This is a genomic window from Pseudomonas orientalis (assembly GCF_001439815.1).
GTDB lineage: Bacteria > Pseudomonadota > Gammaproteobacteria > Pseudomonadales > Pseudomonadaceae > Aquipseudomonas > Aquipseudomonas orientalis.
The window spans coordinates 858,676-914,694 of record NZ_JYLM01000001.1; the positions used below are offsets into that span (position 1 = coordinate 858,676).

Consider the following 56,019-nt stretch of genomic DNA (forward strand, 5'->3'; position numbering starts at 1 on the left):
CCGCTGCGGGTGGTACTGGGCGCCGAGGGCTTGATCACCACCTCGGCGGCCATCGCGGGCAGGCTGATCAGCGCCAGCAGCAGGAGCCATTTATTCATCGCGCAAGGCCTCCACCGGCTGCAGGCGTGAGGCCGAGACCGCCGGGTAGATGCCAAAGAACAAACCCACCAGCAATGTGCTGCCAACCCCCAGGGGCAGGGCGGCCACCGCCAGGGAAAACACCCAGCCCGACAGCCAGGCGTAGAGCCAGGCGGCGGTCATGCCCAGTACCGCGCCGCATAACGCGCCCACGGCAGTCAAGGTGACGGCTTCGAGCAGGAACAGGTTGCGGATATCCCGCTGCCGAGCGCCCAGGGCCATGCGAATGCCGATTTCGCGACGGCGCTCGGAAACGTTCATCAGCATCACATTCATCACCCCGACGCCGCCGCCCACCAGGGAAATCGCGCCGAGGGCCAGCAGCAGGTACGCGAAGGTGCGGCTTTGGCGGGTCATGCCATCGATCATTTGCTGGGGCACCGTGATGTCGACGTTGTGCTCGGTCAGTTGCGGTTGCAACGCGGCGGCGGCATCCCGTGCCACGCGTTCCATGTCCTGCCCAGGCTGGGCACGGATGATCACGTTGTTGATCTGCGGGTTGGCAAAAATACGCCGCATGCCCTCGGCGGGAATGAACAGCGATTCATTGGCCTGCACCGGCATCAGCATCGCCCGTGGCTGGTTCTGCAGGATGCCGATGATCAGGAACAGGTAGTCATTGATGCGCACGCGGTCACCCGGTTTGAGCGGTTCACCGGGCGTGCCGAGTGCCTGGGCGACCTGGTCGCCGATCACGGCATAGGTCTGGTTGGCATCGAAGGCCGACAGGAAGCGCCCCTCGCGCACCACCAGGCGCATGGCGGCCTGCACATCCGGGGTACTGCCGACGAAGTTGGCATTGGCGGTGCGGCCATGGAGCACGATGGGCCCGCTGAACAGGCTGAGCGCGCCGATGTGGGCAATGCCCGGTATAGCCTGGCGCACCGCGTCCAGGTCGAGCCGGGTGCGCATCGGCACGTTGCCGCTGCCTTTGGGCGGGAACTGGACGATCAGGGTGTCGGTGCCCATGTCCTTGAAAATCATCGCGGCATCCACTGCGGCGTTATGACCGATATTGATCAACGCGACCACCGACGAACTGCCGATCACGATACCCAGCAAAGCCAGCACCGAGCGTTTGCCCAGGGTGCGCAGGCTGATGAACGCTTCATGCAGCAGTTGGCTCAGACTCTGTTCGAACCGCAGGCTCATAGGCGCTCTGCCTCGTGCACCACGCCGTTGCGCACCAGGATTTTGCGCTCCAGGCGCTCGGCGATGTGCGCATCGTGGGTGACGATGATCAGCGTCACCTGCTGTTCGCGATTGAGCGCCAGAAGCAGGTCCATGATGTCCTGGGCGGTGCTGCTGTCGAGGTTGCCGGTGGGTTCGTCGGCGAGGATCACCGAGGGCTTGCCGACCAGGGCCCGCGCGATGGCGACGCGCTGGCGCTGGCCACCGGACAGGTCGGCCGGGCGGTGGTGGGCGCGCTCGGCCAGGCCGACCTGGTCAAGCATGCGCAAGGCCTGTTCCACCGATTCATGGCGGGATACGCCGCGATAACTCAGAGGCAGCGCGACGTTGTCGAGGGCGCTCAGACGCGGCAGCAGGTTGAAGCTCTGGAACACGAAACCGATCTGCTGGTTGCGGATCGCCGCCAGTTGATCGGGGCTGCTGTTGAAAATATCGTGACCGGCGAAGCGGTACTGGCCGCAGTTGGGCAGATCCAACAGGCCGAGGATGTTGAGCAGGGTACTTTTGCCGGAGCCGGACGCGCCGAGAATGCCGCAGCTGTCGCCGCTGGCGATGGACAGGCAGACGTCATTGAGAATGGACAGGTGTTGCCCGGCGAGCTGATAGCTTTTGCCGATGCCCTGCAAGGAAATCAAGTGGGGGTGCGCGGGGGGCTCTGTGATCATGACTACCCTGGCGTCTCAACGGTGCGGCGCTGTCCCGTAAATCTTTGTAACAAGTTGGGAAGCTGCCGGTGCCCGTCAGGAACTCATTAATTTCTTGTTTTTAAAAAGTTGTTTGAATACTAACCGCGTTCATTCCGCTTCGCCAGCGGCGGATTTAGAGCGGTTTGATGCATGGAAACGAGGTCTTCTGGCGCATCGCGCAATGGGTAAAAAGCCGTTGGCCTCCCTCGATGTCGCGATACGCAACGGCTTCGGTCTATATGGCACCGTGTCATTACTTGCTTTCGATCGTAGGCCCCGGTATAAAAAATCAAAATATTTTTTAAAACAATATTTCCCCCCGTGGAACTCTTATGGCCGCGAAGAAACTCAGCGCTCCAAACATTACCAAGACTCGACTGCTGGACGCGACAGAGGCGCTCTTTATTAAGTACGGATATGACGCCGTTTTATTACGGCAGATTACCGAGCGCGCCCAGGTCAACCTGGCCGCGGTGAACTACCACTTCGGGGACAAGGATTCCCTGATGAAAACCCTCTTGATGCAGCGCCTCGAGCCGCTCAATGAGCAACGCCTGGAGTTGCTGGCGCGTTGTGAAGCCGAAGCCGACGGCCCGCTCGACTGCGACACGCTGCTGGGCGTGCTGTTTGCCCCCGCGATGGGGATGGAGCGCAGCGATCCCGCCAGCGGGGAAGGGCGTTCATTCATTCGCTTCCTGGGCCGGGTCTACAGCGACACCTCGCCGTTTATCCAGGAATACCTCAAGGTCCATTACCAGCCGGTGTTCCAGCGTTTCTTCGAAGCGTTTGCCCTGGCATTGCCGGATCTGCCGCGCAACGAACTGGGTGTGCGCCTGCAATTTGCCCTCAAGGCGATTTCCGGGGTGATGGCCGGCACTGAATTGCGCCTGCTGATGAACTCCATGAGCCTGGGTCGCCCGGCCACGGACGCCGAGGTAATGGCCAAGCTGATCACCCTGGTGTCGGCGGCGATCCGGGTACCGCAGCAAAGCGCCGAGGCCGAGATCGCCTTGGCCAAAGTACTGGAGACTCAGCGGGCAATTCGTGAGCAGGCGACGGCACCGGCTGCCAAGGTGGCGCGCTAGTTCAAATCCGGGGCAAAAAAAAGCCCGCTGGGGCGGCGGGCTTGATATGCAACGTTTGTAACGGATGAGGCTTCACACTACGTTCCGGCTTGTGAATAAAACGTGAAAAATATGTAAGAGAAAGTGTGAATACCTTAACGCAGCCAAACTGACGCCCATGGCGAACGCTAAATTTTCCAGCGAGGGGCACTTTTCGCCAGTCGCTGCCGCATCTGATCCACATTGGCCGCCAGTTGCACGGTCAACAATCGATAACCGTCCAGCGCGCTGTAAACGGGAGCATCCAGCGGTGTCTGGACAGCGCTGGTATTCTGGGGGCGGTCCAGACGCTCGGTGACGCCTGATTTCAGCGCCCGTGCCATGCCCACCAACTGAACCCGGATCTGCCGGTGCTCGGTCTTGAGCGTCAGGCGCATGCGCGCGCTGGCTTGTTCATCACGCGGGTCCGGTCGGGTATTACCAAGAATCTCCAGAGTGCTGATGCACATCCGCAGATGGCGCTGGAGTTTGTCCAGCTCAGTCATGGAAATCCGCACTTCCTTGGACACCGACGGCATCAGCGAGCGCAGTTGCAGCATCGCTGCGTTCAAGCGGTTGAGCAGCTTGAGGTGTTCATCGTCGGTCACCGACTGGCCATTGATGATGCGGCTGTAGATCGCCGCGCAATCGCGCAGGGCGCTGGCCAGGCTGTAGCGCCACGAGTACACCGCATACAGCGGCAGGGCGAAGGAAAACGCCAGGGCCAGGGCGATGCCGATCAGGATGTCGACGGTGCGCCACAGGCCATCGGAGATCGGGTTGTCGCCGTGCCCGGCCACGATAAATACCGTGATCGCCGACAGCAGCGCGATATAGCCGCCCTTGCCGATGGCATGGTAGGAAAAGAACCCGCACACCGCGGACATCAGCAGGTACGTCAGGAAGGGCTGGCCGAAATAGGCCTGTTGTACTACCAGCAGCAGACCGACGCTGGCGCCGATCAGCGTACCGTAGGCACGCTCCACGGCTTTCTTGCCGATATTGCCGTGGTGCTGCAAGCCGCCGATCACGATCAGCATGGTCACCGACGCCCATTCGCCATGGGGCAGGTTGAGGCCGGTGGTCAGCAGGATCGTCGCCAGTAAGCCGATGGACACGCGCACGGCGTGGATCAGCTTGGCGTGGCGATAGCGCCGGTACGGGTCGAGCAGGGGGCGCAGCAGGCGCCGGGCAAAAATGGGCAGGTTCATCGGTATTAAGGGGGCCTCATTCATGAGTCAGGGCAAACCCGATCCAATGTGGGAGGGGGCTTGCTCTAATGTCAGTCAGTCAAGCGACACCGCCGTCTGTAGGAGCGAGCTTGCTCGCGAAAAACGTCAACGATAACGCGTGCTGTCTGAATGAACGCGATGCCTGTGAGTTTTCGCGAGCAAGCTCGCTCCTACAGAAAGCCTTAACTGACTGGCATCAGGGCAAGCCCCTCCCACCTATTTTGACCGAGGTGATCTTAGAAAATGTAGTCGGTGCTGATAAAGCTCGAGTCACGGTTGCGCAGGATATCGCCGAGCAACGCCTTGTTGCTCTCCTGGAACTTGGTCGCCACCAGGGTGCGGATCGAGAACACGCGCAGCGCATCATGTACCGACAACGTGCCCTCGGCCGAGTTCTTGCGCCCGTTGAAGGGAAAGGTGTCCGGCCCGCGCTGGCATTGGGCGTTGATATTGATCCGGCCGACCTGGTTGGCGAAGGTGTCCACCAGGCGTCCGACTTCGACGGCGTTGGTGCCGAACAGACTCAGTTGCTGGCCGAAGTCCGAGTCCAGTACGTAGTCGATCACCGTCTCCAGGTCACGGTAGGGCACGATCGGCACCACCGGGCCGAATTGTTCTTCGTGGTACACGCGCATCTGCGGGTTCACCGGGTACAGCACCGCCGGGTAGAAGAATGACCCACGGCTCGCACCGCCGTCGGCATTCACCACCCGGGCGCCGTGCTGTGCGGCATCGGCCACCAGCTCGTTGAGGTAATCCACCTTGCCCACTTCCGGCAGCGGGGTCAGCGCCACGCCGTCATCCCAGGGCATGCCGGGTTTCAACGTCGCCAGCCTGGCATTGAATTTTTCGATAAAGCTGTCGACCACATCCTCGTGCACAAACAGGATCTTTAGCGCGGTGCAACGTTGACCGTTGAACGACAGCGAGCCGGTGAGCGCTTCGCTGACCGCGTTGTCGAGGTCGACCTCGGGCAGCACGATGCCCGGGTTTTTCGCATCCAGGCCCAATGCGGCGCGCAAGCGGTGAGGTTTTGGGTGCAGCTTTTTCAGGTCGCTGGCGGCCTTGTTGGTGCCGATGAACGCAAAGATATCGATCTTGCCGCTGGCCATCAGCGCGCTCACGGTTTCGCGGCCGCTGCCGTAGATCACGTTGATCACCCCGGCCGGGAAGCTGTCGCGAAACGCCTCCAGCAACGGGCGAATCAACAGCACGCCGAGCTTGGCCGGCTTGAACACCACGGTATTGCCCATGATCAACGCCGGGATCAGCGTGGTGAACGTCTCGTTCAGCGGATAGTTGTAAGGCCCCATGCACAGCGCCACGCCCAGGGGTACGCGGCGGATTTGCCCAAGGGTGTCCTGCTCCAGCTCGAAGCGGCTGCTGCGGCGGTCGAGCTCCTTGAGGGCGTTGATGGTGTCGGTGATGTAGTCGCAGGTGCGGTCGAACTCTTTCTGTGAGTCCTTGAGGTTCTTGCCGATCTCCCACATCAGCAGCTTGACCACCGCGTCGCGCTGTTCGCGCATGCGCCGCAGGAAGGCTTCCACATGCTGGATGCGTTCCGCCACGCGCAGGGTCGGCCACTCGCCCTGGCCCCGGTCATAGGCGCGCACGGCGGCGTCGAGGGCGGTGAGGGCGGTCTCGGCGTCCAGCAGCGGCGTGCTGCCGATGTACACGCGTTCGTCGCCCAGTTGCACAGGGCTCTGCACGCGGGCCAGCGGGCCATTCCACACCCGCAACTGGCCATCGACCAGATAATCACGCTGTTCAATCGGCGCACCCAGGCGAAATTGCTCGGGGATTTCGGCGAGCGTGGAAGGAAACAGCTCGGTGAGCAGGTTGCTGGTGGTCATGGCGCTACCCCTGGAATAGTTGCAAAACATGACTAGAGAGTCACCCATACCAGGGCTCTGTGGCAAGGCTTGCGCGCTTTCTCCTGCGCATTGCGGGGGCTTCGGGATAAACTGCGCGGCTTTCTTGAAGGAGTTCACATGAGTCACTACCAGCCGGGCATTCTTGCCGCACCGGTGCCGTTGCAGGCACGCCATCTGTTTTTTGCCCTCGAGTCCCTGGATGCCTTGCCCGCAGCGCTGGACGCGCTGGTGCAGTTGACGGATTCAGCGGCGGTGGTCGGTTTCGGCGAGCCCCTGGTAACCGCGCTGGGCGCAGGCATTGAAGGGTTGCGTAGCTTCCCGGCCGTCAGCGGCCCGGGCGCGCATAACCCGTCCACGCAACAGGCCCTGTGGGTATGGCTGCATGGCGTGGACCGTGGTGAATTGCTGTTGCGCAGCCGCGCGTTCGAAAAAGCCCTGGCGCCGGCGTTGCGCCTGGTACAGATGACCGAAGGCTTTCGCTACAAGACCGGCTTCGACCTGACCGACTACGAGGACGGCACCGAGAACCCTCATGACGACGCCGCCGTCGCAGCGGCCTTCACACACGGCGGCGCCAGCTTCGCGGCCATCCAGCAGTGGCAGCACGACCTCGACGGATTCGCTGCGCTGCCTGCCCAGGCGCGCGACCACATCATCGGCCGCCGCCATGGCGACAACGAAGAACTTGACGACGCCCCCGCATCCGCCCACACCAAGCGCACCGCCCAGGAAAGCTTTTCCCCGCAGGCGTTCGTTGTGCGACGTTCGATGCCATGGGCAGAGAACGGCCAGGCAGGGCTGATGTTTCTCGCGTTTGGCCATTCCTTCGACGCATTCGAAGCGCAACTGCGCCGCATGAGTGGACTGGAAGACGGGATCGTCGATGGTTTGTATCGCATCAGCACACCGTTGACCGGTGGTTATTATTGGTGCCCGCCGTTGAAAGAAGGGCGTTTGGATCTGAATGCGACCACTCAGGCTGCGCCAGTCCAAAAATGATCGCTCGCCCCTGAGATTTCCGGAACCGAGCTATGGTCGCTGACCACCTGACAGCGACCACATAAAGCCTCAAGGAGAAGTGCGCGCCCGGCCAGCCATGGCAAACATGAAAAAATTGACAGCCATGCCAATGAGCGCTGAAAAAAATCCGCACTGGCCTTAATCTAGGCGCCCCTGCCACCCGTGCGGATTGTTCATGTCTCCTGTTACCGATGGGCTACCCCTCGATAAACGCCTACCGGCCGTGATTGCCCTTTCCCTGGGGATCGGCATGGCGACGCTGGACACTGCCATCGTCAATACCGCCTTGCCGACACTGGCGCAGGGTATCGGGACTGACTCGGCGTCGGTGATCTGGGTGGTCAACGCCTACCAACTGGCGATTATTGCAACCGTGCTGCCGTTTGCTTCGCTGAGCGATGTGCTGGGGCATCGCCGCGTGTACCTCGGCGGGTTGCTGCTGTTTATCGTTTCGTCGTTATTGTGCGGGCTGGCCGATTCGCTGCTGACCCTCACCGCCGCACGGGTAGCACAGGGCCTGGGGGCGGCCGCGCTGATGAGCGTCAACACCGCCTTGCTCAGGCATATCTACCCCTCGAACATGCTCGGGCGTGGCCTGGGCTATAACTCGCTGGTGGTGGGGCTGGCGTTCACCCTGGGGCCCACCGCCGCATCGGCGATCCTCTCAGTGGCCAGCTGGCATTGGCTGTACCTGATCAATGTGCCACTGGGGCTGCTCGCCTTGGGCCTGGGCCTGCGCTCGTTACCGACGTTGCCGATCACCGGGCACGCGTTTGATCGGTTGGCGGCGCTGTTATGTGCCGGGTTGTTCGCCTTGCTGGTGCTGGGGTTGGGCGCCGCCGTGCATGGCGCACGGGGCGCGCTGACCCTGGGGCTCATCGCGCTCGCGCTGGTGTTTGGCGCTTTACTGCTGCGCCGCGAGGCCGGGCATCCGGCGCCGATGCTGGCGGTGGACCTGTTCAAGCGCCCGGTGTTTGCGCTGTCTTCGCTGACGGCGATCTGCGCCTTCAGTGCCCAGGGCCTGGCGTTTGTGGCGTTGCCGTTCCTGTTGCAGTCGGCGCTGGGCCACAGCCAGGTGGAGACCGGCTTTTTGATGACGCCGTGGCCGGCCGTTGTGGCTGTCATGGCCTTGGTGGCGGGACGCCTGGCTGACCGCGTGTCACTGGGCCTGCTGTGTGGCATTGGTTTGCTGATGCTCAGCGTTGGCATGGCTGCGCTGGCAACCCTGAGCAATGATGCCTCGGCCTTCGATATCGGCTGGCGCATGGCCTTGTGTGGCGCCGGCTTCGGTTTTTTCCAGTCGCCCAACCTCAAGGCGCTGATGACCAGCGCACCTTTGGCGCGCAGCGGCGGGGCCAGTGGCATTGTGGCGATCTCGCGGTTGCTGGGCCAGACACTGGGCGCATCGTTGGTCGCCTTGTGTTTCCATCTGTTTGTGGACAGTGGCCCGGTCTCGGCATTGTGGCTGGGTTGCGTGTTCGCGCTGGTGGGCGCTGTCGCCAGTGGCCTGCGTTTATTGCCCTATAAACGAACGGTTTAGCGCTTGTGGCTGGCGCACACGCAATGCTCACCGGTTTTTGAGGCTTTCCAGCCAGGCCGGATCGAGGCGGGCTTGTTCGGTATCGATCCCCAACGCCTGCATTCTGGCCTTGTGTGCCTCGACCTCACCCACCCGTTGCGCCTGGGCGCTGGAATTGGCGTCCAGGGCATGCATCTGTGTCAGTCCCAGGTGGTAGAAACGCAACACCTTGATAGCATTCGGATCATCGGCCTGTACCCGTTCGCTGACCTTGTGCATCACATTGGTCACGCTCATCAGGCTGCGCTTGAGCTGCCAGCCGTAGACCGCCGGTGCCAGCCAGGGCTGGCGCCAGAAGGGGCCGCGCACCAAACCGACCGTGATCAATACCCCGGCAAATACACCGCCGACATTGAAGCGAAAGTTGTCCTCGCCAGGCTCACCGAACAGCATCACCGCCAGGCTCGACAGCACCATGGCCAGGGCCAGGAATACCACGGCAACAATCAGCGTGCTGCGGCGGGTTTGCTTTCGATAGAGGGCGGGGTCACAGGGTTTGAGTTCGAACATTCGGGTCAGGTCTCCAGCACGGGAGGCCATCTTCTCATGCTTCAAGCAATCAAGTTGAACGATGGTCAATGGTGTTTTCTCTAAACCCCTGAAGCCATCATGAGGTAAGCCATCATGTCCGAACACAAGCAACCGCCGCCCGGCACGCCCGATCCCGATCGCACGCCCGGTGAAGAGGAGCGCGATAACGATGCGCTGCGCCCTAACGATCCGGCCGAGCGCCAGAACAACGACGACGTGGAACAGGCCGAACACGACCTGGAAAACCTCCACGACAAAGCCCGTCCGCTGTAAGCAAGGAGGTCTTTATGAGCAATCCCCCGAACGGCCCGCGCTCCGACGAACATGCCACTGGCAAGGATGAGCTGGGATTCGATCCCGATTCACCGGATGTGGCTGACCCGCAGGTTGATCCCATCGGCCCGGCCGTTGCGCCATTGGACGAGAAAAAGCAGCACAAACAAAAGCAAGCGGAAAAAAAGCCGCCCTACGATCCGTTGGGCGACTTGAAGAAGTGAACCAAGCCCCGCCATGTGCGGGGCTTTGTTTATTTTGGAGGGTTCCAGCTCACGTCGGTGATGCCGTATTTTTCCGCCCAGGGCCGGGTGGTTTTTTTCACCTGCTCGTGCCCCACGCGACCAACGCGGCTGACGTGCGCGATATCGGCATCGACGGCCGCCCAATGCCAGGCTTCGGTACTGTTCATCACCTCGGCGCGCACGACGAAAGACTTGGGTTTACCGTGTAATTGATAGTTGATGGTGTAGATTTTAGCGGTACTCATGTTGCCTCCCTGTCTTGTTATAGATGGATAGGCTGGCGCGCGTAAAGGTTCATTCAAAATCACAATTCGCCTCCAGGCGCGGCAGAGTGGCGCCTCAAGAGTATTGCGCTAGAGCCTTCGCTGAACCGTTTCTTGTCCATTTTGGTGCAAATTCGTTCGAACTTTTTGCTGGCGCCAAGGTTCGAACCGATTCCTGAATACTTTGCCCACTCAAAAATGGAGAAGTAAACGATGTCCAAACTATTCGGAAAATTCCTCAAGAACGCCTCTTGGCTGGCCCTGGTGGCGACGCCAACCGTGGTGTTCGCGGCACCGTCCACCGACCCGATTTCCACCTTCGGGATCCTCGGCAGCTATAACGACTTCAAACTTGAAGGCGGTAGCGACAGCGACAAGGACCACATGCCCGAGGCGGGCCTTTTCTACAACTTCGGCAACAAGCTCACCGCCGAATCCGGTTTCATTTACCAGGCCGGTATCGAGGCCAAGTACGGTGAGAAAAGTGATAACAAACTCAAGGAGGGCCAGGCCGACCTCGACCTCGGCTGGCGTGCCGCCCTGGACGCACGCAACTTCGTCGACGTGATCGTCGGCGGTGGCTACACCTGGACCCGTTATGAGCCGGACACCAATGGCTACGACCTGAAGCTCACCAACAAGTCGCCGTTCGCCAAGGCGGCCCTGGGCTACAACCACCAGTTCGATGACATGACCCTGCGCGTTGAAGCCGGCGCCCGTCATACCATCGATGGCCGCGCCAGACTCAAGGTGGACGGCGTCGGCAGCGACAGTGTGGACCTCAAGGACCGCACCAACCCTTACGCCGAAGTCAGCCTGCTGATGAACCAGAAGGGTAACCTGCCGGTGATGGCGGGCTTGTACTACACCCGCACCGAATACAAGCTCGATGACGATTCCTATGTGGCCGACAATACCAAGCTCAAGCGTGATGAGTATGGTTTCAAGGTCGGTATCGCGTTCTGACACTGTTGCACCGTAAAAAACGCCCCGGACCTTCGGGGCGTTTTTTTAACTGTTGATCGTTCCCTCGCTCCGCGTGGGAATGCATCCCGTGACGCTCTGCGTCACCATTGCGCAAGTGCCTGATTTCTCTCTGAAGGCAGGACGCGGAGCGTCCAGAGTGGCATTCCCACGCAGAGCGTCGGAACGATCATGTAAACAGGGTGTAAACCTATTCCAGTACGAGACAGCGGTTGCAGGTCAGCCCAGTGCGGCAAGTTGCGCCACGGTCTCGGGAAAACGCGCCACCAGCCGTATCAGCGTGGCTGCCTGTGCATTTGGCTTGGCCCGGCCTTGTTCCCAGTTCTCCAGGGTGCGGGTGTTGGTACGCAGGTACATGGCGAATACCGCGCGGGACAGGTTGAGTTGCTGGCGTACGGCGATCACCTCGTCAGCGGTGAGTGGCGCCAGCTTGTTGAGGTGGACTTTGTGGGTGCGCAGGGTGATTTTGCCCTGGCGTTCATCAGCCAGGGCGTCAAAGCCTTCGACCAGTTCGGAAAAGATGTCACGTTTCATTGTGTATTCTCGCTTTGATTTCCCTGTCCAGCATGTGTTTAAGGGCTTTCTTGTGCTGCGGTGCCAGGTCGCTCTGTTCGTGTTTGCCGTACAAAGTGAATAACCAGAATTGCGTGCCGCCTGACCACCAGTAATAAATGACCCGCAGGCCACCGCGTTTGCCTTTGTTTCGTCGCTCATCGACGAAGCGAACCTTGCGTAACCCTCCCGTTCCCTCGATCACGTCTCCTGCTTGCGGGTTTTTCATCAACTCCTGTTGAAAACCGTGGAAAAGCTCGTCACTCAAATAGTCCTTGCGATGCCGCTCGAAGGGCGGCAGTTCGATAAATAGAGCATCCATATTCTCTACGTAGCCTGCGTATAGTTTGGTGGCCCACTCGCTCTGGGTCAAGCGGCCCAGCTGTGGGAACTTTCTTAAAACGCAAACACCATAGGGCCCTTTCCAGCGGGGAGATGCCAGAGGAGGAGGTATATCAAGAAGGAAAAGTCAGCGAGCAGGGAAGGGAAAAAACAGGCCTTGCAAACGCAAAACGGCGCCCAAAGGCGCCGTTCTGTTGACTGCATCAACCTAAGCGATCAAACCCCCAGCACCGCATGCTGCACCAGGGTGAGCAACGGTTGCGGGTACACGCCCAGGAAGAACGCGAGCAGGGCGATGGCCAGCAGCATCACGCCGCCTGCCTTCTGTTCCCAATGCAGCTCGGCATCCACACGGCGCAGGTTTGGCTCGATCAGGTACAGGGTGACCATCACGCGCAGGTAATAGAACACGCCGATGGCCGAGCCCAGTACCAGGGACGCAACCAGCCACCACTCGTGGGCTTCGACGCCGGTTGCCACGATGTAGAACTTGCCGATAAAGCCGGCCGTCAGCGGGATACCCGCCAGCGACAGCATCATCACGGTGAGCACGGCGGTCAGGTACGGACGGCGCCAGAACAGGCCGCGGTATTCGTACAGGGCGTCGGCGTCACGGCCTTTGTACGGCGAGGACATCAGGGTGATTACACCGAACGCGCCGAGGCTGGTGATCACGTAGGTGACCAGGTACACGCCGATGGCCTCCACGGCCAGGCCCTTGCTCGCCACCAGGGCGATCAGCAGGTAGCCGAAGTGGGCGATGGACGAATAACCCAGCAGACGCTTGAGGTTGTTCTGGGTCAGCGCCAGCAGGTTGCCGAACAGGATCGACGCAATGGCGATCACGGTCAGCACGTCGCTCAGCACGCCGGTGTTGGCGGCAGGGGAGATCTGGAACAGACGCACCATCACCGCAAACACCGCCACTTTCGAGGCAGTTGCCAGGAACGCGGCCACCGGCGCCGGGGCGCCTTCGTACACGTCCGGGGTCCACAGGTGGAACGGCACCAGCGACAGCTTGAACGCCAGGCCGATCAACATCATCGCCAGGCCCAACTGGGCGATTGGCGCCGGGCTGTTGGTGGCGGCCAGGGCGTGACCGATACCGGTGAAGCTCAGGCTGCCGGCTTCGGCGTAAAGCAGGGCCATACCGAACAACAGGAACGCGGAACCTGCGGCCGACAGCACCATGTACTTGATGCCGGCTTCCAGCGAGCGCTTGTTGAAGAAGGCGTACGCCACCAGGCCGTAGGTCGGGATCGACAGCAGTTCCAGGCCGATGAACAAGCCGGCCAGGTGCTGCGCGCTGACCAGCACGATACCGCCGGCCGCCGCCAGCAGGATCAACAGGTACAGCTCTTCCTTGTTGCCTGGGTAGCCGGTGCCGCCTTCGCCAAGGTAAGCGTGGGCGAGGGTGACGCAGGCCAGGGTCGCGACCAGAATCAGCGCGATGTACAGCAACGCGAAGTCATCGATCATCATCAATGGCGTAACCGCCAGCGGCGCGACCTTGAGGGCCGGGATAATCGACAGCAGGGCCAGGTTGAGACCGGCACAGGACAGCAGGAACGTTTGCGAATGATTGCGGCGCCAGGCGATCGCCAGCATCACCACCACAATGGTGAGGCTGGTGATCAGCAGCGGCGCAAGCGCGATAAAGTGTTGGATCGTGAATTCCATAGCGCTCTTACCGGGCCGAAGCGAGTTGAGAGAAGGCGGTGCCGAACCACTGCTGCACGCCATGCATCGTCGCGGCAGAAGTGTCCAGGAACGGTTGCGGGTATACGCCGATGTAGATCAGCAATACCGCAAGGCCGAGCACCATGATCAGTTCGCGAGCATCCATCCCTTGCAGGACGGTGTCGGACTTGGCCGGGCCGAAGTAGGCGCGGTGGATCATGATCAGCGAGTAGACCGAACCGAACACCAGGCCGGAGGTGGCAATGGCGCTGATCCACGGCGTTTGCACGAAGGCACCCATCAGGATCAGGAACTCGCCGATGAAGTTACCGGTACCCGGCAAGCCCAGGGACGCGGCGGCGAAGAACAGGCTGATCGCCGGCAGGTACGCGATGCGCGACCACACGCCACCCATTTCACGCATGTCACGGGTATGCAGGCGCTCATACAGCTGGCCACTGAGGATAAACAGCGCAGCGGCCGACACACCGTGGGCCAACATCTGGATCACCGCGCCTTGCAGCGCCAGTTGGCTGCCGGAGTAGATGCCGATCAGTACGAAACCCATGTGGGAAACGGACGAGAAGGCAATCAGGCGCTTGATGTCGGTTTGGGCGAAAGCCAGGAACGCACCGTAGAAGATCCCGATCAGACCCAAGGTCATGGCGATCGGCGCAAATTCGGCCGAGGCATTCGGGAACAGCGGCAGGGCGAAACGCAGCAGGCCGTAGGCAGCGGTTTTCAGCAGGATACCGGCCAGGTCCACGGAGCCGGCAGTCGGCGCCTGGGCGTGAGCGTCAGGCAGCCAGGAGTGGAACGGCACCACCGGCAGCTTCACCGCGAACGCGATGAAGAAGCCCAACATCAGGATGTACTCGGTGGTCAGGGACATCTTGGTCTTCAACAGGTCGGCGTAGTTGAAGGTAATCACGCCGGTGTTGTTGAAGTTGACCAGTACCAGGCCCAGGATCGCCACCAACATGATCAGGCCGGAAGCCTGGGTGAAGATGAAGAACTTGGTCGCCGCGTAGATCCGGGTTTTCTTGCCGTCCGAAGAACTGTGACCCCAGAGCGCGATGAGGAAGTACATCGGCACCAGCATCATTTCCCAGAAGAAGAAGAACATGAACAGGTCCAGCGCCAGGAACACGCCGACAACGCCGCCCAGGATCCACATCAGGTTCAGGTGGAAGAAGCCCACGTGACGCTGGATCTCTTTCCACGAGCAGAGTACCGAGAGGATACCCAGCAGGCCGGTCAACAGGATCATCAACAGCGACAGGCCGTCGAGGGCCAGGTGCACGTTGATGCCGAAGCGCTGGATCCACACGTGCTTGAATTCAAGCGCGAAGGTCGGATCGACGCCCGGTGCCGGAGCGAATGAATAGTCACCGTGGGCCCACAGCCAGAGGCCGAGCGCAAGTTCCAGGGACATGGTCAGCAACGCAATCCAGCGGGGGAGGGTGGCGCCGAAGCGTTCACCCATCCAGCAGAGCAGGCCGCCGATAAAGGGGATCAGGATTAGCCAGGGCAGAATCATGACGGGCTCGTTTCCTTTCGCAAGTTCGCAAAGTACGCAGTGCACTTAAACATAGTCAGACCGCTACCACGACGATGGCGCCGATCACCAGGACGGCACCCGCCGCCATTGAAGCTGCATACCAACGCAATTGCCCGGTCTCGCTGCGGCTCAGGGCGGTGTGACCGGCCTTGGCGGCACGCGGGATCAAACCGATGGTCTGGTCGAGCGGATCTTTACGCAGTACATGGCTGATGGCGAGGTAAGGCTTGACGAACAATTTGTCGTAGAGCCAATCAAAGCCCCAGGCGGCGAACCACCAGGCCGACAGGAAGCGCCCGATGCCACTGTTGGCAACCGCCGTCACGAAGCGACGCTTGCCGAGGAACAGCAGGGCCGCGAGCAGGATACCGGCAATGGCGATGGCACCCGAGGCGATTTCCAGGCTGTGCTTGTCCGCGCCGCCGGCATGGCCGACGCTTTCAGGCAGCACACCGGCCAGTGGCGGGGTGATCAGGGCGCCGATGAAGGTCGACAGCACGATCAGCACCGACAGCGGCAGCCAGTGGGAGATGCCGTGGCCTGCGTGCGCTTCGGTCTTGGCTTCACCGTGGAAGGTGATGAAGATCAGACGGAAGGTGTACAGCGAGGTCATGAACGCACCCACCAGGCCTGCGTAGAGCAGGTTCTGGTTACCGCTGGCGAAGGCTTCCCAGAGGATTTCGTCCTTGGAGTAGAAACCGGCGGTCACCAACGGCAGGGCGGCGAGGGCGGCGCCACCGACGATGAAGCTGGCGTAGGCCAGCGGCAGTTTCTTCCACAGGCCGCCCATCTTGAAGATGTTCTGCTCATGGTGGCAGGCCACGATCACCGCACCGGAAGCGAGGAACAGCAGCGCCTTGAAGAAGGCGTGGGTCATCAGGTGGAAAATCGCCGCGTCCCAGGCACCCACGCCCAGGGCCAGGAACATGTAGCCGATCTGGCTCATGGTCGAGTAGGCGAGGATCCGCTTGATGTCGGTCTGCACCAGCGCGGCGAAGCCGGCCAGTACCAGGGTCACGCCACCGACCACGCCCACCAGGTGCAGGATATCCGGCGCCAGGGTGAACAGGCCGTGGGTACGCGCGATCAGGTAGACACCGGCGGTCACCATGGTCGCGGCGTGGATCAGTGCCGACACCGGGGTAGGGCCGGCCATCGCATCCGCCAGCCAGGTCTGCAGCGGCAGTTGCGCCGATTTACCGACGGCGCCACCCAGCAGCATCAGGGTCGCCAGGGTGATCCAGAAGTCGCCGACCTGGAATTTCTGCGGTGCCAGCACCAGCAGTTCCTGGATGTTCAGCGTGCCCACCTGTTGGAACAGGATGAACAGGCCGATGGCCATGAACACGTCGCCGATGCGCGTGACGATAAACGCCTTGAGCGCGGCGTTGCCGTTATTGCGGTTGCTGTAGTAGAAACCGATCAACAGGTACGAGCACAGGCCCACGCCTTCCCAGCCGAAGTACAGGAACAACAGGTTATCGCCGAGCACCAGGAACAGCATGCTGGCGATAAACAGGTTGGTGTACGAGAAGAAGCGCGAGTAGCCCGCTTCACCACGCATGTACCAGGACGCGAACAGGTGGATCAAAAAGCCCACACCCACCACCACGCCGAGCATGGTGATCGACAGGCCGTCGACATAGAGGGCGAAGTTGGGCTTGAAGCCTTCCACCGACATCCATTGCCACAGCACCAGGGTGTAGTGACCGCCTTCGGGCGGCGCCACGTTGAATTGCCAGATGACGTAGGCGGCCACGATCGCCGACAGGCCAATCGAGCCAACGCCGATCAGGGCCGAGAGGTTTTCCGACCAGCGTCCACGGGAGAACGACAGCAGCAGGAAACCGATCAGGGGAAATACGAAAGTCAGAAAGATCATGTTCATCCGCGCATCTCACTGGCAGCGTCGATATCAAGCGTGTGGAAGCGACGGTACAGCTGCAGCAGGATCGCCAGGCCAATACTGGCTTCGGCGGCTGCCAGGCTGATCACCAGGATGAACATGACTTGTCCATCCGGCTGGCCCCAACGTGCGCCTGCCACGATGAACGCCAGTGCCGCAGCGTTCATCATGATTTCCAGGCTCATCAACACGAACAGAATGTTACGGCGCACCATCAGGCCGACCAGGCCAAGGCAGAACAGGATGCCGGCGACCGCCAGACCATGCTCCAAGGGGATAGCAGGCATCGTCATTGCTCCTTGGCTTCGTTGCGGCCCAAGTGGAAGGCGGTGATGGCTGCGGCGAGCAGCAGCATCGAAGCCAGTTCGACCACCAGCAGGTACGGGCCGAACAGGCTGATGCCCACGGCTTTCGCGTCCACGGTGGTGTGGCCGATGGCCTGGCCGCTCTGGTGAGCGAACAGCACATACAGCAGTTCACCCAGCAGCAATGCTGCGAGGACAACCGGGCCGAGCCAGATGCCGGGCTTGAGCCAGACGCGCTCCTGGGCGACCGAAGCCGGCCCCAGGTTGAGCATCATCACCACAAACACGAACAGCACCATGATGGCGCCGGCGTAGGCGATCACTTCCAGCACACCGGCGAACGGTGCGCCGAGTGCGAAAAAGGTCATGGCCACGGCGATCAGCGAAATGATCAGGTAGAGCAGGGCGTGCACGGGGTTGGTGTTGGTGATCACGCGAAGCGTGGACACCACTGCAATACCCGATGCGAAATAGAAAGCGAATTCCATCTTTCTTCCTTAAGGCAGCAAGCTCTTCACGTTGATCGGCTCGGCTTCGTTTTGTGCGGCGCCTTTCGGCTTGCCCGCAACGGCCATACCTGCAACACGATAGAAGTTGTAATCAGGGTTTTTACCGGGACCGGAGATCAGCAGATCTTCCTTCTCGTACACCAGGTCCTGACGTTTGAACTCGGCCATCTCGAAATCCGGCGTGAGCTGGATCGCGGTGGTCGGGCAGGCTTCCTCGCAGAGGCCGCAGAAAATGCAGCGCGAGAAGTTGATGCGGAAGAAGTCCGGGTACCAGCGACCGTCTTCGGTTTCAGCTTTCTGCAGGGAGATGCAACCCACCGGACACGCCACGGCGCACAGGTTGCAGGCAACGCAACGCTCTTCGCCATCGGGGTCGCGGGTCAGCACGATACGGCCGCGATAGCGCGGCGGCAGGTACACCGCTTCTTCCGGGTATTGCAGGGTGTCGCGTTTGCGAAAGCCGTGACCGAACACCATCACCAGGCTTCGCAATTGGGTACCGGTACCCTTAACGATGTCGCCAATATATTTGAACATGGGTCAAATCCTCACTGAACCGCGCCCGCTGGCGTGTTCAACAACACAACGGCAGCGGTCACCAGCAAATTGATCAGGGTCAGCGGCAGGCAGAAGCGCCAGCTGAAATCCATCACCTGGTCGTATCGTGGACGCGGAATGGAAGCGCGCAGCAGGATAAACAACATGATGAAGAACGCGGTCTTCAGGAAGAACCAGAAGAACGCCAACTGCGGCAGGATGCCGAACGGACCGTGCCAGCCGCCGAAGAACAGCGTGACCAGCAGGGCCGAGATCAAGATGATGCCGATGTACTCACCGACGAAGAACATGCCCCACTTCATGCCGGCATATTCAATGTGGTAACCGTCGGCCAGTTCCTGTTCCGCTTCCGGCTGGTCGAACGGGTGACGGTGAGTCACGGCGACGCCCGCGATGAAGAAGGTACAGAAGCCGAAGAACTGCGGAATGATGAACCACAGGTTCTGCGCCTGGTACTCGACGATATCGCGCATGTTGAACGAGCCGACCTGCACCACGATGCCCATCAGCGCCAACCCCATGAACACTTCATAGGATACGGTTTGCGCCGAGGCACGCAAGCTGCCCAGCAGGGCGAACTTGTTGTTGCTCGACCAACCGGCGAACAGCACGGCGTACACCGACAAACCGGCCATGGCGAAGAAGAACAGCAAGCCGATGTTCAGGTCCGCCACGCCCCAGGTCGGGGTGATCGGGATGACGGCAAAGGCGATCAGCAAGGCGCTCATGGCCACCACCGGCGCCAGGGTGAAGATCACCTTGTCGGCAAACGGCGGCGTCCAGTCTTCCTTGAAGAACATCTTCAGCATGTCGGCGGCGATCTGGAACATGCCGAACGGGCCAACGCGGTTCGGACCGTAACGGTCCTGCCACCAGCCCAACAGGCGACGTTCGACGAAGCTGAGCAGGGCGCCCGCGACGACCACGGCCAACAGGATCACGATGGCCTTGACCACCGAGATGATCACGTCAATTACTTCCGGCGTGAACCAAGTCATTGCGCTGCCTCCTGCAGACCATCAACGGTTTTGCCGAAAATGGCAGGCGGAATACCGGCGATGCCTTTAGGCAGTGCAACCAGGCCGGCACCCAGCTCGTCATTGATACGCAGCGGCAGACGCAGGGTCTGGCCGGCCACGTTGAGGCTGAGCAGGGCACCGTCGTTGACGCCCAGGCGGTCGGCTTCGGACTTGGCGACCGACACGTAGGCGGCAGGAATGCGCTCTTGCACCGGCGCGGCCTTGGAAGAGGTTTCTTCGCTGCCGAACAGGTGGAAGAACGGCACGACCTGCCAGGTGCCCGGCGCCGGGTTGAACGGACGCGGTACCGCAGCGAACCAGTTCAGCGAGTCGCCGCTGCTTTCGATCAGGCGGGTGCCCGGGTCGCCGGCGCGTATGTGACCACCGACTTCGTCCTGGAACTTGTTCCAGGCCTGCGGCGAGTTCCAGCCCGGCGACCAGGCAAACGGCACCTGCTGACGCGGTTCGACCGAACCCGAGTAACCTTCCATGGAAAAGGCGAACGCGGTGTCGTTGTCCTGCGGGGTACGCGGTTCATGCACGCTGATGTCGGCGCGCATGGCGGTGCGACCGGAATAACGCAGCGGCTCACGGGCCAGTTTCAGGCCCTTGATGCGAAACGAAGCGGACGGTGCGGCATCGACGATGCGTGCCAGCTGCGGCGCGCTGGCGGCGGTGGCGGCAGTCACGTGGTCGAGCTGGGTCCAGTCGATCGGCTGGTTCAGCAAGGTCGCGCGCAGGGCATGCAGCCAGCGCCAGCCTTCGTGCACCAGGATGCCGGCGTCCATGTATTTCGGATCGAACACTTGGAAGAAGCGCTGGGCGCGGCCTTCCTGGCTGACCAGGGTACCGTCGCCTTCGGCGAAGGTCGCCGCCGGCAACACCAGGTCGGCACGCTCGCTGGTGGCGGTCTTCTGGTGGTCGGCGACGATCAGCACCTTGGTCGCGTTCAGCGCAGCGTCGACCTTGGCCGCGTCGAGGCGGGTGTACAGGTCGTTTTCCAGCACCACGATGGCGTCGGCAGTGCCGTCGATCACCGCTTGCAGGGCTGCGTCCACGGACTCGCCGCCGAGCATGGCCAGGCCCAGGCTGTTGGCTTCCGGCACCACCAGGCTGATGGAACCGTTCTTGTCGCGCAGCTTCAGGGCCTTGGCGATGTTGGCGGCGGCTTCGATCAGCGCCTTGGAACCCAACGAGGTACCGGCGATGATCAATGGGCGCTTGGCGGCCAGCAGGGCGTCGGCGATACGCTGGGCCAGTTCAACGGCTTCAGTGTCCAAACCTTCGACTGCCGGTGCGCTGGCGTCCAGGGCGTGAGCCACGGCGAAACCGAGGCGGGCCAGGTCGTCCGGCGCCGCGTGTACGCATTCTTCGGCGATATCGTCGAGCTTGGTTTCAGCCAGGCTTGCGATAAACAGCGGGTTCAGCGCGTGCTGGCCGATGTTCTTCACCGCCGCGTCGAGCCAAGGCTGAACGCGCATGGCGTCGGCCATGTCTTCGGCCTTGCCTTTGACCGACTGGCGCAGCGACAGCGCGATACGTGCGGCGGTCTGGGTCAGGTCTTCACCCAACACGAAAATCGCGTCGTGGTCTTCGATGTCGCGCATGTTCGGCACGGGCAGCGGGCTGTCATTGAGCACTTGCAGAACCAGGCGGATGCGCTCCAGCTCTGCGGCTTCGATGCCGCTGTAGAAGTGCTCGGCGCCGACCAGCTCGCGCAACGCGAAGTTGCTTTCGAGGCTGGCACGTGGCGAGCCGATCCCGACGATGTTACGGCCACGCAGCAGGTCGGCGGCCTTGTCCAGCGCGGCGTCCAGGCTCAGCTTGGCGCCATCGGCCAGCAGCGGTTGGCGCGGGCGGTCTTCGCGGTTGACGTAGCCGTAGCCGAAACGGCCACGGTCGCATAGGAAGTACTGGTTGACCGAACCGTTGAAGCGGTTTTCGATACGGCGCAGTTCACCGTAGCGCTCGCCCGGGGAGATGTTGCAACCGCTGGAGCAGCCATGGCAGATGCTCGGGGCGAATTGCATGTCCCACTTGCGGTTGTAGCGCTCGGAGTGGGTCTTGTCGGTGAATACACCGGTCGGGCAGACCTCGGTGAGGTTGCCGGAGAACTCGCTTTCGAGCACGCCGTCTTCAACGCGACCGAAGTACACGTTGTCATGGGCGCCGAACACGCCGAGGTCGGTGCCGCCGGCGTAGTCCTTATAGAAGCGCACGCAGCGGTAGCAGGCGATGCAGCGGTTCATCTCGTGGGAAATGAACGGGCCCAGTTGCTGGTTCTGGTGGGTGCGCTTGGTGAAGCGATAACGGCGCTCGTTGTGGCCAGTCATCACCGTCATGTCTTGCAGGTGGCAGTGACCGCCTTCCTCACAGACCGGGCAGTCGTGGGGATGGTTGGTCATCAGCCATTCGACGACACTGGCGCGGAACGCCTTGGATTCGTCATCGTCGATGGAGATCCAGGTGTTGTCGGTGGCTGGGGTCATGCACGACATGACGATACGACCACGGGTGTCGTTCTCGTCGGTGTACTGCTTGACCGCACACTGGCGACAGGCACCGACGCTACCAAGCGCGGGGTGCCAGCAGAAATACGGGATGTCGAGGCCGAGTGACAGACATGCCTGTAACAGGTTGTCCGCCCCATCGACTTCGAGCGCTTTGCCGTCTACGTGGATAGTGGCCATGGTTCAAAGTTCTTCGTTGGCCCGTTGTCAGCGGGCGTGGCTAATGGAATCTTGTTATTCATGTGCATCTACACAGCCATCAAGGCGTCAGCACATGAGAGAGGCGAAGGGCACGGACCCTTCGCTTCCTTGAAGCGTTACGCGCCGACCATGGTCGGCGTTACCACCTGAGTGAGCTCGCCCGCTCGCGTTGGCGCGATGCCGGCCTCGAATTCAGGGCGGAAGTATTTGATTGCGCTGCCCAGTGGCTCCACGGCGCCCGGTGCGTGAGCACAGAAGGTCTTGCCAGGGCCGAGAAAATTGACCAGCCCGAGCAGGGTTTCGATGTCACCCTCGCGGCCTTCGCCGTTTTCCAGCGCCATCAACAGCTTGACGCTCCACGGCAGGCCGTCGCGGCATGGGGTGCAGAAACCGCAGGACTCACGGGCAAAGAACTGCTCCATGTTGCGCAGCAGCGAGACCATGTTCACCGTGTTGTCGACCGCCATCGCCAGGCCGGTACCCATGCGGGTGCCCACTTTGCCGATGCCGCCGGCATACATTTGTGCGTCGAGGTGCTCGGGCAGCAGGAAACCGGTGCCCGCGCCGCCTGGCTGCCAGGCTTTCAAGGTGTAGCCGTCGCGCATGCCGCCGGCGTAGTCCTCGAACAGCTCGCGTGCGGTCACGCCAAATGGCAGTTCCCACAGGCCAGGGTTCTTGACCTTGCCGGAGAAGCCCATGAGCTTGGTGCCCATGTCTTCACTGCCTTCACGGGCCAACGATTTGTACCAGTCCACGCCGTCGGCGATGATCGCCGGCACGTTGCACAGGGTCTCGACGTTGTTCACGCAGGTCGGCTTGCCCCACACGCCCACGGCGGCGGGGAAGGGCGGCTTGGAGCGCGGGTTGGCGCGGCGGCCTTCGAGGGAGTTGATCAGTGCGGTTTCTTCACCGCAGATATAACGCCCGGCGCCGGTGTGCACGAACAGTTCGAAGTCAAAGCCGGAACCGAGGATGTTCTTGCCCAGCAGGCCTGCGGCCTTGGCTTCGGCCACCGCACGGTTGAGGTGCTTGGCGGCGGTGGTGTATTCGCCGCGCAGGAAGATGTAGCCCCGGTAGGTTTTCAGCGCACGGGCGCTGATCAGCATGCCTTCGATCAGCAGATGGGGCAGTTGCTCCATCAGCATGCGGTCTTTCCAGGTATTGGGCTCCATTTCGTCCGCGTTGCACAAAAGGTAGCGGATGTTGATGGATTCGTCCTTGGGCATCAGGCCCCACTTCACGCCCGTGGGGAAGCCTGCACCGCCACGGCCTTTGAGGCCGGCGTCTTTCACGGTCTGGACGATGTCGTCCTGGGCCATGTCGGCGAAGGCTTTGCGCGCAGCGGCGTAACCGTTCTTGGCCTGGTATTCGTCGAGCCACACGGGCTCGGCGTCGTCACGCAGGCGCCAGGTCAGCGGGTGAGTCTCGGCCGAACGCTTGATCAGGTTGGCCGGGCCGAAAGAAGTCAGGGTCATGGGTAGCCCTCGAGCAATTGGGTCACGCCAGCAGGCTGGACGTCACCGAATGTGTCGTCGTCGATCATCAACGCCGGCGCCTTGTCGCAGTTGCCCAGGCAGCACACCGGCAGCAGCGTGAAACGCCCGTCTGCGGTGGTCTGGCCAAGGCCGATGCCCAGTTTGGCCTGGATTTCGCTGACCACGGACTCGTGACCACCGATGTAGCAGACCATGCTGTCGCACACGCGAATGATGTGGCGGCCCACCGGCTGGCGGAAGATCTGGCTGTAGAACGTGGCCACGCCTTCAACGTCGCTGGCCGGGATGCCGAGGATTTCGCCGATGGCGTAGAGGGCGCCGTCCGGCACCCAGCCACGTTCCTTCTGGACGATCTTCAAGGCTTCGATCGACGCCGCGCGCGGGTCTTCGTAGTGATGCAGCTCGTGCTCGATGGCCGAGCGCTCGGTTTCACTCAGGGTGAAACGGTCTGTCTGGATAAGCGTGCTGTTCATGCTTAGCGGTCCACGTCGGCCATAACGAAATCGATACTACCCAGGTACGCAATCAAGTCCGCGACCATCTCGCCTTTGATCACCGAAGGGATCTGCTGCAAGTGCGGGAAGCTTGGGGTGCGAATCCGGGTGCGGTAGCTCATGGTGCCGCCGTCGCTCGTCAGGTAATAACTGTTGATGCCCTTGGTCGCTTCAATCATCTGGAAGGACTCGTTGGCCGGCATCACCGGGCCCCACGAGACTTGCAGGAAGTGCGTGATCAGGGTTTCGATGTGCTGCAGCGTGCGCTCTTTGGGCGGCGGCGTGGTCAGCGGGTGATCCGCCTTGTACGGGCCTGCCGGCATGTTGCGCATGCACTGTTCGATGATCTTCAGGCTCTGGCGCATTTCTTCGACGCGCACGATGCAACGGTCGTAGGCATCGCCATTGGCCGCCAGCGGGACTTCGAATTCGAAGTTCTGGTAGCCGGAGTAGGGGCGCGCTTTACGCAGGTCGAAATCGCAGCCGGTAGAACGCAGGCCGGCACCGGTGACGCCCCATTCCAGGGCCTCTTTGGTGTTGTACTGCGCGACGCCGATGGTACGGCCCTTGAGGATGCTGTTGTCCAGCGCGGCCTTCTGATACTCGTCCAGACGCTTGGGCATCCAGTCGATGAATTCCTTGACCAGGCGCTCCCAACCGTTAGGCAGGTCGTGGGCCACACCGCCGATGCGGTACCAGGCCGGGTGCAGGCGGAAACCGGTGACGGCTTCGATGACCTTGTAGGCGCGCTGGCGGTCGGTGAACGTGAAGAACACCGGCGTCATGGCGCCCACGTCCTGGATATAGGTACCCAGGAACAGCAGGTGGCTGGTGATGCGGAAGAACTCGGCCATCATGATGCGGATGGTGTCGACGCGGTCCGGCACCTTGATACCGGCCAGCTTCTCGACCGAGAGCACGTACGGCAGGTTGTTCATCACGCCGCCGAGGTAGTCGATACGGTCGGTGTAGGGGATGAAGCTGTGCCAGGACTGACGCTCGGCCATCTTCTCGGCGCCACGGTGGTGGTAGCCGATGTCCGGGACGCAGTCGACGATTTCTTCGCCGTCCAGTTGCAGGATGATACGGAAGGCACCGTGGGCCGAAGGGTGGTTCGGGCCCAGGTTGAGGAACATGTAGTCCTCGTTGGTGCCGGAACGCTTCATGCCCCAGTCTTCCGGACGGAAGCGCGCGGCCTCTTCTTCAAGCTGCTGCTTGGCGAGGGTCAGGCTGAACGGGTCGAATTCGGTGGCGCGGGCAGGGTAGTCCTTGCGCAGCGGATGACCTTCCCAGGTCGGCGGCATCATGATGCGCGTCAGGTGCGGGTGGCCCGGGAAGTCGATACCGAACATGTCCCAGACTTCACGCTCGTACCAGCTGGCGTTCGGCCAGATACCGGTCACGGTCGGAACGCTCAGGTCGCTCTCGCTCAGCGCGACCTTGATCATCACGTCGCTGTTACGTTCCAGCGACATCAAGTGGTAGAACACGGTGAAATCGGCGCCGCTCGGCAGGCCCTGGCGCTTGGTGCGCAGACGCTCGTCCACGCCATGCAGGTCATAAAGCATGACGTACGGCTTGGGCAGGTTGCGCAGGAAGCTCAGGACTTCGACAAGCCTGGCACGCGCCACCCACAGCACCGGCATACCGGTGCGCGTGGCCTGGGCGGTGAAGGCGTCAGGGCCAAAACGGTTATTGAGTTCGACAACCACATCCTGGTCGTCTGCCTTGTAAGGCGGGATATACAGAGCACTGCCTGTAGTCATGGTTTTTTATCGCTTTCGGTCAACGTAAAGAATGAAGCCAGGTTTTCGTTCTATAAAAGAAGCGGGCTGGATCAGACTTCGTCGGGGCTGCGCAGGTTGGTGACTGCGATTCTCTGTTCGCGGCGCTGTTCCTTCTGGGACGGCATCTCGGCGCGGTACACGCCTTGATCGCCGACGACCCAGGACAGCGGGCGACGCTCCTTGCCGATCGATTCCTGCAACAGCATCAAGCCTTGCAGGAATGCTTCGGGGCGGGGCGGGCAGCCAGGCACGTAGACGTCCACGGGCAGGAACTTGTCCACCCCTTGAACGACGGAGTAGATGTCGTACATGCCACCGGAGTTGGCGCACGAACCCATGGAGATCACCCATTTCGGTTCGAGCATTTGCTCATAGAGACGCTGGATGATCGGCGCCATCTTGATAAAGCAGGTACCGGCGATAACCATGAAATCCGCCTGGCGCGGTGATGCCCGGATCACTTCGGCGCCAAAGCGCGCGATGTCGTGGGGCGCCGTGAAGGCGGTGGTCATTTCCACGTAGCAGCACGAAAGGCCGAAGTTGTACGGCCACAGGGAGTTCTTACGCCCCCAGTTGACCGCGCCACTCAGCACGTCTTCCAGCTTGCCCATGTAGATGTTCTTGTGGACTTGGTCTTCTAACGGGTCGGAGACGGTTTCCCGTTCGCCGATGGGGTACTGCTCGTTAGGAGCATCCGGGTCGATCCTGGTGAGATTGTATTGCATTGCCAAAGCCTCATTGTTTCAGCTTCGCCTGCCGCTTGCGACGAGCTTCCGGCGCCCAGTCAAGGGCGCCCACTCGGAACAGGTAGACAAGACCTGCCAACAGAATTGCTATGAAAACGAGAGCTTCGACGAATCCGGTCCAGCCGCTTTCGCGGACGGACACAGACCATGCAAAGAGAAAGAGGGCTTCGATATCGAAGATCACGAAGAGCATCGCGACCAGATAGAATTTGGCTGAGAGCCGCAAGCGGGCGCCACCTGTAGGCAGCATGCCGGATTCGAACGGTTCGTTTTTGCTGCGGCCCCAGGCTTTTGACCCGAGGAGGCTGGAGACGCCGAGCATGAAGGCGCAAAGGCCTACAACACCGAGGAGGAAAATGGCAAAGCCCCAGTTGTGGGCCATGAGTCCTGTCGCGTCGGTCATGCTGGTAATCCTTAACAGAGAGCAAAGGTCTCTGAGCTCGAAAAAGTCACGATGCAGTGACGATATGTCGCACTGCAATCAATCGCGGTGATTTTATGGCTAAACACCGGGCAAGTAAAATTCCTGTGGCGAAATTATTCGGTGGAATAAGCACATAGTGCACCTTTATGGGGCTGTAGCCCTTGCAGGGCGGGCATTAGCGGGCTTTTTATCAAATATGTTTTGTTTAAGTGGTAACGAAGTTTTCGCAGTCCAAATGATAATGAATATTGTTTGCGTGGGGTTTAAGCGAATGTTTCTCGTGTAGCGGGGGAAGTTGCCGTTACTTGGTTGAGGGTTGCTTAGTTGATGGAGTGGATCTTTTAACCGATTTGATCCGGGGAGATACCGCTCTGGATCAATGTTTTGCGCAAATCTTCAGGCTGCATGCATTTCCCTTGTGGGAGGGGGCTTGCCCCCGATTGCTGAGTGCCAGTCAGCACATCTGTTGCTGATCCACCGCCATCGGGGGCAAGCCCCCTTCCACATTTAGTCAGCAGTCCATCAGTATAGTCAGCAGTCCATCAATAGGTTTTGGGCAGGCAAAAAAACGCCCCGAACCAGTCGGGGCGTGATTGTTGTGCGGCACTGCGGTTAGGTCTTCCGTGGGGCCGCAGTGGCCGTGTACTCAGTCAATCAGTGGAACTGCTCTTCCTCGGTCGAACCGGTCAGCGCGGTCACGGACGAGGTGCCGCCCTGGATCACGGTGGTCATGTCGTCGAAGTAGCCGGTGCCCACTTCCTGCTGGTGCGCCACGAAGGTGTAACCCTTCGATGCGTCGGCAAACTCCTGCTCTTGCAGCTTCACGTAGGCGGTCATGTCGTTGCGGGCGTAGTCGTGCGCCAGGTTGAACATGCTGTGCCACATGTTGTGAATACCGGCCAGGGTGATGAACTGGTGCTTGTAGCCCATGGCGGACAGCTCGCGCTGGAACTTGGCGATGGTCGCGTCGTCCAGGTTCTTCTTCCAGTTGAAGGAAGGCGAGCAGTTGTAGGACAGCAGCTGATCCGGGTACTCCTTCTTGATCGCTTCGGCGAAACGACGGGCTTCGTCCAGGTCCGGCTTGGCGGTTTCGCACCAGATCAGGTCGGCGTACGGCGCGTAGGCCAGGCCGCGGGCGATGGCCTGGTCGAGACCGGCGCGCACTTTATAGAAGCCTTCCTGGGTGCGTTCGCCAGTCACGAACGGCTGGTCGTACGGGTCGCAGTCCGAGGTCAGCAGGTCGGCCGCGTTGGCATCGGTGCGCGCCAGGATGATGGTCGGCGTACCGGCAACGTCAGCGGCCAGGCGGGCAGCGGTCAGCTTCTGCACGGCTTCCTGGGTCGGAACCAGTACTTTGCCGCCCATGTGGCCGCATTTTTTCACCGACGCCAACTGGTCTTCGAAGTGCACGCCGGCGGCGCCTGCCTCGATCATGCTCTTCATCAGCTCGTAGGCGTTGAGTACGCCTCCGAAACCGGCTTCGGCGTCTGCAACGATCGGCGCGAAGTAGTCAATGTAGCCTTCATCGCCCGGGCCTTTACCGGCTTTCCACTGGATCTGGTCGGCGCGACGGAACGAGTTATTGATGCGCTTGACCACGGTTGGCACCGAGTCCACCGGGTACAGCGATTGGTCGGGGTACATGGATTCAGCGGAGTTGTTGTCCGCTGCCACTTGCCAGCCGGACAGGTAGATCGCCTGGATACCGGCTTTTACCTGTTGCACTGCCTGGCCGCCAGTGAGGGCGCCCATGCAGTTGACGAAATCTTTGTCGGGACGGAAGGACGGCTTGGCACCTTGGGTGACCAGGTTCCACAGCTTCTCGGCGCCGAGTTTTGCAAAGGTGTGCTCAGGTTGCACCGAGCCACGCAGGCGGACGACGTCAGCAGCGGAATAAGCGCGGGTCACGCCTTTCCAGCGTGGGTTTTCAGCCCAGTCTTTTTCAAGGGCTGCAATTTGCTGTTCGCGTGTCAGTGCCATGTAGATAAACCTCGTCGTCGCGTCTTGTAGGGTTCGAAGGCCCTTGCCAGGGCCCCTGATTAGCGGGAGCGAGGCCATCATGCACAGCCTTTTTGGGGTCGTCAAACGTTTTGTAGTGCTTTTTTTAAAGCACTACATCTTTGGTCTAATACGACTCGCCAGTCAGTTTTCGGTGCTTCAGTTCAGGGCGTCGACCTTGACCCGCACCGTCAGGTCATCACGGCCCTGAGTAGAGTAACTGCGGGTTGTAGAGGATTTGTCGGCCTGGGTCTCACGATTGATGCCGGCCAGGGGGATCCATTCGCCCAGGCGACCGCTGACGCTTGTGTCGGTACTTTGTACGTTCACTACATCGGGACGTTCCTGGCTCATGCGGTCACGGTTGGTACTGATGGCCAGGTGAACGGTCTCGCCGGTGACGCTGGCGGTTACGTAGAAGCCCTGGGTGACGTTGCGATACTGGGTCTGGTTCTGCAAGCGTCCGTAACTGTCCTGCTGGGTGGTGGTCAGCGGTACGCTTTGGCCGACCTGGATCAGCGCGGGTACGCCTTCGCTGGCCTGGATCTGCTGGATGCCGCCGTCGCGGCTGGTGGTGCCGTAGCTGATGATACGGGTCTGGCTGTCGCCGCTGTTCTGCTGGTTGCTTTCGTTGGTGTCGACGGTGATCAGCAGGCGCTTGGCCGGTGTGTCGAGTTGAGAGAGCAGGGCGCGCAGGCCTTCGATCTTTGCCGGCGCCGCGTTGACGATGAGCTGGTTGCCATAGGCGCTGACGGTGCCGTCCTTGCCGATGAAATTCTGCGCCACCGGCAGCAGATCGGCGCTGGTGCGGTTGCTCAGGTTGACCACTTCGGTGTCGGCCATGGCCGCGACGCTGGCGGTCAGGAGCATGGCGGTGAGCAGGGTGCGTAGGGACATGTCCGTTATCTCTGCGAGTCATTTGGCTTGGATAGTGCCAGTTTGTCGGCCTGGTGGGGTGCAAGTTGAATGGTGGACAGCAAAATGCCCTGGCAAGGCAGGGCATTTTTGGTGTTGCTGAAATAGTCATCGGGGGCAAGCCCCCTCCCACATTTTGACCGAGTACATCTTCAAGTGTGGGAGGGAGCTTGCCCCCGATGGCCGCGACGCGGTCCCGGATCAGTCCCCGCGCACCATATCCACATGCGGAATCCCGACCTCAAGAAACTCATCACTGACAATCTTGAAGCCCAGCCGCTCATAGAACGGCGCCGCATAAACCTGCGCACTGAGGAACTGGCGGGTCTGGCCGCGCTGCTCGGCCACGCCGATCACCGTTTCCATCAGCTTGTCGCCGACCTTCAGCCCGCGCCAGTCCTTGAGTACCGACACGCGGCCGATCTCGCCGCTGGGCAGCAGCCGAGCGGTGCCAATCGGGAAGTCACCTTCGAACGCCAGAAAGTGCATCGCACCGGCGTCGTCCGCGTCCCATTCCAGCTCGGGTGGAACCGATTGTTCGGCGATGAATACCGCTTCACGAATGCGCCGAATCTCGTCGATATCCTTTCGCCAGTCCGCGACACTTACGTGAATCTTATTCATCCGCAAACCCCAGGCTGCCTTGCTTGACCAGTTCGCACAGCAGGTCGCGACCGTCTTCGTCCGCCAGCCAGGCACCGAGGTTTTCGCTGTGCAGGGCGTCTGCCGAGCACACCAGTTTCAACAGTTCGCGCAGTTTGCCCGGCAGGTAACGGCTCTGGCCGCTGGCGAACAGCAACACGTCGTCGTCCACTTCCGACCAGGCCATGCGCGCGCTCGGGTTGCGTATTAGAATCGCGCCGTCTTGCAGGCTGCTGACAAAATCCTCTTCGCCCACTTCCTCGCCGGCCACCATTTCCGGGTAGCGCGGTTCGGTCATGAACTGGCCGAACCAGGTCAGCAGCATGCGCTCATCGCTCATGTGCTCGGCCAGCAGGCTCTTGAGGCGATCCAGTGCATCGCTCTGAATCTGATGCGGGTCGCTGACCGGCTGGGCGTCGGCATCGGTGTAGCGCTCTTCGTCGGTCAGATACTGGCTGAGGAAGTCGGTGAAGTGGGTCAGCACCTCGGCGGCGCTTGGGGCGCGGAAGCCTACCGAGTAGGTCATGCAGTTATCTTCGGCAATGCCGAAGTGCGCCAGGCGCGGTGGCAGGTACAGCATGTCGCCCGGCTCGAGCACCCATTCGGCGCTTTCTTCGAAGTCGGCGAGGATGCGCAGGTCGGCGTGCTGCAGCAGCGCGCTTTCGGAGCTGCACATCTGGCCGATCTTCCAGTTGCGCTTGCCCTGGGCCTGCAGCAGGAACACATCGTAGTTATCGAAGTGCGGACCGACGCTGCCACCCGGTGCGGCGAAGCTGATCATCACATCATCGATGCGCCAGCTTGGCAGGAAGCGGAAGTGCTCGAGCAATTCGGCGACTTCCGGCACGAACTGGTCGACGGCCTGTACCAGCAGGGTCCACTCGCGCTCGGGCAGGGTGCTGAAGGCGTCTTCGGCGAACGGGCCGCGACGCAGCTCCCACGGACGTTCGCCGTGTTCGATCACCAGGCGCGACTCGACTTCTTCTTCCAGGGCCAGGCCGGCCAGTTCGTCGGCATCGATCGGGCTTTCGAAGTCAGGGATGGCCTGGCGGATCAGCAGCGGTTTTTTCTGCCAGTAGTCGCGCAGGAATTCCCGTGCCGTGATGCCGCCCAGAAGTTGAAGAGGGATATCAGGATTCATGTGTAACCTATTGAAAAAAAGCACTTTTAAGACAGGAATAAAAACGCCCGGCGCGGCCGGGCGTCTCAAGGGGTCGTGCGATGATCAGATGCGCTTGGCTTGCTCTACAGCGTTACCGATGTAGTTGGCCGGGGTGAGCAGTTTCAGCTCGGCCTTGGCGGCGGCTGGCATGTCCAGGCCGTCGATGAAAGTTTGCAGCGCATCGGAGGTGATCCCCTTGCCGCGCGTCAACTCTTTGAGCTTCTCGTAGGGATTTTCGATGTTGTAGCGGCGCATCACGGTCTGGATCGGCTCAGCCAGCACTTCCCAGCAAGCGTCCAGGTCGGCGGCGATTTTCTGCGCGTTGAGCTCCAGCTTGCTGATGCCCTTGAGGCTGGCTTCGTACGCGATCACGCTGTGGGCAAAGCCCACGCCGAGGTTGCGCAGTACGGTGGAGTCGGTCAGGTCACGCTGCCAGCGCGAGATCGGCAGCTTGCTGGCCAGGTGCTGGAACAGGGCGTTGGCGATACCCAGGTTGCCTTCGGAGTTTTCGAAGTCGATCGGGTTGACCTTGTGCGGCATGGTCGACGAACCGATTTCACCGGCGATGGTGCGCTGCTTGAAATAGCCCAGGGAGATGTAGCCCCAGATATCGCGGTCGAAGTCGATCAGGATGGTGTTGAAGCGCGCGATGGCGTCGAACAGCTCGGCAATGTAGTCGTGCGGTTCGATCTGCGTGGTGTACGGGTTGAAGCCCAGGCCCAGCTCGTCTTCGATGAAGGCGCGGGCGTTGGCTTCCCAGTCGATCTCGGGGTAGGCCGACAGGTGCGCGTTGTAGTTGCCGACGGCCCCGTTGATCTTGCCCAGCAATGGCACGGCGGCGACCTGAGCGATCTGGCGCTCCAGGCGGTACACCACGTTGGCCAGTTCCTTGCCCAGCGTCGTCGGCGACGCCGGCTGCCCGTGGGTGCGCGACAGCATCGGCACATCGGCGAAGCGGATCGCCAGCTCACGGATCGCCTCGGCGGTCTGGCGCATCAGCGGCAGCATCACGTCATCACGGCCTTCGCGCAGCATCAGGGCGTGGGACAGGTTGTTGATGTCCTCGCTGGTGCAGGCAAAGTGGATGAACTCGCTGACCTTGGCCAGTTCCGGCAGCTTGGCCGCTTGCTCCTTGAGCAGGTATTCGATGGCCTTGACGTCGTGGTTGGTGGTGCGCTCGATCTCTTTCACACGCTCGGCGTGCTCCAGGGAAAAGTTTTCCGCCAGGGTATTCAAGACAGCGTTGGCCTCGGCGGAAAACGCCGGCACTTCGCTGATGGCGGGGTGAGCGGCCAGGCGCTGGAGCCAGCGCACTTCAACCAGCACGCGAGCACGGATCAGGCCGTATTCGCTGAAAATAGGGCGCAGGGCCTGGGTTTTGCCGGCGTAGCGGCCGTCAACAGGGGAAACCGCAGTGAGCGAAGAGAGCTGCATGGGGTGTTCTCGGACAGTCGGGCAACGAAATGGGGCGCGTATCATACATGAAAAAATCCGCCGGTCCGTTGCCAACTGACCGGCGTATTACGCGTAACGGCTTGAAAATAGCCCGCGGGTGCGACTTATTCGTTGCGCATCAACGGGTAAAGCTCTTTGAGCAATTTGCGCCGGCTGATCACCAGTTGCCAGCGATGCCCGCCCAACTGGCGCCACAACCGCGCCGAACGAATACCGGCCAGCAGCAGCGCGCGGATTTTCGAGGCGTTGTTCGGTTGTTGCAGGTTGCGCATGTCGCCGTGCACCTGAATGCGCTGGCGCAAGGTACTCAAGGTGTCCTGGTACAGCGCGCCACAGGCGGCGATCACGTTTTCGTGAGCCGGGCCGAAGTGCTCCACTTGGGATTGGATCTGCGGCAGGCGCTTGCCGATGGTCTCGAGCATGTCGTCGCGCTTGGCCAGTTGACGCTCCAGGCCGAGCATCGACAGGGCGTAGCGCAACGGTTCGCGCTGCAAGGTGCTGGGGTCGCGCTCCAGGGCGCCGATCAGCGCGCGGTAGCCTTCACGCAGCGCCAGGTCGTCGCCACCGTAGACCTCAAGGGTGTCCTTGGGGTCGCGGATCAGAAGGCTGCCGAGCATGCAGGTCAGGCCGGCCTCGGTGACCTGGCCGGTCTTGGCGATTTTGTCCACCAGCACCGCGGCGAGGAAAACCCCGCCGAGTGCGGTCAACTGCTCCTGGGTCTGGCTCATGCCGGGGTGCCCCAGGCCTGCGCGACTTCAATCACGCCGCCGCCCAGGCAAATCTCACCGTCGTAGAACACCACGGACTGGCCAGGGGTGACCGCGCGTTGCGGCTCATCAAAGGTGGCGCGGTAGCCGCTGGCGGTTTTTTCCAGTGTGCAGGCCTGGTCGCCCTGGCGATAGCGCACCTTGGCGGTCAGGCGGCGCGGGGTGCTCAGGTCGATCGGGTTGACCCAATAGATCTCGGAAGCGAGCAGGGCGCCGGAGAACAGCAGCGGGTGTTCGTTACCCTGGCCGACGACCAGCACGTTGTTTTCCAGGTCCTTGACCAGCACGTACCATGGCTCTTCGCCTGCGTCTTTCAAGCCGCCAATGCCCAGGCCCTGACGCTGGCCGATGGTGTGGTACATCAGGCCGTGGTGGCGGCCGATGACATCGCCTTCGGTCGTCTTGATCTCGCCCGGTTGCGCCGGCAGGTACTGCTTGAGGAAGTCGCTGAAACGCCGCTCGCCGATAAAGCAGATGCCGGTTGAATCCTTCTTCTTGGCGGTGGCCAGGCCGTGTTGCTCGGCGATCCTGCGCACTTCGGGTTTTTCCAGCTCGCCCACCGGGAACAGGGTCTTGGCGATCTGTTCACCGCCGACGGCGTGCAGGAAGTAGCTCTGGTCCTTGTTCGGGTCCAGGCCCTTGAGCAGTTCGGTGCGGCCATCGATATCGCGACGGCGCACGTAGTGGCCGGTGGCAATCAGGTCGGCACCGAGCATCATGGCGTAGTCGAGGAACGCCTTGAACTTGATCTCGCGGTTGCACAGGATATCCGGGTTCGGCGTGCGGCCGGCCTTGTACTCGGCCAGGAAGTGCTCGAACACATTGTCCCAGTACTCGGCGGCGAAGTTGGCGGTGTGCAGCTTGATGCCGATCTTGTCACACACGGCCTGGGCATCCGCCAGGTCGTCCATGGCGGTGCAATATTCCGTTCCGTCGTCTTCTTCCCAGTTCTTCATGAACAGGCCTTCCACCTCATAACCCTGCTCCATGAGCAGAACGGCGGAAACGGAAGAATCCACGCCGCCGGACATGCCGACGATGACGCGCTTCTTTTGTGTGTCAGAAGGGGCTGGATCACGCATAGGGTTTCAACGGGTGTCTTGAAAAAGGACGCGATTCTATCAGGCTCCAGCCTTCAAGGCTAAAGAGAAGGGCGGATCAATTCGAGACTGTGGCACTGGCCGGCCAGATAATCATCGATACAGCGGATGATCAGCTCGCTGCGCCAGTCGTCGCGCAAGGCCATCAACTCGTCGCGGGTCAGCCAGTGGGCGCGCAGGATGCCTTCGTCGAGTTGATAGTCGGGGTGGTGTTGCAGCGCCTTGGCGATAAAGCAGACGCGTTGATAGGTCACGCCATTGCTTGGGGCGGTGTACAGGTAGATGCCGACGATGCCGGTGGGCTCTACGTCCCAACCGGTTTCCTCAAGCGTTTCGCGCACGGCGGCTTCGGTGAGGGTTTCGTCCGGGTCAAGGTGGCCGGCGGGCTGGTTGAGCACCGCGCGGCCGCCCTTGAGTTCTTCGACCATCAGGAAGCGGCCGTTGTCTTCGACGAGGGTGGCGACGGTGATGTGGGGTTGCCAGGTCATGGTTGCCTCTCGATTCAGGATGCGACGTGATCTTGGTCAGAATTGCATTCAATGTGGGAGCTGGCTTGCCTGCGATAGCGGTCTATCAGCGAGCTATTCAGTAGCTGACCCACCGCTATCGCAGGCAAGCCAGCTCCCACATTTGATTGGGTTTCTTCAATTAAATCGGTAGTAGGCACAAACAGAAACCCCGGCACAGGGCCGGGGCTTCTTTGCATCGTTACAACCTTACTTCAACTTGGCAATCGCCGCATTGAAGGTGTTGCTCGGGCGCATGGCCTTGCTGGTCAGTTCCGGGTTCGGCGCGTAGTAGCCGCCGATGTCCACTGGCTTGCCCTGTACGGCGTTGAGCTCGGCAACGATGGTCGCCTCATTCTCGGTCAGGGTCTTGGCCAGTTCGCCGAACTGCGCTTGCAGTGCAGTGTCTTCGGTCTGGGCGGCCAGGGCTTGTGCCCAGTACAGCGCCAGGTAGAAGTGGCTGCCGCGGTTGTCGATGTTGCCGACTTTACGCGATGGCGACTTGTTGTTGTCGAGGAACTGGCCGGTGGCCTGGTCCAGGGTCTTGGATAGTACCAGGGCTTTCGGGTTGTTGTACGTCACACCCAAATGCTCAAGGGACGCGGCCAGGGCCAGGAACTCGCCCAGGGAATCCCAGCGCAGGAAGTTCTCTTCCACCAGTTGCTGCACGTGTTTCGGAGCCGAGCCGCCGGCGCCGGTTTCGAACAGGCCACCGCCGTTCATCAGCGGCACGATCGACAGCATCTTGGCGCTGGTGCCCAGTTCCATGATCGGGAACAGGTCGGTCAGATAGTCGCGCAGTACGTTGCCGGTCACCGAAATGGTGTCCAGGCCCTTGCGGGTGCGCTCCAGGGTGAACTTCATCGCTTCGACCGGCGACATGATGCGGATGTCCAGGCCTTCGGTGTTGTGGTCTTTCAGGTAAGCCTGAACTTTCTCGACCACGACGCCGTCGTGCGCACGCTTGGGGTCCAGCCAGAAGATGGCCGGGGTGCCGCTGGCGCGGGCGCGGTTGACGGCCAGCTTGACCCAGTCCTGGATCGGCGCGTCTTTGGTCTGGCACATGCGGAAGATGTCGCCGGCTTCGACGTTCTGTTCCATCAGCAGGTTGCCCTTGCTGTCGGTGACGCGGACAACGCCGTCAGCCTTGATCTGGAAGGTCTTGTCGTGGGAGCCGTACTCTTCGGCTTTCTTCGCCATCAGGCCGACGTTTGGCACGCTACCCATGGTGGTCGGGTCGAACGCGCCATTGGCCTTGCAGTCTTCGATGACCGCCTGGTAGATGGTGGCGTAGCAGCGATCCGGAATCACGGCCTTGGTGTCGTGCAACTGGCCGTCGGTGCCCCACATCTTGCCGGAGTCACGGATCATGGCTGGCATCGAGGCGTCGACGATGACGTCGCTCGGCACGTGCAGGTTGGTGATGCCTTTGTCGGAGTTGACCATCGCCAGGGACGGACGGGCGGCGTAGACGGCCTGGATGTCGGCTTCGATCTGCGCTTGCTGGTCAGCCGGCAACGCCTTGATGCGGGCGTACAGGTCGCCGATGCCGTTGTTCAGGTTAAAGCCGATCTGCTCGAGCACGGCGGCGTGCTTGGTCAGGGCGTCTTTATAGAACTCGGCAACGATCTGGCCGAACATGATCGGGTCGGAGACCTTCATCATGGTGGCTTTCAAGTGAACCGACAGCAGCACGCCTTGCTTCTTGGCGTCTTCGATTTCGGCGGCGATGAAGCTGCGCAGGGCTTTCTTGCTCAGCACGGCGGTGTCGATGATTTCACCGGCCTGTACCGAGGTCTTTTCCTTCAGGACGGTGGCGGTGCCGTCCTTGGCGATCAGCTCGATTTTGACAGCATCGGCGGCTTCGATCTGCACGGCTTTTTCGCTGCCGTAGAAATCGCCATTGTCCATGTGGGCCACATGCGACTTTGAGTCGGCAGCCCAGGCGCCCATCTTGTGCGGGTGCTTGCGTGCGTAGTTCTTCACCGACAGCGGGGCGCGACGGTCGGAGTTGCCTTCGCGCAGTACCGGGTTCACGGCGCTGCCCTTGACCTTGTCGTAACGGGCACGGGTTTCTTTTTCCGCGTCGGTGGTTACGGTTTCCGGGTAGTCCGGCAGGGCGTAGCCCTGGGCCTGCAGTTCCTTGATCGCGGCTTGCAGCTGCGGGGTCGAGGCGCTGATGTTAGGCAGCTTGATGATGTTGGCTTCAGGCGTAACGGCCAGGTCGCCCAGTTCGGCGAGGTGGTCCGGGATGGCCTTGGCGCCCAATTGCTCGGGGAAGCTTGCGAGGATGCGCGCGGCGAGGGAGATGTCGCGGGTTTCCACGGCAATATCAGCGGAAGCGGTGAAGGCCTCTACGATAGGCAGCAGTGAATAGGTGGCGAGGGCCGGGGCTTCGTCGGTGAAGGTATAGATGATCTTCGAGCGGGTGGGCATATTCGGATTAACTCTCTTCTTTGCTGAAAGCGTGCGCAGAAACTCGAGATGCGCCGGGTGGAGCGCTTTCGTTCAAAGTCATCCATGAGCGAAATGTCGAGGTTTCTTCGCGGTGATGTTGGGTTGCATCAGTCGAGCGTCAAGCGTTTGGACTATTGTAATAGTCCTGCTTTCTGGCTGAAGGCTACTGTCTAGAGCGGTCAACCGTCGTGACTCTTTGGTCAGCGGCGGCATTATACATAGGTCGCTATGCTTACGCTGAGCCTTCATACAAAAGGTGTGTCGTCCATTGGTCTAAAGGTCGCAGGCGTACCGGGTGCGCCCAATCTCGCATGTTGTGCTCAAGATTGGCGGTTTTCCCTTTGATTTCAGGCTTGTAGGCGGCAATTTATGCTGTTTTCGATGCAAATGACCATGGCGTGAGGTTTCAGTCGCCATTTATCTGGAGTAGGCTCGAACGCAGCCAGATGTTCAATCCATAGATGGAGTTCAGCATGGGATACAAGAAGATTCAGGTTCCGGCAGTCGGCGACAAAATCACCGTCAATGCAGACCATTCTCTCAATGTTCCTGACCAACCGATCATCCCGTATATCGAAGGTGACGGTATCGGCGTCGACATCAGCCCGGTGATGATCAAGGTGGTCGACGCTGCTGTTGAAAAGGCCTACGGCGGCAAGCGCAAGATCTCGTGGATGGAGGTGTATGCCGGCGAGAAGGCGACTCAAGTCTACGACCAGGACACCTGGCTGCCCCAGGAGACCCTGGACGCGGTCAAAGACTACGTGGTGTCCATCAAGGGCCCACTGACCACGCCGGTCGGCGGTGGCATCCGTTCCCTGAACGTGGCGTTGCGCCAGCAACTCGATCTGTACGTGTGCCTGCGCCCGGTGCGCTGGTTTGAAGGCGTGCCCAGCCCGGTCAAGAAGCCCGGCGACGTGGACATGACCATCTTCCGCGAAAACTCCGAGGATATTTACGCCGGCATCGAGTGGAAGGCTGGTTCGCCCGAGGCGATCAAGGTGATCAAGTTCCTCAAGGAAGAAATGGGCGTCACCAAGATCCGTTTCGATCAGGATTGCGGGATTGGCGTCAAGCCGGTGTCGAAAGAAGGCACCAAGCGCCTGGCGCGCAAGGCCCTGCAATATGTGGTGGATAACGACCGCGATTCGCTGACCATCGTGCACAAAGGCAACATCATGAAGTTCACCGAGGGTGCCTTCAAGGAATGGGCCTACGAAGTGGCGGCCGAAGAGTTTGGCGCGACCCTGCTCGATGGCGGGCCGTGGATGCAGTTCAAGAACCCCAGGACCGGCAAGAATGTGGTGGTCAAGGATGCGATCGCCGATGCGATGCTCCAGCAGATCCTGCTGCGCCCGGCTGAGTATGACGTGATTGCCACGCTTAACCTCAACGGCGACTACCTGTCCGACGCCTTGGCGGCGGAAGTGGGCGGCATCGGTATTGCACCGGGTGCCAACCTGTCGGATACCGTGGCCATGTTCGAGGCCACCCACGGCACCGCACCGAAGTACGCGGGCAAGGATCAGGTCAACCCGGGCTCATTGATTCTGTCGGCGGAAATGATGCTGCGGCACATGGGCTGGGTCGAAGCGGCGGATCTGATCATCAAGGGCACCAATGGCGCGATTTCGGCCAAGACCGTGACCTATGACTTCGAACGCCTGATGGAAGGGGCGACATTGGTGTCGTCGTCGGGCTTTGGTGATGCGTTGATCAAGCATATGTAAACGGGCAGAACAATCGGCCACTCTGATGACTCAGGATGGCCGGTTTGACTGTTAAGGTGTCGCTCTATGCTGGTCAGGCTGATTCTTGAGCAGGTACCTTTTCTGCAGCGTTTCCAGTGGTGACGGGCGCGCTGATATTCACAGCATGCAGGCCCTTAGGGCCTTGAATAATCTCAAAGCAGACAGGCTGACCCGCTTTGAGCGTCTTGTAGCCGTCCATCTGGATCGCTGAGTAATGCGCAAAAAGGTCTCCATCCCTGCCATCTTCAAGAATGAAGCCATAACCCTTGGCATTGTTGAACCACTTGACCTTACCGCTAGCCATTCCCTTATCCCTCTGCACCAGACTCCATCACTGGAGTATCATCCTGTCTATCCGTCCTAACCCGAATAAATAAGGTTGACTGCGCGGACCTTTTTTACCCACTGTGGGCTCTATTGGTTGTAACACCGATTTGCCGATAGTCAAGGCGACCAACGGGTCGGAGTTGAAAATCTGACAGGTCGCCCCCACCACTGTATTTGAACCACTGACGAACCTTTCTTTCCATGCATGCAAATAGCCAGATTCGACTAACATTCAATCAGGATCGCCCGGATCGGGAACATGACGACGACGGTTCTGCAGGCATTGCTGTTCAGGAGGCCAAGCCTGCTTTACAGGCGCCGCCGATGTACAAGGTGGTTTTGTTCAATGATGACTACACACCGATGGATTTCGTGGTCGAAGTGCTCGAGGTGTTTTTTAACCTGAACCGCGAGTTGGCGACCAAGGTAATGCTGGCCGTTCACACAGAAGGACGGGCAGTATGTGGAGTGTTTACCCGCGACATCGCCGAGACAAAGGCCATGCAGGTCAACCAGTACGCCAGGGAAAGCCAGCATCCGCTACTCTGTGAAATCGAGAAGGACGGTTAACGCCGACCACTTGGGTATGAGGTGAAGCTATGTTAAACCGCGAGCTCGAAGTCACCCTCAATCTTGCCTTCAAGGAGGCTCGTTCGAAGCGTCATGAATTCATGACCGTCGAGCACCTTTTGCTGGCACTTTTGGATAACGAAGCTGCCGCCACCGTTCTACGTGCGTGCGGCGCCAACCTCGACAAACTCAAGCATGACCTGCAGGAGTTTATCGACTCCACCACGCCACTGATCCCCGTGCATGACGAGGACCGTGAGACCCAGCCGACCCTGGGCTTCCAGCGGGTATTGCAGCGTGCTGTATTCCACGTACAGAGCTCCGGCAAGCGTGAAGTCACGGGCGCCAATGTGCTGGTGGCGATTTTCAGCGAACAGGAAAGCCAGGCCGTGTTCCTGCTCAAGCAGCAGAGCGTTGCCCGTATCGATGTCGTCAACTACATCGCCCACGGTATCTCCAAGGTGCCCGGGCACGGCGATCATTCCGAGGGAGAGCAGGATATGCAGGACGAGGAGGGCGGTGAGTCTTCTTCTTCAAGCAACCCGCTGGATGCCTATGCCAGCAACCTCAATGAGCTGGCGCGCCAGGGGCGGATCGATCCGCTGGTGGGACGTGAGCTGGAGGTTGAGCGCGTCGCCCAGATCCTCGCGCGTCGTCGCAAGAACAACCCGTTGCTGGTGGGTGAAGCGGGCGTGGGTAAAACCGCGATCGCCGAGGGCCTGGCCAAGCGTATCGTCGACAACCAAGTGCCGGATCTGCTGGCCAACAGTGTCGTCTACTCCCTGGACCTGGGCGCATTGCTCGCCGGGACCAAGTACCGTGGCGATTTCGAGAAGCGCTTCAAGGCGCTGCTCGGCGAACTGAAAAAACGCCCGCAGGCGATCCTGTTCATCGACGAGATCCACACCATTATTGGTGCGGGGGCGGCGTCGGGCGGGGTGATGGATGCGTCCAACCTGCTCAAGCCGCTGCTGTCGTCGGGTGATATCCGCTGCATTGGCTCGACTACCTTCCAGGAGTTTCGCGGGATCTTCGAAAAAGACCGTGCCCTGGCGCGTCGTTTCCAGAAAGTCGATGTGTCCGAGCCTTCGGTTGAAGACACCATCGGCATCCTGCGCGGGCTCAAGGGGCGTTTCGAAGCGCACCACGGCATCGAGTACACCGATGAGGCCTTGCGTGCGGCTGCCGAGCTGGCGTCGCGCTATATCAATGACCGGCATATGCCGGACAAGGCGATCGATGTGATCGATGAGGCGGGTGCCTACCAGCGCCTGCAGCCGGTCGAGAAACGCGTGAAGCGCATCGACGTGCCTCAGGTCGAGGATATCGTGGCGAAAATCGCGCGGATTCCGCCAAAACACGTCAACAGTTCCGATAAGGAGCTGCTGCGTAACCTGGAGCGTGACCTCAAACTGACCGTTTTCGGCCAGGATGCGGCCATCGACGCGCTGTCCACCGCGATCAAACTGTCGCGTGCGGGCCTCAAGTCGCCGGACAAGCCAGTGGGTTCGTTCCTGTTCGCAGGTCCCACCGGTGTCGGCAAAACCGAGGCGGCGCGCCAGTTGGCCAAGGCCATGGGTATCGAGTTGGTGCGCTTCGACATGTCCGAATACATGGAGCGCCACACCGTGTCGCGCCTGATCGGTGCGCCTCCGGGCTATGTCGGCTTCGATCAGGGCGGCCTGTTGACCGAGGCGATTACCAAGCAGCCGCATTGCGTGTTGCTGCTCGATGAGATCGAAAAGGCTCACCCGGAGGTCTTCAACCTGCTGCTGCAGGTGATGGACCACGGTACCCTGACCGACAACAACGGGCGCAAGGCGGATTTCCGCAACGTGATCGTGATCATGACCACCAACGCCGGTGCCGAAACGGCCGCGCGGGCTTCGATCGGCTTCAGTCATCAGGATCACTCGTCGGATGCGATGGAAGTGATCAAGAAGAGCTTTACGCCGGAGTTCCGCAACCGCCTGGACACCATTATCCAGTTTGGTCGCCTCAGCCATGAGGTCATCAAAAGCGTGGTGGACAAGTTCCTCACCGAGCTTCAGGCGCAGTTGGAAGACAAGCGCGTGCAACTGGAAGTGTCGGAAGCAGCGCGCAGCTGGATTGCCGAAGGCGGCTACGACGCGGCAATGGGCGCACGCCCGATGGCGCGTCTGATCCAGGACAAGATCAAGCGGCCGCTGGCCGAAGAGATCCTGTTTGGCGAGCTTTCCGACCATGGTGGCGTGGTGCATATCGACCTGAAGGACGGCGAGCTGACCTTCGAGTTCGAAACCACGGCGGAAATGGCCTGATCGTTTTGCAGTAACGCAAAAGGCGCCGAAAGGCGCCTTTTTTATTTGAAATACCGTCGTCAGATCAACGAAGGTCCAGTGTGGGAGGGGGCTTGCCCCCGATAGCGGTGGCTCAGCAGCAGATCAGTTGCCTGACACACTGCCATCGGGGGCAAGCCCCCTCCCACATTGGTTTTAGGTGTCCGGTAAATAGCGCACACAAAAACGCCCGGCATAACCGGGCGTCTTGTATTGACTTGCTTAGCGAGCGCGGTAAGTGATGCGCCCTTTGCTCAAGTCATAGGGCGTCAGCTCGACGCGCACTTTGTCACCGGTAAGAATACGAATGTAGTTCTTGCGCATCTTGCCGGAGATATGCGCGGTTACGACGTGCCCATTTTCCAACTCCACACGAAACATGGTGTTGGGCAGGGTGTCGACGACAGTGCCTTCCATTTCGAAGCTGTCTTCTTTCGACATGCAGTAAAGCCCTCGGTATCCAGTGAATGGCCCGGTGCAACTGCGCCAGGCAAAAGCGGCGTGCATTGTGCCCGAAAAAGGGTGTTCAAGCCAAGGGGTTCTAGTTAAGCGTTACCCATCTTTGATTAATCAGCAGCTCAATGGGTCGATATTGGGTCTTGTAGCTCATTTTTTTGCAGTTCTTGATCCAGTACCCGAGGTACACCGCCTCCAGTTCCAGGCGCAGCGCTTCACCGATCTGCCAGAGGATCGCAAAGCGTCCCAGGCTGCGGCGTTCTTCGGCGGGTTCATAGAAGGTGTATACCGCCGACAGGCCATTGGGCAGCAGGTCGGTCACCGCCACCGCCAGCAGCCGTCCGTCGAGGCGAAATTCATAGAAGCGCGAAAAAGGCAGGTCACGTACCAGGAAGGTGGAAAATTGATCGCGGCTGGGCGGGAACATATCGCCGTCGGCATGGCGTTGTTCGATGTAGCGCTGATAGAGATCGAAATATTCTTCGCTGTACTGCGGCTTGACCGCGCTTACCGTCAGGTCGGCATTGCGCTTGAGAATGCGTTTCTGATTGCGATCCGGTAGAAATTGCGCCACCGGGATGCGCGCCGGCACGCAGGCGTTGCAGTTCTGGCAGTGAGGTCGGTACAGGTGATCGCCGCTGCGCCGAAAGCCCATCTCCGACAGGTCGGCGTACACATGCACGTCCATCGGCTGGCTGGGATCGAGGAACAGCGTGGTGGCCTGCTCGTCGGGCAGATAGCTGCAAGAGTGGGCTTGAGTGGCATAAAACTTCAAGCGCGCCAGCTCGGTCATGATCAACCCTCGGGGTAAGCTTTGAAATAAGTGTAAGCCAGGTACGCGGATGTCGCCTAAGAAACCCACGGCCCAGAGCTGGGCTGGTCCAAATGATCGCGCAGATACCCGGCGAATTCGCTGCGCGGTATACCGCGTGCGCCCAGGCTGTGCAGATGATCATTGGGCATCTGGCAGTCAATCAGCACAAAGCCCCAGGCCTGAAGTTGCCGGGTGAGCGTGGCGAAGCCGAATTTCGAGGCGTTATCGGCGCGGCTGAACATGGATTCGCCAAAAAACAATTGGCCCATCGCCAGGCCGTACAGGCCGCCGACCAATTCGCCCTGGTCCCATACCTCCACCGAATGCGCATAACCCCGTTGATGCAGCTCCAGGTAGGCATTCTGGATGCCCTCGGTGATCCAGGTACCATCGGCATATGCACGCGGCGCCGCGCAGGCTTGAATCACCGCAGCGAAATCCTGATCGAAGGTCACGCTGTAGCGCTGCTGGCGCAATAATTTGCCAAGGCTGCGCGAGACGTGCAGTTCGTCGGGGAATATCACCGTGCGTGGGTCGGGTGACCACCAAAGAATCGGCTGGCCTTCGGAGAACCACGGGAAGCAGCCGTGGCGGTAGGCCTGGATCAGTCGCTCGGCCGACAGGTCGCCGCCGGCGGCAAGCAGACCGTTGGGTTCGCGCATGGCCTTGGCCAGGGGCGGGAATGTCAGGGTGTCGCGTTGTAACCAGGTCAGCATGGCATCCAGGCTTACGGAAGGGGAGGGGAGTGGCAGGTCGGGCGCCTGCCCCCAGGCGTTGATTATTGTCGACACAGCGCCATGGGGCCAGCGCAAATGGCTTCTCGGCCTGGATTAGCGTGCAACGGTGTTTCTGCAACTCTGTGCATAAGGCGCGGTCGTAATCGGGTCTGACCAATGCAGGCCATTTGCCAAGCTTGCCTGGATTGGTAAATACAGCGCATAAGCCTTTGTCAGCAAAGACAATGCATGCTCAAATTGAACAGGCCACCAGGTGGTGGGCAAGTGCGTGGCATCGCACGCGCAAACCCGTACAATGCGGCGATTGTGGCGTTATCGCCATTTCGCCGATGCATTGCGCGGTGTTAAAAGTAGATTCAGCAACATTCGTCATTTTTTCAGCTGCTCCGGACAGAGCAGTCGTGTGTAGTCATTCAACAGATGGACGCGCTAAAAGGCGCAGGAAAAGACCCGTTTTGAAGAAATCCGCCGCAACACCCAAAGCAGCAGTCGTGCCGGCCTGGCGTCAGCACCTGCATTACCGACTCAAGGAAGGTGCGCTGATCGCGATCGGCGCGCTGTGCCTGTTCCTGATGATGGCCTTGCTCACCTACGGCAAGGACGATCCCGGCTGGAGCCATAACAGCAAAATCGACGATGTGCAGAATTTCGGCGGCCCCGTGGGTTCCTACAGCGCCGATATCCTGTTCATGATCCTCGGTTATTTCGCCTACATCTTTCCGCTGTTGCTGGCGATCAAAACCTGGCAGATCTTCCGCCAGCGTCACGAGCCGTGGCAGTGGAGCGGCTGGCTGTTCTCCTGGCGTCTGATCGGGCTGGTCTTCCTGGTGTTGTCCGGCGCAGCGCTTGCACATATCCATTTCCATGCGCCGACCGGTCTGCCGGCGGGCGCGGGCGGGGCGCTGGGCGAAAGCCTGGGCGATCTGGCGCGCCGCACCCTGAATATCCAGGGCAGCACGCTGATGTTCATCGCGCTGTTTCTGTTCGGTCTTACGGTGTTCACTGACCTGTCATGGTTCAAGGTGATGGACGTGACCGGCAAAATCACCCTCGATTTGCTGGAGTTGTTCCAGGGCGCCGCCAACCGTTGGTGGGCTGCGCGTGTCGAGCGCAAGCAGATGGTCGCGCAACTGCGCGAAGTGGACACCCGCGTCAATGAGGTGGTGGCCCCCAGCACGCCGGATCGCCGCGAGCAGGCCAAGGTCAAGGAGCGCCTGATCGAGCGCGAGCAGGCCCTGAGCAAACACATGTCGGACCGCGAGAAGCAGGTGCCACCGGTGATCGCTCCCGCGCCGCCCAAGGCGCCCGAGCCGAGCCATCGCGTGCAGAAAGAGAAACAGGCGCCGTTGTTCATCGACAGCGCCGTCGAAGGCACCTTGCCGCCGATCTCGATTCTCGACCCGGCGGAAAAGAAGCAGCTCAACTACTCGCCCGAATCCCTGGCGGCCGTCGGCCACCTGCTGGAAATCAAGCTCAAGGAATTCGGCGTCGAAGTGTCGGTGGACTCGATTCACCCAGGTCCCGTGATCACCCGCTACGAGATCCAGCCGGCCGCGGGCGTCAAGGTCAGCCGTATTTCCAACCTGGCCAAGGACCTGGCGCGTTCCCTGGCCGTGACCAGCGTGCGCGTGGTGGAAGTGATTCCCGGCAAGACCACCGTGGGTATCGAGATTCCCAACGAAGACCGCCAGATCGTGCGTTTCTCCGAGGTGCTGTCGACCCCGGAGTACGACAACTTCAAATCGCCGGTCACCCTGGCCCTCGGCCATGACATCGGCGGCAAGCCGGTGATCACCGACCTGGCGAAAATGCCGCACCTGCTGGTGGCCGGTACCACCGGTTCCGGTAAGTCGGTGGGTGTGAACGCGATGATCCTGTCGATCCTGTTCAAGTCCGGCCCGGAAGATGCCAAGCTGATCATGATCGACCCGAAGATGCTGGAATTGTCGATCTACGAAGGCATTCCGCACCTGCTGTGCCCGGTCGTCACCGACATGAAGGACGCCGCCAACGCCCTGCGCTGGAGCGTCGCCGAGATGGAGCGTCGCTATAAGCTGATGGCGAAGATGGGTGTGCGTAACCTGTCCGGCTTCAATGCCAAGGTCAAGGAAGCCCAGGACGCCGGTACACCGCTGACCGACCCGCTGTACAAGCGCGAGAACATTCACGACGAAGCGCCGCTGCTGACCAAGCTGCCGACCATCGTGGTGGTGGTCGATGAATTCGCCGACATGATGATGATCGTCGGCAAGAAGGTCGAGGAACTGATCGCGCGTATCGCCCAGAAGGCCCGTGCGGCCGGGATTCACCTGATTCTCGCCACCCAGCGGCCGTCGGTGGACGTCATCACCGGCCTGATCAAGGCCAACATTCCTACGCGCATGGCGTTCCAGGTGTCGAGCAAGATCGACTCGCGGACCATCATCGATCAGGGCGGCGCCGAGCAACTGCTGGGCCACGGTGACATGCTCTACATGCCGCCCGGCACCAGCCTGCCGATTCGTGTCCACGGTGCGTTCGTTTCCGACGATGAAGTGCATCGCGTGGTGGAAGCCTGGAAACTGCGTGGCGCACCGGAATATAACGACGACATCCTCGCGGGCGTGGAAGAGGCCGGCAGCGGTTTCGACGGCGGCAGCGGTGGTGGCGACGATGACGCCGAAACCGACGCGCTCTACGACGAAGCCGTGGCGTTCGTGCTGGAAAGCCGCCGTGCCTCGATTTCCGCCGTGCAACGCAAGCTGAAGATCGGCTACAACCGCGCCGCCCGCATGATCGAAGCCATGGAACACGCCGGCGTCGTGACCGCCATGAACACCAACGGCTCGCGTGAAATCATCGCCCCCGGGCAGATGCGCGACTGATTCCGCGCCGCGTGGCAGCACGCGGCGCGCCCTGACTACTCAATGAGGACTCCCATGCGCATCATTCGCATGCTGTTGTTGCCGGCACTGGCCCTGACCGCCGTATCGGCCCACGCTGACCCGGCTTCCGTGGCCAGTCTGAAGAACCTGCTGGACAAGTCCCAGACCCTGACCGCGCGCTTTTCCCAGATGACCCTGGACGCCGGCGGCACCCAACTGCAGGAGACTGCAGGCGAAATGGCGGTGCAGCGTCCCGGCCTGTTCTACTGGCACACCGAAGGCAAGGCCGAGCAGACCATCGTGTCCGACGGCCAGAAAGTCACGCTGTGGGACCCGGACCTGGAACAGGCGACCATCAAGAAGCTCGACCCGCGCCTGAACCAGACGCCGGCACTGCTGTTGTCCGGTGACGTGTCTAAAATCAACGACAGTTTCGACATCACCTCCAAACAAGCCAGCAACGTGATCGAGTTCACCCTCAAGCCCAAATCCAAGGACACGTTGTTCGATACGCTTTCGCTGTCGTTCGGCAATGGCGTGATCAACAACATGCGCCTGGTCGACAGCGTCGGCCAACGCACCGATATCCTGTTCTCCGGGGTCAAGGCCAACCAGCCTGTGCCCGCGTCCAAGTTCAAGTTCGACATCCCCAAGGGTGCCGACGTGATCCAGGAATAAACTCCCCAGAGGTTTCAAACGCTGCCCATGGACCTGTTTCGAAGTGACCCGATTGCCCAGCCCCTGGCCGCGCGTTTGCGTTCGACCAACCTGGATGAGTACGTCGGTCAGGAACACCTGCTCGCTCGCGGCAAACCCTTGCGCGAAGCGCTGGAGCAGGGCGCGCTGCATTCGATGATTTTCTGGGGGCCGCCGGGGGTGGGTAAAACCACCCTGGCGCGGCTGCTGGCCAAGGTCTCGGACGCACACTTCGAAACGGTCTCGGCCGTGCTGGCCGGGGTCAAGGAGATCCGCCAGGCGGTGGAAGTCGCGAAGCAGCAGGCCGGGCAATACGGCAAGCGCACCATTCTGTTTGTCGACGAAGTGCATCGCTTCAACAAGTCGCAGCAGGATGCGTTCCTGCCGTACGTCGAAGACGGCACGTTGATCTTTATCGGCGCCACCACTGAAAACCCGTCTTTCGAACTCAATAACGCACTGCTCTCGCGGGCCCGCGTCTACGTGCTCAAGAGCCTGGACGAAGCGGCGATGCAGAAGCTGTTGCAGCGTGCCTTGAGCGAGGACAAGGGCCTGGGCAAGCGCCAACTGAGCGTCAGTGAGGAGGGCTTCAAAATCCTGCTCACCGCCGCCGATGGCGACGGCCGGCGTTTTCTCAACCTGCTGGAGAACGCCTCGGACCTTGCCGAAGATGGCGGCGAGATCGGCGTCGACCTGCTGCAAAGTCTGCTGGGCGACACGCGTCGGCGTTTCGATAAGGGCGGCGAAGCGTTCTACGACCAGATTTCGGCGCTGCACAAGTCCGTACGCGGCTCCAACCCGGACGGTGCGCTGTACTGGTTTGCGCGCATGATCGACGGCGGTTGCGACCCGTTGTACCTGGCGCGCCGGGTCGTGCGCATGGCCAGCGAAGACATCGGTAATGCCGACCCCCGCGCCTTGAGCCTGTGCCTGGCCGCCTGGGACGTGCAGGAGCGCCTCGGCAGCCCGGAAGGCGAGCTGGCGGTGGCCCAGGCCATCACTTACCTGGCCTGCGCGCCGAAAAGCAACGCGGTGTACATGGGCTTCAAGTCGGCGCTGCGAGCGGCGGCCGAACATGGGTCCCTCGAAGTGCCGATGCATTTGCGCAACGCGCCGACCAAGCTGATGAAACAACTGGGTTACGGTGATGAATACCGCTATGCCCATGACGAGCCGGACGCTTACGCGGCCGGCGAAGATTACTTCCCCGATGAATTGGAGCCGCTGGCGCTCTATCAGCCGGTGCCCCGTGGCCTGGAGCTGAAGATCGGCGAAAAGCTCAACCATCTGGCCCAACTCGACCGCCTCAGCCCCCGTCAGCGGAGAAAGTAATGCTCAAGACGATTCTTGCCGTGTCCGCAGCCGGCATCGCTGGTACATTATTGCGTTTCGCCACCGGCACCTGGGTCAGCGCTCATTGGCCGAAGCATTTCTATGCGGCGACCCTGGCGGTCAACCTGGTGGGCTGCCTGATTATCGGGCTGTTGTACGGCTGGTTCCTGTTGCGCCCGGAAGTGCCGATTGAAATTCGCGCCGGCTTGATTGTCGGCTTTGTAGGCGGTCTGACGACCTTTTCATCCTTTTCACTGGATACGCTGCGCCTGCTGGAAAGCGGGCAGGCCCTGGTCGCCTTCGGGTACCTGGGCATCAGCGTGTTCGGCGGGCTGCTCGCCACCTGGGCCGGCCTGTCCCTGACCAAACTTTGATAAACGAGAGACCGACATGCTCGATTCCAAACTGTTACGTAGCAACCTTCAGGACGTAGCGGACCGCCTGGCATCCCGTGGCTTCGCCTTGGATGTTGCGCGCATCGAAGCGCTGGAAGAACAGCGCAAGACCGTCCAGACCCGCACCGAAGCACTGCAGGCTGAGCGGAATGCGCGTTCCAAATCCATCGGTCAGGCCAAGCAGCGCGGCGAAGACATCGCGCCGCTGATGGCGGATGTCGAGCGCATGGGCACCGAGCTGTCCGACGGTAAAGTCGAGCTGGAAGGCATTCAGACCGAGCTGGATTCGATCCTGCTGGGCATCCCCAATATTCCCCATGAGTCGGTACCAATCGGCGAAGACGAAGACGGCAACGTCGAAGTGCGCCGCTGGGGCACGCCAAAAGCTTTCGATTTCGAGATCAAGGACCACGTGGCCCTGGGCGAACTGACCGGCGGCCTGGATTTCGAGACCGCCGCGAAAATGTCCGGCGCGCGTTTCGCATTGTTGCGTGGCCCGATCGCACGCATGCACCGCGCCCTGGCGCAGTTCATGATCAACCTGCACACCGCCGAGCACGGTTACGAAGAAGCCTACACGCCTTATCTGGTGCAGGCGCCGGCGCTGATGGGCACCAGCCAGCTGCCGAAATTCGAAGAAGACCTGTTCAAGATCAGCCGCGACGGCGAAGCCGACCTGTACCTGATCCCGACCGCCGAAGTGTCGCTGACCAATATCGTTGCCGGCGAAATCCTCGATGCCAAGCAACTGCCGTTGAAGTTCGTGGCCCACAGCCCGTGCTTTCGCAGTGAAGCCGGTGCGTCGGGTCGCGATACCCGTGGCATGATTCGCCAGCACCAGTTCGACAAGGTCGAGATGGTCCAGGTGGTCGAGCCTTCCCAGTCGATGCAAGCGCTGGAAGGCCTGACCGCCAACGCCGAGCGCGTCCTGCAACTGCTGGAGCTGCCGTACCGCGTATTGGCGCTGTGCACCGGCGACATGGGTTTCAGCGCCGTGAAGACCTACGATCTGGAAGTATGGGTGCCGAGCCAGGACAAATACCGCGAGATTTCGTCGTGCTCCAACTGCGGTGACTTCCAGGCCCGGCGCATGCAGGCGCGTTTCCGTAATCCGGAAACCGGCAAGCCGGAGCTGGTGCACACGCTCAACGGTTCGGGCCTGGCCGTAGGCCGTACGCTGGTGGCCGTGCTGGAAAATTACCAGCAGGCCGACGGTTCGATCCGCGTGCCTGAGGTGCTCAAGCCGTACATGGGCGGCGTCGAGGTCATCGGCTAAATGGAATTTCTGCCGCTGTTTCATAACCTGCGCGGCAGTCGTGTGCTGGTCGTCGGTGGGGGGGAGATCGCCTTGCGCAAATCCCGCCTGCTGGCTGACGCCGGCGCAGTGCTGCGGGTGGTTGCTCCCCAGATCGAAAACCAGTTGCGTGAGCTGGTGCTGGGCAGTGGCGGGGACCTGATGTTGCGCGGTTATCAGGAAGCCGACCTCGACGGTTGCGTGCTGATCATCGCGGCCACTGACGACGAGCCACTGAACGCGCAAGTGTCCAGTGATGCCAAGCGTCGCTGTGTGCCGGTCAACGTGGTGGATGCGCCGGCTTTGTGCAGCGTGATCTTCCCGGCGATCGTCGACCGGTCGCCGCTGGTGATTGCGGTGTCCAGTGGCGGCGATGCGCCGGTGCTGGCGCGCTTGATCCGCGCCAAGCTGGAGACCTGGATTCCGTCCACCTATGGCCAATTGGCCGGGTTGGCGGCGCGTTTTCGTGCCCAGGTCAAAGGTTTGTACCCGGACGTGCAGCAGCGTCGGGCGTTCTGGGAAGAGGTGTTCCAGGGCCCGATTGCCGACCGCCAACTGGCCGGGCAGGGCGATGAGGCCGAGCGCCTGTTGATCGAAAAGGTCAATGGCGCGCCGCCTTACGCACCGGGTGAGGTGTACTTGGTGGGCGCAGGTCCGGGCGATCCGGACCTGCTGACCTTCCGTGCCTTGCGCCTGATGCAGCAAGCCGATGTGGTGTTGTATGACCGTCTGGTGGCCCCGGCGATTCTGGATTTGTGCCGCCGTGATGCCGAGCGCGTGTATGTCGGCAAGCGTCGCGCCGAGCATGCGGTGCCCCAGGATCAGATCAACCAGCAACTGGTGGACCTGGCCAAACAAGGCAAGCGCGTGCTGCGCCTCAAGGGCGGCGATCCGTTCATTTTTGGACGTGGCGGCGAAGAGATCGAGGAGCTGGCGGCCCATGGCATCCCGTTCCAGGTGGTGCCGGGGATCACGGCGGCCAGTGGCTGCGCGGCGTATGCGGGCATTCCGCTGACGCACCGTGACTATGCGCAGTCGGTGCGCTTTATCACCGGGCACCTGAAAAACGGTACGTCGGATCTGCCCTGGCAGGACTTGGTCGGGCCGTCACAGACCCTGGTGTTCTATATGGGCTTGATCGGTTTGCCGATCATCTGCGAACAGTTGATCCTGCACGGGCGCGCGGCGGATACGCCGGCGGCGCTGATTCAGCAGGGCACCACCTCCAACCAGCGGGTGTTCACCGGCACCCTGGCCGACTTGCCGCGCATGGTAGCGGAGCATGAAGTGCATGCGCCGACGCTGGTGATCGTGGGTGAAGTAGTGGTGTTGCGCGAGAAGCTCAAGTGGTTTGAAGGCGCTCAGTCTCAGGTGTAGCCTCAAAAGCATCGGGGGCAAGCCCCCTCCCACATTTTGACTGTATTCACAGATCCAAGTGTGGGAGGGGGCTTGCCCCCGATGACGCCATCAGCTTCAACCCATCATCCGGATCAGCCAAAGACACCCTTACCACTCAACCGCTCCCGATCATGCCCAACATCAAAGCGCTGGGAAGGCCCCTTCGGCACAATCCCCGTCGGATTGATCGTCCGATGGCTGGCATAGTAATGCCCCTTGATATGCTCAAAATCCACCGTCTCGGCCACCCCCGGCCACTGATACATCTCCCTCAGCCAATTCGACAGATTCGGATAATCGGCAATCCGCCGCAGGTTGCATTTGAAGTGGCTGTAATACACCGCATCAAAACGAATCAGCGTGGTAAACAGCCGGACATCCGCCTCGGTCAGGTATTCGCCCGCCAGATAGCGGTGCTCGCCCAGGTGGCGTTCCAGATGATCCAGCTCGGCAAACACATCATCAAACGCACGTTCATAAGCCTGCTGCGAGGTGGCGAACCCGGCGCGGTACACGCCGTTGTTCACGGCGGGGTAGATGCGTTCGTTGAGCGTGTCGATGGTCGAGCGCAGTGCTTGGGGGTAGAAATCCAGGGTGTTGCCGGTCAGGTCATTGAAGGCGCTGTTGAACATGCGGATGATCTCCGCCGATTCGTTGCTGACGATGCGCTTGAGCTGCTTGTCCCATAACACCGGCACCGTGACGCGCCCGGTGTAGTCAGCGGTGTCGGCGGTGTAGCGCTGGTGCATGAAGTCGAAACCGTCCAGCGCGTCGCCGCTTGAGCCGTGGGTCTTGTCGAAGGTCCAGCCGTTTTCCAGCATCAGCCAACTGACCACCGAGACGTCGATCAGGCTTTCCAGGCCCTTGAGTTTGCGCAGGATCAAGGTGCGATGGGCCCAGGGACAGGCCAGGGAAACGTAGAGGTGATAGCGCCCGGCCTCGGCCTTGAAGCCGCCTTCGCCACTCGGGCCAGGCTGGCCGTCGGCAGTCACCCAGTGACGACGTTGCGCCTGTTCGCGTTGAAAAGCGCCGTCTGCGCTACTTTCGTACCACTGGTCTTTCCAGTGTCCTTCGATCAGCAAACCCATGACTGGCTCCTTGGCTAATAAGCATTGGAGCCCAGTTTAAAGGGATGAGTTCGAACTAAAAGCGCAAAGACCGGAGGTGAATGATCGATTAAATCGATTTGTCTCGCGCGTCCCAGTACTGCTGTGCCAGTTCGAACGCTTGCTCGCGGGTGTGTCCCAGGCCGCGCAAGGCCAGGGCCATGGTCGCGATCAGCGCCAGTTGCGGGTAGCTGTCCTCGACGTCGCCACGCCACAGGGCCTTCAGATGTTCAGGTTCCAGGGTCGCCGGTTTGACGTGGCGCTGGGCGGAGAGGGCGGGCCATTCTTCGTCCCAGCTCTGGCCACCGGTGGTGCCATACAAGTGGCTCTGGGTGTCGGGGTTGATCTCGATCTCGCCGCCGTCGCCCTTGACCACAATCACGGTGTCGCCCAGCAGGCCGCTGGCATCGCGGTGTACGCCCTGGTAACCCGGGTGGAAAATGCTTTGCAGGCCGCAACGGGCATTCAGCGGGTTGAGCAGGCGTGCCAGGGAATGGATCGGCGAGCGCAGGCCCAGAGTGTTGCGCAGGTCGATCATGCGCTGCAACTGAGGCGCCCAGTCGCCCAGCGGGATAAACGCCAGGTTGCCGTGGGCATACGCCGCCTCGACCTGTTGCCAATTGCGGCACAGCGGTATGTGCAAGCTCTCCAGCAGTTGCTCGGTATACAAGCGCCCCGCCGTATGCGCGCCGCCGCCGTGCATGAGGATGCGCACGCCCTGTTGCGCCAGGCATTTGGCCGCCAGCAGGAACCACGGCAAATGACGCTTTTTGCCCGCGTAGGTCGGCCAGTCGATATCCACATTCAAGGCGGGCGGGTTCAACCGCTCGCGGACCGCTTCGGTGAAGCCGGCGAGCTCTTCCGGGCTCTCTTCCTTGTGGCGCAGCAGCATGAGGAAGGCGCCCAGTTGGGTGTCTTCGACCTTTTCGTCGAGCAGCATGCCCATGGCTTGCCGCGCTTCCTCACGGGTGAGGTTGCGTGCGCCGCGCTTGCCTTTGCCCAGGATGCGCACGAACGGCGCAAACGGATGTTCTTCAGGCGTTGAGAGGGTCAGGGGGGCAAAGTCGGTCATAAGCAATTCGTCGGCCTGGGCAGGCCCGCCAACTTGGCGGCGAGTTTGGCGGGAGTGCCGTTGAACAGTTTGTTGAGGTGCAGGCTGTTGCCTTTTTGCGGGCCGAGCTTCAAGGCGGTGTACTTGATCAGCGGGCGCGTGGCGGGGGACAGCTGGAATTCGGTATAGAACTGGCGCAGCAGTGAGAGGATTTCCCAGTGGTCCGGGGTCAGCTCCAGCGATTCGGCGGCGGCCAGGGCATCGGCAATGTCGGCAGACCACTCGTTGAGGTCGACGAGATAGCCGTCCTTGTCCAGTTCGAGGGTGCGCGTGCCTACGGTCAGCGTGTTCATAACCAGCTGTTGACCTTGTCATAGTCGATCGACAACTGCACGAAACCCGGATAGTCCACGCTGTCGGCCCAGTCCGGGAGCGGCAGGTTGCGTGCCTGCATGTCTTCAGCCAGCACAAACACCTTTATCCCCTTGGTTTGCAGCGCTGCGTTGTGCAAGCCATAGGCGCCGTCGCCGCACAGCAGGATCGCATCCGCGCTGCCGCACACACGCAGGCAACTGTCGAGGCGGCTGTCGGTAAAGGGGGAGTGGGTCACCACATGTAGAGTCGACATCAGAGGGTAATCACCTGGTCGTAACGGTCAATCAGCCTGGAAATGGCTGTGCTGTCCACGGGTTTTGCGCT

The 56,019-nt window shown here is 61.0% G+C and carries 55 protein-coding genes (2 of these 55 cut by a window edge); 15 read left to right on the plus strand and 40 right to left on the minus strand.

Annotation, left to right across the window (positions count from 1 at the left end):
- The 3 genes in view from TU82_RS03785 to TU82_RS03795 are tightly spaced (each overlapping or abutting the next) and all read right to left on the minus strand, a layout consistent with a single transcriptional unit that may run on beyond the window.
- Window positions 1-98 carry the 5' portion of a TolC family protein gene (locus tag TU82_RS03785; protein ID WP_057721765.1) on the minus strand. Its footprint begins 1,381 nt before the window's first position, so only the first 98 of its 1,479 coding nucleotides appear in the window; its start codon is at window positions 96-98; its stop codon lies beyond the left edge, outside the window.
- Window positions 91-1,290 carry an ABC transporter permease gene (locus TU82_RS03790; protein ID WP_057721766.1) on the minus strand — a complete coding sequence of 400 codons (1,200 nt, stop codon included), beginning with the start codon at window positions 1,288-1,290 and terminating at the stop codon, window positions 91-93. The genes TU82_RS03785 and TU82_RS03790 overlap by 8 nt, the downstream gene beginning before the upstream one ends.
- Window positions 1,287-1,994 (minus strand): ABC transporter ATP-binding protein, encoded by a 708-nt coding sequence (locus tag TU82_RS03795; RefSeq protein WP_057721767.1) that lies wholly within the window; start codon window positions 1,992-1,994, stop codon window positions 1,287-1,289. Before TU82_RS03795 ends, TU82_RS03790 begins: the two co-directional genes overlap by 4 nt.
- A 353-nt stretch (window positions 1,995-2,347) precedes the next feature.
- Here TU82_RS03795 and TU82_RS03800 point away from each other — a divergent pair, with 353 nt between their 5' ends.
- A complete protein-coding gene (locus TU82_RS03800) occupies window positions 2,348-3,100 on the plus strand; it encodes a TetR/AcrR family transcriptional regulator (protein WP_057721768.1) in 753 nt (250 codons plus the stop codon).
- 167 nt (window positions 3,101-3,267) lie between these two features.
- On the opposite strand, the gene TU82_RS03805 is transcribed toward TU82_RS03800, so the two are convergent.
- Together TU82_RS03805 and TU82_RS03810 are read right to left on the minus strand one after the other, a co-directional pair.
- Window positions 3,268-4,329 carry an FUSC family protein gene (locus TU82_RS03805; protein WP_057721769.1) on the minus strand — a complete coding sequence of 354 codons (1,062 nt, stop codon included), beginning with the start codon at window positions 4,327-4,329 and terminating at the stop codon, window positions 3,268-3,270.
- Window positions 4,330-4,586: 257 nt separating this feature from the next.
- Window positions 4,587-6,203 carry an NADP-dependent glyceraldehyde-3-phosphate dehydrogenase gene (locus tag TU82_RS03810; RefSeq protein WP_057721770.1) on the minus strand — a complete coding sequence of 539 codons (1,617 nt, stop codon included), beginning with the start codon at window positions 6,201-6,203 and terminating at the stop codon, window positions 4,587-4,589.
- A 138-nt stretch (window positions 6,204-6,341) separates the two neighbouring features.
- Here TU82_RS03810 and TU82_RS03815 point away from each other — a divergent pair, with 138 nt between their 5' ends.
- Together TU82_RS03815 and TU82_RS03820 are read left to right on the plus strand one after the other, a co-directional pair.
- The gene (locus TU82_RS03815) at window positions 6,342-7,223 is read left to right on the plus strand and encodes a Dyp-type peroxidase (protein ID WP_057721771.1); all 882 of its coding nucleotides are present in this window, start codon (window positions 6,342-6,344) and stop codon (window positions 7,221-7,223) included.
- Window positions 7,224-7,419: 196 nt separating this feature from the next.
- Window positions 7,420-8,784, plus strand: coding sequence for an MFS transporter (locus tag TU82_RS03820; protein WP_057721772.1), 1,365 nt, complete (start codon window positions 7,420-7,422; stop codon window positions 8,782-8,784).
- 27 nt (window positions 8,785-8,811) lie between these two features.
- On the opposite strand, the gene TU82_RS03825 is transcribed toward TU82_RS03820, so the two are convergent.
- The gene (locus TU82_RS03825; RefSeq protein WP_057721773.1) at window positions 8,812-9,333 is read right to left on the minus strand and encodes a DUF3087 family protein; all 522 of its coding nucleotides are present in this window, start codon (window positions 9,331-9,333) and stop codon (window positions 8,812-8,814) included.
- 114 nt (window positions 9,334-9,447) lie between these two features.
- Between TU82_RS03825 and TU82_RS03830 the strand changes: the two genes are divergently transcribed.
- Complete coding sequence (locus TU82_RS03830; protein WP_057721774.1) at window positions 9,448-9,627, plus strand: hypothetical protein; 180 nt, start codon at window positions 9,448-9,450, stop codon at window positions 9,625-9,627.
- 14 nt (window positions 9,628-9,641) lie between these two features.
- Complete coding sequence (locus tag TU82_RS03835) at window positions 9,642-9,851, plus strand: DUF6021 family protein (protein WP_057721775.1); 210 nt, start codon at window positions 9,642-9,644, stop codon at window positions 9,849-9,851.
- 29 nt (window positions 9,852-9,880) lie between these two features.
- Here the strand turns inward: TU82_RS03835 and TU82_RS03840 are convergent, their stop codons facing one another.
- Complete coding sequence (locus TU82_RS03840; protein ID WP_057721776.1) at window positions 9,881-10,117, minus strand: DUF6555 family protein; 237 nt, start codon at window positions 10,115-10,117, stop codon at window positions 9,881-9,883.
- A 231-nt stretch (window positions 10,118-10,348) separates the two neighbouring features.
- On the opposite strand from TU82_RS03840, the gene TU82_RS03845 reads away from it, so the two are divergent.
- Window positions 10,349-11,101, plus strand: coding sequence for an outer membrane beta-barrel protein (locus TU82_RS03845; protein WP_057721777.1), 753 nt, complete (start codon window positions 10,349-10,351; stop codon window positions 11,099-11,101).
- Between the two features lie 237 nt (window positions 11,102-11,338).
- Here TU82_RS03845 and TU82_RS03850 read toward each other — a convergent pair whose 3' ends face one another.
- The 24 genes from TU82_RS03850 to TU82_RS03965 form a co-directional block, all read right to left on the minus strand.
- Window positions 11,339-11,653 carry a helix-turn-helix domain-containing protein gene (locus TU82_RS03850; protein ID WP_057721778.1) on the minus strand — a complete coding sequence of 105 codons (315 nt, stop codon included), beginning with the start codon at window positions 11,651-11,653 and terminating at the stop codon, window positions 11,339-11,341.
- Window positions 11,643-11,993 carry a type II toxin-antitoxin system RelE/ParE family toxin gene (locus TU82_RS03855; protein WP_057721912.1) on the minus strand — a complete coding sequence of 117 codons (351 nt, stop codon included), beginning with the start codon at window positions 11,991-11,993 and terminating at the stop codon, window positions 11,643-11,645. The genes TU82_RS03850 and TU82_RS03855 overlap by 11 nt, the downstream gene beginning before the upstream one ends.
- 236 nt (window positions 11,994-12,229) lie before the next feature.
- Window positions 12,230-13,693 carry an NADH-quinone oxidoreductase subunit NuoN gene (gene nuoN, locus TU82_RS03860; RefSeq protein WP_057721779.1) on the minus strand — a complete coding sequence of 488 codons (1,464 nt, stop codon included), beginning with the start codon at window positions 13,691-13,693 and terminating at the stop codon, window positions 12,230-12,232.
- Window positions 13,694-13,700: 7 nt separating this feature from the next.
- Window positions 13,701-15,233: an NADH-quinone oxidoreductase subunit M gene (nuoM, locus tag TU82_RS03865; RefSeq protein WP_010209575.1), complete on the minus strand. Its 1,533-nt coding sequence runs from the start codon at window positions 15,231-15,233 to the stop codon at window positions 13,701-13,703.
- Between the two features lie 55 nt (window positions 15,234-15,288).
- Window positions 15,289-17,142 carry an NADH-quinone oxidoreductase subunit L gene (nuoL, locus tag TU82_RS03870; RefSeq protein WP_057721780.1) on the minus strand — a complete coding sequence of 618 codons (1,854 nt, stop codon included), beginning with the start codon at window positions 17,140-17,142 and terminating at the stop codon, window positions 15,289-15,291.
- Window positions 17,139-17,447, minus strand: coding sequence for an NADH-quinone oxidoreductase subunit NuoK (gene nuoK / locus TU82_RS03875; RefSeq protein ID WP_003174727.1), 309 nt, complete (start codon window positions 17,445-17,447; stop codon window positions 17,139-17,141). Before nuoK ends, nuoL begins: the two co-directional genes overlap by 4 nt.
- A gap of 2 nt (window positions 17,448-17,449) precedes the next feature.
- Window positions 17,450-17,953, minus strand: a complete 504-nt coding sequence (nuoJ, locus tag TU82_RS03880; protein WP_057721781.1) for an NADH-quinone oxidoreductase subunit J — start codon at window positions 17,951-17,953, stop codon at window positions 17,450-17,452.
- A 9-nt stretch (window positions 17,954-17,962) separates the two neighbouring features.
- Complete coding sequence (nuoI, locus tag TU82_RS03885; protein ID WP_003174725.1) at window positions 17,963-18,511, minus strand: NADH-quinone oxidoreductase subunit NuoI; 549 nt, start codon at window positions 18,509-18,511, stop codon at window positions 17,963-17,965.
- 11 nt (window positions 18,512-18,522) lie between these two features.
- On the minus strand, window positions 18,523-19,530 hold the full coding sequence (gene nuoH / locus TU82_RS03890) for an NADH-quinone oxidoreductase subunit NuoH (protein WP_057721782.1): 1,008 nt from the start codon (window positions 19,528-19,530) through the stop codon (window positions 18,523-18,525).
- Window positions 19,527-22,241, minus strand: coding sequence for an NADH-quinone oxidoreductase subunit NuoG (gene nuoG / locus TU82_RS03895; protein WP_057721783.1), 2,715 nt, complete (start codon window positions 22,239-22,241; stop codon window positions 19,527-19,529). Before nuoG ends, nuoH begins: the two co-directional genes overlap by 4 nt.
- 137 nt (window positions 22,242-22,378) lie before the next feature.
- Complete coding sequence (gene nuoF, locus TU82_RS03900; RefSeq protein ID WP_057721784.1) at window positions 22,379-23,737, minus strand: NADH-quinone oxidoreductase subunit NuoF; 1,359 nt, start codon at window positions 23,735-23,737, stop codon at window positions 22,379-22,381.
- Window positions 23,734-24,231 (minus strand): NADH-quinone oxidoreductase subunit NuoE, encoded by a 498-nt coding sequence (gene nuoE / locus TU82_RS03905; protein WP_003232080.1) that lies wholly within the window; start codon window positions 24,229-24,231, stop codon window positions 23,734-23,736. The genes nuoF and nuoE overlap by 4 nt, the downstream gene beginning before the upstream one ends.
- Before the next feature lie 2 nt (window positions 24,232-24,233).
- A complete protein-coding gene (nuoC, locus tag TU82_RS03910; protein ID WP_057721785.1) occupies window positions 24,234-26,018 on the minus strand; it encodes an NADH-quinone oxidoreductase subunit C/D in 1,785 nt (594 codons plus the stop codon).
- Between the two features lie 71 nt (window positions 26,019-26,089).
- Complete coding sequence (locus TU82_RS03915; RefSeq protein WP_003174719.1) at window positions 26,090-26,764, minus strand: NuoB/complex I 20 kDa subunit family protein; 675 nt, start codon at window positions 26,762-26,764, stop codon at window positions 26,090-26,092.
- Between the two features lie 10 nt (window positions 26,765-26,774).
- The gene (locus TU82_RS03920; RefSeq protein ID WP_003192109.1) at window positions 26,775-27,188 is read right to left on the minus strand and encodes an NADH-quinone oxidoreductase subunit A; all 414 of its coding nucleotides are present in this window, start codon (window positions 27,186-27,188) and stop codon (window positions 26,775-26,777) included.
- Window positions 27,189-27,863: 675 nt separating this feature from the next.
- Window positions 27,864-29,189 (minus strand): isocitrate lyase, encoded by a 1,326-nt coding sequence (aceA, locus tag TU82_RS03925; protein ID WP_010458877.1) that lies wholly within the window; start codon window positions 29,187-29,189, stop codon window positions 27,864-27,866.
- Between the two features lie 177 nt (window positions 29,190-29,366).
- Entirely contained in the window at window positions 29,367-30,104 is a 738-nt protein-coding gene (locus tag TU82_RS03930) for a secretin N-terminal domain-containing protein (protein WP_057721786.1), read from the minus strand.
- Window positions 30,105-30,323: 219 nt separating this feature from the next.
- Entirely contained in the window at window positions 30,324-30,746 is a 423-nt protein-coding gene (locus tag TU82_RS03935; protein WP_057721787.1) for a GNAT family N-acetyltransferase, read from the minus strand.
- The gene (locus TU82_RS03940) at window positions 30,739-31,905 is read right to left on the minus strand and encodes a ribosomal protein uL16 3-hydroxylase (protein ID WP_057721788.1); all 1,167 of its coding nucleotides are present in this window, start codon (window positions 31,903-31,905) and stop codon (window positions 30,739-30,741) included. Before TU82_RS03940 ends, TU82_RS03935 begins: the two co-directional genes overlap by 8 nt.
- 84 nt (window positions 31,906-31,989) lie before the next feature.
- Complete coding sequence (purB, locus tag TU82_RS03945; RefSeq protein WP_057721789.1) at window positions 31,990-33,360, minus strand: adenylosuccinate lyase; 1,371 nt, start codon at window positions 33,358-33,360, stop codon at window positions 31,990-31,992.
- Between the two features lie 125 nt (window positions 33,361-33,485).
- Window positions 33,486-34,109, minus strand: a complete 624-nt coding sequence (gene hflD, locus TU82_RS03950) for a high frequency lysogenization protein HflD (RefSeq protein WP_057721790.1) — start codon at window positions 34,107-34,109, stop codon at window positions 33,486-33,488.
- A complete protein-coding gene (gene mnmA, locus TU82_RS03955) occupies window positions 34,106-35,230 on the minus strand; it encodes a tRNA 2-thiouridine(34) synthase MnmA (protein ID WP_057721791.1) in 1,125 nt (374 codons plus the stop codon). Before mnmA ends, hflD begins: the two co-directional genes overlap by 4 nt.
- 59 nt (window positions 35,231-35,289) lie before the next feature.
- Window positions 35,290-35,736, minus strand: a complete 447-nt coding sequence (locus TU82_RS03960; protein WP_057721792.1) for an NUDIX hydrolase — start codon at window positions 35,734-35,736, stop codon at window positions 35,290-35,292.
- A 228-nt stretch (window positions 35,737-35,964) separates the two neighbouring features.
- On the minus strand, window positions 35,965-38,190 hold the full coding sequence (locus TU82_RS03965; protein ID WP_057721793.1) for an NADP-dependent isocitrate dehydrogenase: 2,226 nt from the start codon (window positions 38,188-38,190) through the stop codon (window positions 35,965-35,967).
- Between the two features lie 494 nt (window positions 38,191-38,684).
- On the opposite strand from TU82_RS03965, the gene icd reads away from it, so the two are divergent.
- Window positions 38,685-39,941 carry an NADP-dependent isocitrate dehydrogenase gene (gene icd, locus TU82_RS03970; RefSeq protein WP_057721913.1) on the plus strand — a complete coding sequence of 419 codons (1,257 nt, stop codon included), beginning with the start codon at window positions 38,685-38,687 and terminating at the stop codon, window positions 39,939-39,941.
- A 73-nt stretch (window positions 39,942-40,014) separates the two neighbouring features.
- Here icd and cspD read toward each other — a convergent pair whose 3' ends face one another.
- A complete protein-coding gene (gene cspD, locus TU82_RS03975; protein WP_057721914.1) occupies window positions 40,015-40,266 on the minus strand; it encodes a cold shock domain-containing protein CspD in 252 nt (83 codons plus the stop codon).
- 224 nt (window positions 40,267-40,490) lie between these two features.
- Between cspD and clpS the strand changes: the two genes are divergently transcribed.
- Both clpS and clpA read left to right on the plus strand, forming a co-directional pair.
- Window positions 40,491-40,859, plus strand: a complete 369-nt coding sequence (gene clpS / locus TU82_RS03980; RefSeq protein ID WP_057721794.1) for an ATP-dependent Clp protease adapter ClpS — start codon at window positions 40,491-40,493, stop codon at window positions 40,857-40,859.
- Window positions 40,860-40,888: 29 nt separating this feature from the next.
- A complete protein-coding gene (gene clpA, locus TU82_RS03985) occupies window positions 40,889-43,159 on the plus strand; it encodes an ATP-dependent Clp protease ATP-binding subunit ClpA (protein WP_057721795.1) in 2,271 nt (756 codons plus the stop codon).
- A gap of 240 nt (window positions 43,160-43,399) precedes the next feature.
- Here clpA and infA read toward each other — a convergent pair whose 3' ends face one another.
- The 3 genes from infA to aat all read right to left on the minus strand — a co-directional run bounded on the left by infA (window position 43,400) and on the right by aat (window position 45,163).
- Window positions 43,400-43,618, minus strand: a complete 219-nt coding sequence (gene infA, locus TU82_RS03990; RefSeq protein ID WP_002553999.1) for a translation initiation factor IF-1 — start codon at window positions 43,616-43,618, stop codon at window positions 43,400-43,402.
- 100 nt (window positions 43,619-43,718) lie between these two features.
- The gene (locus TU82_RS03995; protein WP_057721796.1) at window positions 43,719-44,426 is read right to left on the minus strand and encodes an arginyltransferase; all 708 of its coding nucleotides are present in this window, start codon (window positions 44,424-44,426) and stop codon (window positions 43,719-43,721) included.
- A gap of 56 nt (window positions 44,427-44,482) precedes the next feature.
- Window positions 44,483-45,163, minus strand: a complete 681-nt coding sequence (gene aat / locus TU82_RS04000; protein ID WP_057721797.1) for a leucyl/phenylalanyl-tRNA--protein transferase — start codon at window positions 45,161-45,163, stop codon at window positions 44,483-44,485.
- A gap of 476 nt (window positions 45,164-45,639) precedes the next feature.
- On the opposite strand from aat, the gene TU82_RS04005 reads away from it, so the two are divergent.
- The 6 genes from TU82_RS04005 to cysG are packed head-to-tail and all read left to right on the plus strand — an operon-like array spanning window position 45,640 to window position 53,142.
- Entirely contained in the window at window positions 45,640-48,048 is a 2,409-nt protein-coding gene (locus TU82_RS04005; protein WP_057721798.1) for a DNA translocase FtsK, read from the plus strand.
- A gap of 54 nt (window positions 48,049-48,102) precedes the next feature.
- On the plus strand, window positions 48,103-48,726 hold the full coding sequence (gene lolA, locus TU82_RS04010; protein WP_057721799.1) for an outer membrane lipoprotein periplasmic chaperone LolA: 624 nt from the start codon (window positions 48,103-48,105) through the stop codon (window positions 48,724-48,726).
- 27 nt (window positions 48,727-48,753) lie between these two features.
- Window positions 48,754-50,076 carry a replication-associated recombination protein A gene (locus TU82_RS04015; protein WP_057721800.1) on the plus strand — a complete coding sequence of 441 codons (1,323 nt, stop codon included), beginning with the start codon at window positions 48,754-48,756 and terminating at the stop codon, window positions 50,074-50,076.
- Window positions 50,076-50,450: a fluoride efflux transporter CrcB gene (gene crcB / locus TU82_RS04020; RefSeq protein ID WP_057721801.1), complete on the plus strand. Its 375-nt coding sequence runs from the start codon at window positions 50,076-50,078 to the stop codon at window positions 50,448-50,450. Before TU82_RS04015 ends, crcB begins: the two co-directional genes overlap by 1 nt.
- Window positions 50,451-50,466: 16 nt before the next feature.
- Window positions 50,467-51,747, plus strand: a complete 1,281-nt coding sequence (serS, locus tag TU82_RS04025) for a serine--tRNA ligase (RefSeq protein WP_057721802.1) — start codon at window positions 50,467-50,469, stop codon at window positions 51,745-51,747.
- Window positions 51,748-53,142 (plus strand): siroheme synthase CysG, encoded by a 1,395-nt coding sequence (gene cysG, locus TU82_RS04030; RefSeq protein WP_057721803.1) that lies wholly within the window; start codon window positions 51,748-51,750, stop codon window positions 53,140-53,142.
- A gap of 113 nt (window positions 53,143-53,255) precedes the next feature.
- Here cysG and TU82_RS04035 read toward each other — a convergent pair whose 3' ends face one another.
- From TU82_RS04035 to tusC, 5 genes are all read right to left on the minus strand, one after another.
- Entirely contained in the window at window positions 53,256-54,251 is a 996-nt protein-coding gene (locus tag TU82_RS04035) for a glutathione S-transferase family protein (RefSeq protein ID WP_057721804.1), read from the minus strand.
- A gap of 88 nt (window positions 54,252-54,339) precedes the next feature.
- Entirely contained in the window at window positions 54,340-55,341 is a 1,002-nt protein-coding gene (locus TU82_RS04040) for a glycosyl transferase family protein (RefSeq protein ID WP_057721805.1), read from the minus strand.
- Entirely contained in the window at window positions 55,338-55,673 is a 336-nt protein-coding gene (locus tag TU82_RS04045; protein ID WP_057721806.1) for a TusE/DsrC/DsvC family sulfur relay protein, read from the minus strand. The genes TU82_RS04040 and TU82_RS04045 overlap by 4 nt, the downstream gene beginning before the upstream one ends.
- Window positions 55,670-55,948: a sulfurtransferase complex subunit TusB gene (gene tusB / locus TU82_RS04050; RefSeq protein ID WP_057721807.1), complete on the minus strand. Its 279-nt coding sequence runs from the start codon at window positions 55,946-55,948 to the stop codon at window positions 55,670-55,672. The genes TU82_RS04045 and tusB overlap by 4 nt, the downstream gene beginning before the upstream one ends.
- On the minus strand, window positions 55,948-56,019 hold the 3' end of the coding sequence (gene tusC, locus TU82_RS04055) for a sulfurtransferase complex subunit TusC (protein WP_057721808.1). The gene runs 279 nt beyond the window's last position; the window shows 72 of its 351 coding nt (coding positions 280-351); the start codon falls outside the window, past its right edge; it ends in the stop codon at window positions 55,948-55,950. Before tusC ends, tusB begins: the two co-directional genes overlap by 1 nt.

Bases quoted from the DNA above. Each gene is read 5' to 3' on its own strand.
- TU82_RS03795 (WP_057721767.1), bottom strand. From the start codon at position 1,994: ATGATCACAGAGCCCCCCGCGCACCCCCACTTGATTTCCTTGCAGGGC.
- cysG (WP_057721803.1), top strand. From the start codon at position 51,748: ATGGAATTTCTGCCGCTGTTTCATAACCTGCGCGGCAGTCGTGTGCTG.
- TU82_RS03850 (WP_057721778.1), bottom strand. From the start codon at position 11,653: ATGAAACGTGACATCTTTTCCGAACTGGTCGAAGGCTTTGACGCCCTG.
- TU82_RS03935 (WP_057721787.1), bottom strand. From the start codon at position 30,746: ATGAATAAGATTCACGTAAGTGTCGCGGACTGGCGAAAGGATATCGAC.
- clpS (WP_057721794.1), top strand. From the start codon at position 40,491: ATGCATGCAAATAGCCAGATTCGACTAACATTCAATCAGGATCGCCCG.
- TU82_RS03820 (WP_057721772.1), top strand. From the start codon at position 7,420: ATGTCTCCTGTTACCGATGGGCTACCCCTCGATAAACGCCTACCGGCC.
- lolA (WP_057721799.1), top strand. From the start codon at position 48,103: ATGCGCATCATTCGCATGCTGTTGTTGCCGGCACTGGCCCTGACCGCC.
- icd (WP_057721913.1), top strand. From the start codon at position 38,685: ATGGGATACAAGAAGATTCAGGTTCCGGCAGTCGGCGACAAAATCACC.
- mnmA (WP_057721791.1), bottom strand. From the start codon at position 35,230: ATGCGTGATCCAGCCCCTTCTGACACACAAAAGAAGCGCGTCATCGTC.
- TU82_RS03805 (WP_057721769.1), bottom strand. From the start codon at position 4,329: ATGAACCTGCCCATTTTTGCCCGGCGCCTGCTGCGCCCCCTGCTCGAC.
- nuoH (WP_057721782.1), bottom strand. From the start codon at position 19,530: ATGACTTGGTTCACGCCGGAAGTAATTGACGTGATCATCTCGGTGGTC.
- nuoI (WP_003174725.1), bottom strand. From the start codon at position 18,511: ATGTTCAAATATATTGGCGACATCGTTAAGGGTACCGGTACCCAATTG.
- aat (WP_057721797.1), bottom strand. From the start codon at position 45,163: ATGCTGACCTGGTTACAACGCGACACCCTGACATTCCCGCCCCTGGCC.
- nuoG (WP_057721783.1), bottom strand. From the start codon at position 22,241: ATGGCCACTATCCACGTAGACGGCAAAGCGCTCGAAGTCGATGGGGCG.
- crcB (WP_057721801.1), top strand. From the start codon at position 50,076: ATGCTCAAGACGATTCTTGCCGTGTCCGCAGCCGGCATCGCTGGTACA.
- purB (WP_057721789.1), bottom strand. From the start codon at position 33,360: ATGCAGCTCTCTTCGCTCACTGCGGTTTCCCCTGTTGACGGCCGCTAC.
- TU82_RS03915 (WP_003174719.1), bottom strand. From the start codon at position 26,764: ATGCAATACAATCTCACCAGGATCGACCCGGATGCTCCTAACGAGCAG.
- nuoM (WP_010209575.1), bottom strand. From the start codon at position 15,233: ATGATTCTGCCCTGGCTAATCCTGATCCCCTTTATCGGCGGCCTGCTC.
- serS (WP_057721802.1), top strand. From the start codon at position 50,467: ATGCTCGATTCCAAACTGTTACGTAGCAACCTTCAGGACGTAGCGGAC.
- tusB (WP_057721807.1), bottom strand. From the start codon at position 55,948: ATGTCGACTCTACATGTGGTGACCCACTCCCCCTTTACCGACAGCCGC.
- nuoL (WP_057721780.1), bottom strand. From the start codon at position 17,142: ATGAACATGATCTTTCTGACTTTCGTATTTCCCCTGATCGGTTTCCTG.
- TU82_RS03800 (WP_057721768.1), top strand. From the start codon at position 2,348: ATGGCCGCGAAGAAACTCAGCGCTCCAAACATTACCAAGACTCGACTG.
- TU82_RS03835 (WP_057721775.1), top strand. From the start codon at position 9,642: ATGAGCAATCCCCCGAACGGCCCGCGCTCCGACGAACATGCCACTGGC.
- TU82_RS03845 (WP_057721777.1), top strand. From the start codon at position 10,349: ATGTCCAAACTATTCGGAAAATTCCTCAAGAACGCCTCTTGGCTGGCC.
- TU82_RS03930 (WP_057721786.1), bottom strand. From the start codon at position 30,104: ATGTCCCTACGCACCCTGCTCACCGCCATGCTCCTGACCGCCAGCGTC.
- TU82_RS04040 (WP_057721805.1), bottom strand. From the start codon at position 55,341: ATGACCGACTTTGCCCCCCTGACCCTCTCAACGCCTGAAGAACATCCG.
- TU82_RS03995 (WP_057721796.1), bottom strand. From the start codon at position 44,426: ATGACCGAGCTGGCGCGCTTGAAGTTTTATGCCACTCAAGCCCACTCT.
- TU82_RS04015 (WP_057721800.1), top strand. From the start codon at position 48,754: ATGGACCTGTTTCGAAGTGACCCGATTGCCCAGCCCCTGGCCGCGCGT.
- TU82_RS03815 (WP_057721771.1), top strand. From the start codon at position 6,342: ATGAGTCACTACCAGCCGGGCATTCTTGCCGCACCGGTGCCGTTGCAG.
- TU82_RS03920 (WP_003192109.1), bottom strand. From the start codon at position 27,188: ATGACCGACGCGACAGGACTCATGGCCCACAACTGGGGCTTTGCCATT.
- aceA (WP_010458877.1), bottom strand. From the start codon at position 29,189: ATGGCACTGACACGCGAACAGCAAATTGCAGCCCTTGAAAAAGACTGG.
- cspD (WP_057721914.1), bottom strand. From the start codon at position 40,266: ATGGCTAGCGGTAAGGTCAAGTGGTTCAACAATGCCAAGGGTTATGGC.
- TU82_RS03965 (WP_057721793.1), bottom strand. From the start codon at position 38,190: ATGCCCACCCGCTCGAAGATCATCTATACCTTCACCGACGAAGCCCCG.
- TU82_RS03840 (WP_057721776.1), bottom strand. From the start codon at position 10,117: ATGAGTACCGCTAAAATCTACACCATCAACTATCAATTACACGGTAAA.
- TU82_RS03790 (WP_057721766.1), bottom strand. From the start codon at position 1,290: ATGAGCCTGCGGTTCGAACAGAGTCTGAGCCAACTGCTGCATGAAGCG.
- nuoF (WP_057721784.1), bottom strand. From the start codon at position 23,737: ATGACCCTGACTTCTTTCGGCCCGGCCAACCTGATCAAGCGTTCGGCC.
- TU82_RS04035 (WP_057721804.1), bottom strand. From the start codon at position 54,251: ATGGGTTTGCTGATCGAAGGACACTGGAAAGACCAGTGGTACGAAAGT.
- nuoJ (WP_057721781.1), bottom strand. From the start codon at position 17,953: ATGGAATTCGCTTTCTATTTCGCATCGGGTATTGCAGTGGTGTCCACG.
- TU82_RS03810 (WP_057721770.1), bottom strand. From the start codon at position 6,203: ATGACCACCAGCAACCTGCTCACCGAGCTGTTTCCTTCCACGCTCGCC.
- clpA (WP_057721795.1), top strand. From the start codon at position 40,889: ATGTTAAACCGCGAGCTCGAAGTCACCCTCAATCTTGCCTTCAAGGAG.
- nuoN (WP_057721779.1), bottom strand. From the start codon at position 13,693: ATGGAATTCACGATCCAACACTTTATCGCGCTTGCGCCGCTGCTGATC.
- TU82_RS03825 (WP_057721773.1), bottom strand. From the start codon at position 9,333: ATGTTCGAACTCAAACCCTGTGACCCCGCCCTCTATCGAAAGCAAACC.
- TU82_RS03940 (WP_057721788.1), bottom strand. From the start codon at position 31,905: ATGAATCCTGATATCCCTCTTCAACTTCTGGGCGGCATCACGGCACGG.
- nuoC (WP_057721785.1), bottom strand. From the start codon at position 26,018: ATGACTACAGGCAGTGCTCTGTATATCCCGCCTTACAAGGCAGACGAC.
- nuoE (WP_003232080.1), bottom strand. From the start codon at position 24,231: ATGAACAGCACGCTTATCCAGACAGACCGTTTCACCCTGAGTGAAACC.
- TU82_RS04045 (WP_057721806.1), bottom strand. From the start codon at position 55,673: ATGAACACGCTGACCGTAGGCACGCGCACCCTCGAACTGGACAAGGAC.
- infA (WP_002553999.1), bottom strand. From the start codon at position 43,618: ATGTCGAAAGAAGACAGCTTCGAAATGGAAGGCACTGTCGTCGACACC.
- TU82_RS03960 (WP_057721792.1), bottom strand. From the start codon at position 35,736: ATGACCTGGCAACCCCACATCACCGTCGCCACCCTCGTCGAAGACAAC.
- TU82_RS03855 (WP_057721912.1), bottom strand. From the start codon at position 11,993: ATGGATGCTCTATTTATCGAACTGCCGCCCTTCGAGCGGCATCGCAAG.
- TU82_RS03830 (WP_057721774.1), top strand. From the start codon at position 9,448: ATGTCCGAACACAAGCAACCGCCGCCCGGCACGCCCGATCCCGATCGC.
- nuoK (WP_003174727.1), bottom strand. From the start codon at position 17,447: ATGCCTGCTATCCCCTTGGAGCATGGTCTGGCGGTCGCCGGCATCCTG.
- hflD (WP_057721790.1), bottom strand. From the start codon at position 34,109: ATGAGCCAGACCCAGGAGCAGTTGACCGCACTCGGCGGGGTTTTCCTC.